The 54,671-nt window shown below is 70.0% G+C and carries 55 protein-coding genes and 1 tRNA gene (1 of these 56 running past the window's edge); 33 read left to right on the plus strand and 23 right to left on the minus strand.

Features of this window, described 5'->3' with window-relative positions:
* Positions 1 to 147 precede the first annotated feature (147 nt).
* On the minus strand, positions 148 to 684 hold the full coding sequence (locus FHR90_RS17275; protein WP_183274547.1) for a type II toxin-antitoxin system HicB family antitoxin: 537 nt from the start codon (positions 682 to 684) through the stop codon (positions 148 to 150).
* Between the two features lie 224 nt (positions 685 to 908).
* Positions 909 to 984: transfer RNA gene (locus tag FHR90_RS00010), tRNA-Ala, on the minus strand.
* A 128-nt stretch (positions 985 to 1,112) separates the two neighbouring features.
* Between FHR90_RS00010 and FHR90_RS00015 the strand changes: the two genes are divergently transcribed.
* On the plus strand, positions 1,113 to 1,448 hold the full coding sequence (locus tag FHR90_RS00015; RefSeq protein ID WP_176625619.1) for a YggT family protein: 336 nt from the start codon (positions 1,113 to 1,115) through the stop codon (positions 1,446 to 1,448).
* Here the strand turns inward: FHR90_RS00015 and FHR90_RS00020 are convergent.
* From FHR90_RS00020 to FHR90_RS00030, 3 genes are all read right to left on the minus strand, one after another.
* Positions 1,433 to 1,699: a DUF3297 family protein gene (locus tag FHR90_RS00020; RefSeq protein ID WP_176625617.1), complete on the minus strand. Its 267-nt coding sequence runs from the start codon at positions 1,697 to 1,699 to the stop codon at positions 1,433 to 1,435. The genes FHR90_RS00015 and FHR90_RS00020 overlap by 16 nt on opposite strands.
* A gap of 32 nt (positions 1,700 to 1,731) precedes the next feature.
* Positions 1,732 to 2,796, minus strand: coding sequence for a purine-nucleoside phosphorylase (locus tag FHR90_RS00025; protein WP_176625615.1), 1,065 nt, complete (start codon positions 2,794 to 2,796; stop codon positions 1,732 to 1,734).
* Between the two features lie 75 nt (positions 2,797 to 2,871).
* Entirely contained in the window at positions 2,872 to 3,156 is a 285-nt protein-coding gene (locus FHR90_RS00030; protein ID WP_183274548.1) for a hypothetical protein, read from the minus strand.
* A gap of 178 nt (positions 3,157 to 3,334) precedes the next feature.
* Here FHR90_RS00030 and FHR90_RS00035 point away from each other — a divergent pair, with 178 nt between their 5' ends.
* Positions 3,335 to 4,744: an MATE family efflux transporter gene (locus tag FHR90_RS00035; protein WP_221188181.1), complete on the plus strand. Its 1,410-nt coding sequence runs from the start codon at positions 3,335 to 3,337 to the stop codon at positions 4,742 to 4,744.
* Entirely contained in the window at positions 4,741 to 6,879 is a 2,139-nt protein-coding gene (locus FHR90_RS00040) for an ATP-binding protein (RefSeq protein ID WP_266152884.1), read from the plus strand. Before FHR90_RS00035 ends, FHR90_RS00040 begins: the two co-directional genes overlap by 4 nt.
* A 36-nt stretch (positions 6,880 to 6,915) precedes the next feature.
* Here FHR90_RS00040 and FHR90_RS00045 read toward each other — a convergent pair whose 3' ends face one another.
* A complete protein-coding gene (locus FHR90_RS00045; protein ID WP_176626375.1) occupies positions 6,916 to 7,866 on the minus strand; it encodes a polyprenyl synthetase family protein in 951 nt (316 codons plus the stop codon).
* 246 nt (positions 7,867 to 8,112) lie between these two features.
* On the opposite strand from FHR90_RS00045, the gene FHR90_RS00050 reads away from it, so the two are divergent.
* Together FHR90_RS00050 and FHR90_RS00055 are read left to right on the plus strand one after the other, a co-directional pair.
* A complete protein-coding gene (locus FHR90_RS00050; RefSeq protein WP_183274549.1) occupies positions 8,113 to 8,886 on the plus strand; it encodes a tRNA1(Val) (adenine(37)-N6)-methyltransferase in 774 nt (257 codons plus the stop codon).
* A 67-nt stretch (positions 8,887 to 8,953) separates the two neighbouring features.
* A complete protein-coding gene (locus FHR90_RS00055) occupies positions 8,954 to 10,324 on the plus strand; it encodes an FAD/NAD(P)-binding protein (RefSeq protein WP_183274550.1) in 1,371 nt (456 codons plus the stop codon).
* Between the two features lie 15 nt (positions 10,325 to 10,339).
* Here the strand turns inward: FHR90_RS00055 and FHR90_RS00060 are convergent, their stop codons facing one another.
* Positions 10,340 to 10,795, minus strand: coding sequence for a MarR family transcriptional regulator (locus FHR90_RS00060; RefSeq protein WP_266152885.1), 456 nt, complete (start codon positions 10,793 to 10,795; stop codon positions 10,340 to 10,342).
* 113 nt (positions 10,796 to 10,908) lie between these two features.
* Between FHR90_RS00060 and FHR90_RS00065 the strand changes: the two genes are divergently transcribed.
* From FHR90_RS00065 to FHR90_RS00100, 8 genes are all read left to right on the plus strand, one after another.
* Positions 10,909 to 11,334: an organic hydroperoxide resistance protein gene (locus FHR90_RS00065; protein WP_176623642.1), complete on the plus strand. Its 426-nt coding sequence runs from the start codon at positions 10,909 to 10,911 to the stop codon at positions 11,332 to 11,334.
* Positions 11,335 to 11,553: 219 nt separating this feature from the next.
* Positions 11,554 to 12,399 (plus strand): DeoR/GlpR family DNA-binding transcription regulator, encoded by an 846-nt coding sequence (locus tag FHR90_RS00070; protein ID WP_176623640.1) that lies wholly within the window; start codon positions 11,554 to 11,556, stop codon positions 12,397 to 12,399.
* Positions 12,400 to 12,401: 2 nt separating this feature from the next.
* The gene (gene derI, locus FHR90_RS00075) at positions 12,402 to 12,869 is read left to right on the plus strand and encodes a D-erythrulose-4-phosphate isomerase (protein ID WP_176623638.1); all 468 of its coding nucleotides are present in this window, start codon (positions 12,402 to 12,404) and stop codon (positions 12,867 to 12,869) included.
* An 81-nt stretch (positions 12,870 to 12,950) separates the two neighbouring features.
* Positions 12,951 to 13,910 (plus strand): substrate-binding domain-containing protein, encoded by a 960-nt coding sequence (locus tag FHR90_RS00080; protein ID WP_176623636.1) that lies wholly within the window; start codon positions 12,951 to 12,953, stop codon positions 13,908 to 13,910.
* Positions 13,907 to 15,430 carry a sugar ABC transporter ATP-binding protein gene (locus tag FHR90_RS00085; RefSeq protein WP_176623635.1) on the plus strand — a complete coding sequence of 508 codons (1,524 nt, stop codon included), beginning with the start codon at positions 13,907 to 13,909 and terminating at the stop codon, positions 15,428 to 15,430. Before FHR90_RS00080 ends, FHR90_RS00085 begins: the two co-directional genes overlap by 4 nt.
* Positions 15,420 to 16,424: an ABC transporter permease gene (locus FHR90_RS00090; protein WP_176623633.1), complete on the plus strand. Its 1,005-nt coding sequence runs from the start codon at positions 15,420 to 15,422 to the stop codon at positions 16,422 to 16,424. Before FHR90_RS00085 ends, FHR90_RS00090 begins: the two co-directional genes overlap by 11 nt.
* 88 nt (positions 16,425 to 16,512) lie before the next feature.
* Entirely contained in the window at positions 16,513 to 18,237 is a 1,725-nt protein-coding gene (locus FHR90_RS00095) for a dihydroxyacetone kinase family protein (protein WP_183274551.1), read from the plus strand.
* Positions 18,234 to 19,010 carry a triose-phosphate isomerase gene (locus tag FHR90_RS00100; RefSeq protein ID WP_183274552.1) on the plus strand — a complete coding sequence of 259 codons (777 nt, stop codon included), beginning with the start codon at positions 18,234 to 18,236 and terminating at the stop codon, positions 19,008 to 19,010. Before FHR90_RS00095 ends, FHR90_RS00100 begins: the two co-directional genes overlap by 4 nt.
* A 6-nt stretch (positions 19,011 to 19,016) precedes the next feature.
* Here the strand turns inward: FHR90_RS00100 and FHR90_RS00105 are convergent, their stop codons facing one another.
* From FHR90_RS00105 to FHR90_RS00120, 4 genes are all read right to left on the minus strand, one after another.
* The gene (locus FHR90_RS00105) at positions 19,017 to 20,051 is read right to left on the minus strand and encodes a ribonucleotide-diphosphate reductase subunit beta (protein ID WP_176623346.1); all 1,035 of its coding nucleotides are present in this window, start codon (positions 20,049 to 20,051) and stop codon (positions 19,017 to 19,019) included.
* Between the two features lie 163 nt (positions 20,052 to 20,214).
* Positions 20,215 to 22,179: a ribonucleoside-diphosphate reductase subunit alpha gene (locus FHR90_RS00110; RefSeq protein ID WP_176623345.1), complete on the minus strand. Its 1,965-nt coding sequence runs from the start codon at positions 22,177 to 22,179 to the stop codon at positions 20,215 to 20,217.
* A 288-nt stretch (positions 22,180 to 22,467) separates the two neighbouring features.
* Entirely contained in the window at positions 22,468 to 23,310 is an 843-nt protein-coding gene (locus FHR90_RS00115; RefSeq protein WP_176623344.1) for a glutamate racemase, read from the minus strand.
* 10 nt (positions 23,311 to 23,320) lie between these two features.
* A complete protein-coding gene (locus tag FHR90_RS00120; RefSeq protein ID WP_246329928.1) occupies positions 23,321 to 24,052 on the minus strand; it encodes an orotate phosphoribosyltransferase in 732 nt (243 codons plus the stop codon).
* 117 nt (positions 24,053 to 24,169) lie between these two features.
* Here FHR90_RS00120 and FHR90_RS00125 point away from each other — a divergent pair, with 117 nt between their 5' ends.
* Positions 24,170 to 24,898 carry an SIMPL domain-containing protein gene (locus FHR90_RS00125; RefSeq protein ID WP_176623342.1) on the plus strand — a complete coding sequence of 243 codons (729 nt, stop codon included), beginning with the start codon at positions 24,170 to 24,172 and terminating at the stop codon, positions 24,896 to 24,898.
* A 138-nt stretch (positions 24,899 to 25,036) separates the two neighbouring features.
* Here the strand turns inward: FHR90_RS00125 and motA are convergent, their stop codons facing one another.
* Entirely contained in the window at positions 25,037 to 25,903 is an 867-nt protein-coding gene (gene motA / locus FHR90_RS00130) for a flagellar motor stator protein MotA (protein ID WP_176623341.1), read from the minus strand.
* 28 nt (positions 25,904 to 25,931) lie between these two features.
* Positions 25,932 to 27,092, minus strand: a complete 1,161-nt coding sequence (locus FHR90_RS00135; RefSeq protein WP_183274553.1) for a flagellar motor protein MotB — start codon at positions 27,090 to 27,092, stop codon at positions 25,932 to 25,934.
* Positions 27,093 to 27,170: 78 nt separating this feature from the next.
* Here FHR90_RS00135 and FHR90_RS00140 point away from each other — a divergent pair, with 78 nt between their 5' ends.
* A complete protein-coding gene (locus tag FHR90_RS00140) occupies positions 27,171 to 28,379 on the plus strand; it encodes a glycerate kinase (RefSeq protein ID WP_183274554.1) in 1,209 nt (402 codons plus the stop codon).
* Here FHR90_RS00140 and FHR90_RS00145 read toward each other — a convergent pair.
* Genes FHR90_RS00145 through FHR90_RS17280 form a run of 3 tightly spaced genes read right to left on the minus strand, consistent with a single transcriptional unit; the run spans position 28,322 to position 31,343 of the window.
* Positions 28,322 to 29,809, minus strand: a complete 1,488-nt coding sequence (locus FHR90_RS00145) for an ArnT family glycosyltransferase (RefSeq protein ID WP_183274555.1) — start codon at positions 29,807 to 29,809, stop codon at positions 28,322 to 28,324. The genes FHR90_RS00140 and FHR90_RS00145 overlap by 58 nt on opposite strands.
* The gene (locus tag FHR90_RS00150; RefSeq protein WP_183274556.1) at positions 29,809 to 30,906 is read right to left on the minus strand and encodes a glycosyltransferase; all 1,098 of its coding nucleotides are present in this window, start codon (positions 30,904 to 30,906) and stop codon (positions 29,809 to 29,811) included. Before FHR90_RS00150 ends, FHR90_RS00145 begins: the two co-directional genes overlap by 1 nt.
* Positions 30,903 to 31,343, minus strand: a complete 441-nt coding sequence (locus FHR90_RS17280) for an Lrp/AsnC family transcriptional regulator (RefSeq protein WP_266152685.1) — start codon at positions 31,341 to 31,343, stop codon at positions 30,903 to 30,905. Before FHR90_RS17280 ends, FHR90_RS00150 begins: the two co-directional genes overlap by 4 nt.
* A 399-nt stretch (positions 31,344 to 31,742) precedes the next feature.
* Between FHR90_RS17280 and trxB the strand changes: the two genes are divergently transcribed.
* From trxB to FHR90_RS00190, 7 genes are all read left to right on the plus strand, one after another.
* On the plus strand, positions 31,743 to 32,765 hold the full coding sequence (gene trxB, locus FHR90_RS00160) for a thioredoxin-disulfide reductase (protein WP_176625280.1): 1,023 nt from the start codon (positions 31,743 to 31,745) through the stop codon (positions 32,763 to 32,765).
* A gap of 66 nt (positions 32,766 to 32,831) precedes the next feature.
* Positions 32,832 to 33,725, plus strand: a complete 894-nt coding sequence (locus tag FHR90_RS00165) for a LysR family transcriptional regulator (RefSeq protein ID WP_176625286.1) — start codon at positions 32,832 to 32,834, stop codon at positions 33,723 to 33,725.
* Between the two features lie 10 nt (positions 33,726 to 33,735).
* A complete protein-coding gene (locus FHR90_RS00170; protein ID WP_183274557.1) occupies positions 33,736 to 35,052 on the plus strand; it encodes a hypothetical protein in 1,317 nt (438 codons plus the stop codon).
* A 32-nt stretch (positions 35,053 to 35,084) separates the two neighbouring features.
* Entirely contained in the window at positions 35,085 to 35,885 is an 801-nt protein-coding gene (locus FHR90_RS00175) for a glycosyltransferase family 2 protein (protein WP_176626945.1), read from the plus strand.
* Entirely contained in the window at positions 35,882 to 36,613 is a 732-nt protein-coding gene (locus FHR90_RS00180; protein ID WP_183274558.1) for a TVP38/TMEM64 family protein, read from the plus strand. Before FHR90_RS00175 ends, FHR90_RS00180 begins: the two co-directional genes overlap by 4 nt.
* A 262-nt stretch (positions 36,614 to 36,875) precedes the next feature.
* Positions 36,876 to 37,340, plus strand: a complete 465-nt coding sequence (locus tag FHR90_RS00185; protein ID WP_183274559.1) for a MucR family transcriptional regulator — start codon at positions 36,876 to 36,878, stop codon at positions 37,338 to 37,340.
* Positions 37,341 to 37,442: 102 nt separating this feature from the next.
* Positions 37,443 to 38,351 (plus strand): XdhC family protein, encoded by a 909-nt coding sequence (locus FHR90_RS00190; RefSeq protein WP_183274560.1) that lies wholly within the window; start codon positions 37,443 to 37,445, stop codon positions 38,349 to 38,351.
* 17 nt (positions 38,352 to 38,368) lie between these two features.
* Here the strand turns inward: FHR90_RS00190 and FHR90_RS00195 are convergent, their stop codons facing one another.
* Both FHR90_RS00195 and FHR90_RS00200 read right to left on the minus strand, forming a co-directional pair.
* Positions 38,369 to 38,980: an NIPSNAP family protein gene (locus FHR90_RS00195; RefSeq protein WP_176626323.1), complete on the minus strand. Its 612-nt coding sequence runs from the start codon at positions 38,978 to 38,980 to the stop codon at positions 38,369 to 38,371.
* A gap of 72 nt (positions 38,981 to 39,052) precedes the next feature.
* The gene (locus tag FHR90_RS00200) at positions 39,053 to 39,322 is read right to left on the minus strand and encodes a hypothetical protein (RefSeq protein ID WP_176626327.1); all 270 of its coding nucleotides are present in this window, start codon (positions 39,320 to 39,322) and stop codon (positions 39,053 to 39,055) included.
* 249 nt (positions 39,323 to 39,571) lie between these two features.
* Between FHR90_RS00200 and FHR90_RS00205 the strand changes: the two genes are divergently transcribed.
* The 4 genes from FHR90_RS00205 (at position 39,572) to FHR90_RS00220 (ending at position 43,971) form a co-directional block, all read left to right on the plus strand.
* Positions 39,572 to 39,928, plus strand: a complete 357-nt coding sequence (locus FHR90_RS00205) for a lipopolysaccharide assembly protein LapA domain-containing protein (protein ID WP_183274561.1) — start codon at positions 39,572 to 39,574, stop codon at positions 39,926 to 39,928.
* A gap of 10 nt (positions 39,929 to 39,938) precedes the next feature.
* Positions 39,939 to 40,661, plus strand: a complete 723-nt coding sequence (gene pyrF / locus FHR90_RS00210) for an orotidine-5'-phosphate decarboxylase (RefSeq protein WP_183274562.1) — start codon at positions 39,939 to 39,941, stop codon at positions 40,659 to 40,661.
* A 1-nt stretch (position 40,662) separates the two neighbouring features.
* A complete protein-coding gene (locus FHR90_RS00215; protein ID WP_183274563.1) occupies positions 40,663 to 41,301 on the plus strand; it encodes a phosphoribosylanthranilate isomerase in 639 nt (212 codons plus the stop codon).
* A 132-nt stretch (positions 41,302 to 41,433) separates the two neighbouring features.
* Positions 41,434 to 43,971 carry a TonB-dependent receptor gene (locus FHR90_RS00220; protein WP_183274564.1) on the plus strand — a complete coding sequence of 846 codons (2,538 nt, stop codon included), beginning with the start codon at positions 41,434 to 41,436 and terminating at the stop codon, positions 43,969 to 43,971.
* Here FHR90_RS00220 and FHR90_RS00225 read toward each other — a convergent pair.
* Positions 43,957 to 45,498 (minus strand): hypothetical protein, encoded by a 1,542-nt coding sequence (locus FHR90_RS00225; RefSeq protein ID WP_183274565.1) that lies wholly within the window; start codon positions 45,496 to 45,498, stop codon positions 43,957 to 43,959. The genes FHR90_RS00220 and FHR90_RS00225 overlap by 15 nt on opposite strands.
* Positions 45,499 to 45,666: 168 nt before the next feature.
* Here FHR90_RS00225 and FHR90_RS00230 point away from each other — a divergent pair, with 168 nt between their 5' ends.
* Positions 45,667 to 46,056: a c-type cytochrome gene (locus tag FHR90_RS00230; protein ID WP_176625686.1), complete on the plus strand. Its 390-nt coding sequence runs from the start codon at positions 45,667 to 45,669 to the stop codon at positions 46,054 to 46,056.
* A gap of 82 nt (positions 46,057 to 46,138) precedes the next feature.
* Here FHR90_RS00230 and FHR90_RS00235 read toward each other — a convergent pair whose 3' ends face one another.
* A complete protein-coding gene (locus FHR90_RS00235) occupies positions 46,139 to 46,393 on the minus strand; it encodes a hypothetical protein (protein WP_176625687.1) in 255 nt (84 codons plus the stop codon).
* A gap of 144 nt (positions 46,394 to 46,537) precedes the next feature.
* On the opposite strand from FHR90_RS00235, the gene FHR90_RS00240 reads away from it, so the two are divergent.
* Positions 46,538 to 46,840, plus strand: a complete 303-nt coding sequence (locus FHR90_RS00240; RefSeq protein ID WP_176625688.1) for a PsiF family protein — start codon at positions 46,538 to 46,540, stop codon at positions 46,838 to 46,840.
* 154 nt (positions 46,841 to 46,994) lie between these two features.
* Here the strand turns inward: FHR90_RS00240 and rho are convergent, their stop codons facing one another.
* Both rho and FHR90_RS00250 read right to left on the minus strand, forming a co-directional pair.
* A complete protein-coding gene (gene rho / locus FHR90_RS00245) occupies positions 46,995 to 48,365 on the minus strand; it encodes a transcription termination factor Rho (RefSeq protein ID WP_183274566.1) in 1,371 nt (456 codons plus the stop codon).
* Positions 48,366 to 48,615: 250 nt separating this feature from the next.
* Complete coding sequence (locus tag FHR90_RS00250) at positions 48,616 to 49,602, minus strand: magnesium transporter CorA family protein (protein WP_176625236.1); 987 nt, start codon at positions 49,600 to 49,602, stop codon at positions 48,616 to 48,618.
* 97 nt (positions 49,603 to 49,699) lie between these two features.
* Here FHR90_RS00250 and trpB point away from each other — a divergent pair, with 97 nt between their 5' ends.
* The 5 genes from trpB (at position 49,700) to FHR90_RS00275 (ending at position 54,455) form a co-directional block, all read left to right on the plus strand.
* Positions 49,700 to 50,950, plus strand: coding sequence for a tryptophan synthase subunit beta (gene trpB / locus FHR90_RS00255; RefSeq protein WP_176625238.1), 1,251 nt, complete (start codon positions 49,700 to 49,702; stop codon positions 50,948 to 50,950).
* Entirely contained in the window at positions 50,947 to 51,789 is an 843-nt protein-coding gene (gene trpA, locus FHR90_RS00260) for a tryptophan synthase subunit alpha (RefSeq protein ID WP_183274567.1), read from the plus strand. Before trpB ends, trpA begins: the two co-directional genes overlap by 4 nt.
* Positions 51,786 to 52,652 (plus strand): acetyl-CoA carboxylase, carboxyltransferase subunit beta, encoded by an 867-nt coding sequence (gene accD, locus FHR90_RS00265; protein WP_176626107.1) that lies wholly within the window; start codon positions 51,786 to 51,788, stop codon positions 52,650 to 52,652. Before trpA ends, accD begins: the two co-directional genes overlap by 4 nt.
* Positions 52,653 to 52,729: 77 nt before the next feature.
* The gene (locus FHR90_RS00270; RefSeq protein ID WP_183274660.1) at positions 52,730 to 54,022 is read left to right on the plus strand and encodes a bifunctional folylpolyglutamate synthase/dihydrofolate synthase; all 1,293 of its coding nucleotides are present in this window, start codon (positions 52,730 to 52,732) and stop codon (positions 54,020 to 54,022) included.
* Between the two features lie 7 nt (positions 54,023 to 54,029).
* Positions 54,030 to 54,455: a DUF1489 family protein gene (locus FHR90_RS00275; protein ID WP_183274568.1), complete on the plus strand. Its 426-nt coding sequence runs from the start codon at positions 54,030 to 54,032 to the stop codon at positions 54,453 to 54,455.
* Positions 54,456 to 54,460: 5 nt separating this feature from the next.
* Here the strand turns inward: FHR90_RS00275 and FHR90_RS00280 are convergent, their stop codons facing one another.
* On the minus strand, positions 54,461 to 54,671 hold the final stretch of the coding sequence (locus FHR90_RS00280) for an aspartate/glutamate racemase family protein (protein WP_246329929.1). The gene runs 515 nt beyond the window's last position; only the last 211 of its 726 coding nucleotides appear in the window; its start codon lies off the right edge, out of view; its stop codon occupies positions 54,461 to 54,463.

Raw genomic sequence — 54,671 nt, forward strand, 5'->3', positions numbered from 1 at the left:
GACTACGCCCGCGCCGTCATCGAAACCGCCGGCCGAACCGCTGCGCAACCTGACGGCTCCGCGCTTCGGCCTCTTGCACCCGCCATCAACGATGGCTCAGATCAAGACAGGACTCTCGCTTCCGCTGGATGAAAAACGGGGGTCACGTCACCGGCAGGTAACGCGGGCAGCAAGAACCTTGCGTGGCAGCGTGATGTTGACGCGCTCTGCCGAGCTGTCGAACAGCGCCGGATCGACCTCGACGACCCCAACCACCCAGCCGGCCCACTGCGGATCGGTGCGCACTGCATCAATCCGGGACGGAGCAGGGATCGCGGCCCCGCGATCGAGTGCGTCCTCGATCCACAGGGCAGCGGCCTCTCGAACGTTGGTGACAGCGTCATCGAGAGTGTCGCCGGCCGAGAAGCATCCCGGCAGATCCGGAACTGCCACGCCGAACGCCGTATCGTCGTCGCCGACCTCAATCATGATGGGATAGCGCATCTCTGTGTCCTCCGCCGGGCTCGGCTCAATTCGGCCTGCTTGCGATTGCGGCGACCAGACCCTTGCCGAGATCCTTCTTCGGGGCGGCACCGTGATCGGATGAGCGTGGTCGGGATGCCGGACAATGTGGTGCGACCCACGGACCCGGACCTCGACCCAACCGGCTTTCTTCAATTCACGGATCAGGTCGGTGCTGCCCATGTGACTATTACACACACCGTGTGTTGGCGCGTCGATCGAAGATACACACGGTAAGTATCACTCGACACCAGCCGATGCGTCAGATCGACGAAGCCACTCGGCTCAACCGCGATGTCCGATCTGGCGCGACCAGGTCTCTGCCGAGCCATCCCGGACATATGACCGCCACAATGCCCTGGGAAACAAGGCCAGGCGGTGCTTTTCGGATCGTGCTGGACACGGCGTGGTGGAGCTGAGGGGAATCGAACCCCTGACCTCCTCATTGCGAACGAGGCGCTCTCCCAACTGAGCTACAGCCCCGCCGTGCGGATGCGGGTTCTAGACGAACGCGGGGGCAAGTCAAGCGTCGTAAGCGGGGTTTGTTTGCCTCGCGCGCGCCGCGCGGCTAGGGTCCGCGCCCCATCCTCCTGCGCCGAGCCTCCCATACCGTGATCGTCTCGCTCTTCGCCCTGCTGTTCCTGCTGATCCGGCTCTACAGCTGGGTGCTGATCATCATGTGCATCTACAGCCTGCTGCTCGCCGCCAACGTGCTCGACCGGCACAACCGGCTGGTGTGGGGGATCGGCGATTTCCTCTATCGGATCACCGAACCGGTGCTGGCACCGATCCGGCGCATCCTGCCCGATACCGGGATGGTCGATCTCAGCCCGCTGGTGCTGATGCTGGCCCTGCGCTACCTGCTGATCCCGGCCCTGCTGTGGATCGAAGGCTCGATCCTGATGCATTCGGCCGGGGTCGGGTATGGCGGCTATTCGGGGTTCTGAGCCCCCGGTCCGGCGTCGTCACGGAACCAGGCTTCGACCGGGCCCTGCAGCTTCATCGTCATCGGCTGGCCGCGCCGGTTGAGCGAGGTGCCGACGGCGACGCGCACCCAGCCCTCGGAGATGCAGTATTCCTCGACATTGGTCTTCTCGACACCCTTGAAGCGGATGCCGACGCCGCGCTCGAGCAGGGCGGCGTCGTGGAACGGGCTGGTCGGGTCGGCGGAAAGACGGTCGGGCGGGGTGTCGGACATACGGGCAGGCTTTCCGCAACTGAGGGACGGGGCTAGTTCGCGGGAGACTGCTTAGCCGCGTCGCCGTGCGGCGTCCAATGGACGGCGAGGTCGCGCACCACCGGCGCGGTGGCGGCGTAGAGATTGTCGATTGAGGGGACGAAGCCGGAGAAGCCCATTTCCTTGATCTCGCCCTCCAGCATCTCAGGCGCGCTCTGCCCCGGCGGGGGCATGTCGTAGTTGCTGGCCGAACGGACCACCAGCACGCGGGAGAGATCGGCGCGGTGGTCGCGGGCGAGGAAGGTCAGCGCCTCCATGAAGCCCGCATCCTCCTCGGCGGTGGTGGTGAAGCGGCCGGCATCGTCGGTCCAGTAGCGCACCCAGCCCTCGGCCCAGTCGTTCATCCGCGCCCCCAGCCAGAAGATCGGCGAGGCGAGGGTGTCGCCCTCGATCACCGCGGGCGGCTTCTGTGCGGCGGGAAAGCCGACATAGCGTGCGCGGCCGGCGGCGAGCTTCGGGTCGTCGGGCAGGGCGACCTGGCTGCTGATGGCATAGGCGTGGGCGAGCAGGGCGGGGTCGATGGTGAACACCGCGTCCCCCCAAACCGAGCTGATCGCCGGGCGGGGCTGGGCGTCGGGGCGGGCGGCCTGCATCGGGGTGAAGCCGTTGGGCCAGTCGGCGGGGATCTCGCGCGCGTCGATCTCGTGCGCGAAACTGCCATCGACCACATGCGGCGCCCAGGCCACCGAGGCGACCGAGCCGGCCTTCGGGTCGATGCCGCCGATCCCGGCCAGCACCCAGTAGGCGTGCGAGAGGTCGAAGCGCGGGTCGTGGCCGAGGGCGGTGATCGAGCTGGCGGCGCGTGCGGGGCCCTCGCCGGTGACGATGCCGAGCACCTTCGTGGCGGGATCGTAGCGCAGCGGGTGATAGCCGGCGGGGAAGGCCAGGGTCTGCGGCAGCGGGAACCTGGTCACCCAGTTCTGGAACTCGCCCGGCACGTCGCCCGCATCCGCGCCGAGCTCGAAGGTGGTGACGACCACCACATGCACCGGGATCGGCGCGGCGATCGCCATGGCGGGCAGCAGCAGGGCGAGACACAGCGACAGCGGGCGCAGCATGGACCGGGTTCTCCTCGGATGGGGCTGCGTCCATCCTAGGGAACCTCGGGGCGGCGCGGGAAGACAGCCCGTGGTTCAGGACCGGGCGGCGGTGCGCTGCGGCCGGCGTTCGATCTCGGCACGCAGCTCGGCGGCGAGGGCCGGGTTGGCGCGGCGGAGCTGGCGGATGCGCTGGATGCCGCCCAGGGTCGGGCTGCGCTCCCAGGCCTCGAAGAACAGCAGGTCGGCCTGGGCGCCGCGCGTGGAGGCCGACAGGGCGCGACGCACGGCATCGGTGGAGGCAGCCACCGCCTGGCTGCCGGCGGCGAGCATGACCTGCAGGGTCATCGTCGGCGGGGTTCGGAAGTCGGGGTTGCGCATCGTCGGACGTCTCTTCTGGTCTGTACTCTGTGGCCGGGGCGGAGGTTGCCGTGTCCCAACGCCTGCGCGAACGCGACCCGATCGGGGCGGCTGCCTGCCGCAGCGAAAATAAACCGCCTTGACAAAGCCTCGGCCCGACCGCTCATCACCACCGCCCTGCCCGGAAGCCCCGCCCGACTTGTCCGCCCGCCCGCCGCCGCCGCGCGCCTCCGCGCCTGCCCGTTTCGTGACGGGCAGCCTGCTGCGCCATGTGGTGGTGATGAGCGGCAGCGGCGCGATCGGGCTGCTGGCGATGTTCGCGGTCGACCTGATCAACATGATCTACATCGCGCACCTGCCGGACCGGCGCGAGATGGCGGCGATCGGCTTTGCGGCCACGGTGGGCTTCTTCCAGCAGGCGCTGTCGATCGGGCTGACGGTCGGCGTGGTGGCCAGCGTCGCGCGCGCTCTGGGGGCGCGGCGGCGTGGACGCGCGCGCAGGATCGCGGCGAGCGGCACGGTGGCGATGGTGGCGGCCTCGATCGCGGTCGCGGCACTCACCATCGCGCTGCGTCGCCCGGCACTGCATCTGCTGGGCGCGCAGGGGGTGGTGGCCGATCATGCCGCGCGCTTCCTGCTGGAGACCGCCTGCGGGCTGCCGGGGATGTATCTGGGCATGCTCGGCTCGGGGCTGCTGCGCTGCGCGGGCGACGCGCGGCGCTCGATGACCAATGCGCTGGCCGGGGCGGCGACGAGCGCGCTGCTCGACCCGCTGCTGATCTACGGTCTGGGCCCGTGGTCCGGCTGGGGGCTGGACGGGGCGGCGGCGAGCACGGTGCTGTCGCGCAGCCTGGTGGCGTGGCTCGGCATGGGGGGTGCGCTGGGCGTCCATCACCTGGTCGGCCGGCCACGCGCCGGGCGTCTGCGCGGCGATCTGCGCCAGATCGGCGTGGTGGCGGGGCCGGCCATCGCCACCAATCTCGCCACCCCGTTCGGCACCGCGGTGACGACGCATGTGATGGCGCGCTTCGGCGTGGCGGCGGTGGCGGGACAGGTGACGATCGACCGCATCTCGATCTTCGCGTTCGGCTTCGTCTATGCGCTGACCGGCGCGGTGGGGCCGATCATCGGGCAGAATCTCGGCGCGGGACGGCCGGAGCGGGTGCGCGGCACGCTGCGGGCGAGCTTCGCGGTGACCATCACCTGGGTGCTGGGGGCGTGGGCGCTGCTGGCGGCGGGCTGCCCGCTGGTGCTGCGCGCGTTCTCGGCCAGCGGCGAGACGGCGGCGCTGATCGCGCTGTTCTGCCACTGGCTCGCCGGCAGCTTCATCTTCACCGGCTCGCTGTTCGTCGCCAATGCGGCGTTCAACAATCTCGGCCGGCCGATGCTGGCGACCGCGTTCAACTGGGGACGGGCGACGCTGGGCACGGTGCCGTTCGTGCTGCTGGGCGCGCAGTGGGGCGGGGCGCCGGCGGTGCTGGTCGGGCAGGGCGTGGGTGCGACACTGTTCGGGATCGCGGCGGGGGCTGTCGCGTTGAATCTGGCTGGACGTCTGCACGATGGTCGGACGCAGGGTGGCGACCCGCAACACGCCGGAGTCCGGGTGTGAATTTCCGTCTGATCAATGTGCCCGATGGCGAGCTGGCCGACCGCATCCGCCGGTTCGACTGGTCGGCGACGTCGCTGGGGCCGATCGCCGCCTGGCCGCCGGGGCTGATCTACACCGTGACGCACATGCTGCTGTCGCAGGTGCCCTATGTGCTGCTCTGGGGCATCGACGGCGTGATGATCTACAATGACGGCTACCGGAAATTCGCCGGGCCGCGCCATCCCGGCTGCCTGGGGGCGAAGGTCCGCGAGGCATGGCCGGAGATCGCCGACTTCAACGACAACGTCATCCGGGTCGGGCTTGCGGGGCAGACGCTGTCGTATCGCGGCCAGGAGCTCACCGTGCTGCGGCATGGCCGGCCGGAGCAGGTCTGGCTCGATCTGGACTATGCCCCGGTGCTCGGCGATGACGGCCGCCCGCAGGGTGTGCTGGTGATCGTGCAGGAGACCACCGAGCGGGTGCAGGCCGAGATGGCGCTGATCGACAGCCGCGAGGTCGAGCGCCGCCATGCCGAACGCGTGCAGCTCGCGCTGGCCGCCGGCGCGATCATCGGCACCTGGGTGTGGGACCTGACCGCCGACCGCTTCACCGTCGACGAGGCGTTCGCCACCGCCTTCGGGCTTGATCCCGGGCTGGGGCGCTCGGGGCTCAGTCTCGCGCAGGTGATCGCCACCGTGCATCCCGACGACCATGCCGGGCTGGTCGGTGCCATCGATGCGGCCATCGCCCGCGGCGGTCCCTATGCGCATCGTTACCGGGTGCGCCGGGCGGACGGGCGCTATTACTGGCTGGAGGCCAATGGCCGCGTCGAGCACGATGCCGATGGGGTGCCGACGCGCTTTCCCGGCGTGCTGATCGACATGGAGGAGCGCCGGGCGGTGGAGGCGGAGCGCGACGATGCGCTGGCGCGGCTGCGGCTGCTCAACGAGACGCTCGAACGCCCCGTCGCCGAGCGCTCGGAGGAGCTGCTGCGCGCCGAGGTCGCCCTGCGCCAGGCGCAGAAGATGGAGGCGGTGGGTCAGCTCACCGGCGGGCTTGCGCATGATTTCAACAACCTGCTCGGCGGCATCGTCGGCGCGCTGGACCTGATCGAGCGGCGGCTGTCGCAGCAGGACCACCGGGGGCTCGAGCGCTATGTCGGTGCGGCGCGCGACGCGGCGCGGCGGGCGGCGGCGCTGACGCACCGGCTGCTGGCCTTCTCGCGCCGGCAGACGCTCGATCCGCGACCGACCGATGTCAATGCCCTGGTCGAGGGCATGATCGAGCTGATCGATCGCACGGTGGGGCCGCAGATCACGCTCGAATGCGACCTGACGGCGAGCTGGGGTGTGCGTGTCGATGTCTCGCAGCTCGAGAACGCGGTGCTGAACCTCGCGATCAATGCGCGCGACGCGATGCCTCATGGCGGCAGCATCCGGATCGAGACGCGCGATGTCGTGCTCGACGAGGAGGCGGCCGGCGGGTTCGGCATCGGCGCCGGCGACTACCTGTCGCTGGCGATCGCCGATACCGGCACCGGCATGTCGCCGGAGACGGCGGCGAAGGCCTTCGATCCGTTCTTCACCACCAAGCCGCTCGGTCAGGGCACCGGGCTGGGGCTGAGCATGATCTACGGCTTCGCGCGGCAGTCGGGCGGGGCGGTCGGCATCGCCAGCCAGCCCGGCTGCGGCACCACGGTGACGATCCTGCTGCCCCGGCATGCGGCGGCGGCGGCGGCGATGGCGCATGGCGAGCCGCCCGCGCGCGCCGAGCCGCCGCGCGGGACGGGCCGGGTGGCGCTGGTGGTCGACGACGAGCCCACGGTGCGGCTGGCGGTGCGCGAACTGCTCGGCGAGCTCGGCTACCGCGTGATCGAGGCGCATGACAGCACCACCGGGCTCGCAGCACTGGAGGCGCCGGGCGTGATCGACCTGCTGGTCACCGATGTCGGCCTGCCGGGGGGCATGAACGGACGCCAGCTCGCCGAGGCGGGGTTGCAGCGGCGGCCGGAGCTGAAGGTGCTGTTCATCACCGGCTATGCGGAGACCACGGTGCTGCGCGATGGCGATCTCGGTCCGCGCATGGCCCTGCTGATCAAGCCGTTCGGGCTCGATGCGCTGACACGCCAGATCGGCCTGCTGGACGGGTCGGGCTGATCTCTCCGGTCGGTGGTGGGCGGCCGGGCCGCCGTTTCAGCGGTCGCGGTCGACCGTGTAGCGGGCGATGTCGGTCATCTGGCGGCGCAGTCGCGACTGAGGGAAGACGTCGAGGGCGGCGCAGGCGGCGTCGGCGTAGCGGCGGGCATGGTCGAGGGTGCGGGCGATGGCACCGCGCCGGTCGATGAGGTCGAGGGCGGTGGCGAGATCGGCCTCGGTGTGGTCGCTGTCCTCGATCACCCGGCGCCAGAAGGCACGCTCGGTCTCGTCACCGGCCTCGTAGGCGGCCAGCACCGGCAGGGTGATCTTGCCCTCGCGGAAATCGTCGCCGACGGTCTTGCCGAGACGGGCCTGGTCGGCGGCGTAGTCGAGCGCGTCGTCGACGAGCTGGAACGCCATGCCGAGATTGGTGCCGTAGGTCTCGAGCGCGATCTCCTCGGCCGCCGGGCGCTCGGCCACCACCGCGCCGACCCGGCAGGCGGCGGCGAACAGGGCGGCGGTCTTGCCGTGAATGACCTCGAGATAGCGTTCGAGGGAGGTGGAGAGGTCGTTCTGGGTGCTCATCTGCAGCACCTCGCCCTCGGCGATGGTGGCGGACGCCGCCGACAGGATCGCCATCACCCGCAGCGCGCCGTCATCGGTCATCAGCTGGAAGGCGCGGGCGAACAGGAAATCGCCGACCAGCACCGAGGCCTTGTTGCCGAACACGGCATTCGCGCTGGCCAGCCCGCGGCGCATGTGGCTCTCGTCGACCACGTCGTCGTGCAGCAGGGTGGCGGTGTGGATGAACTCGACGCAGGCGGCGAGATTGACGTGGCGGCGGATGCCGTCGGGGCCGGGCGTGTAGCCGCACAGACGCGCCGAGGCCAGCACCAGCAGCGGACGCAGGCGCTTGCCGCCGGCGGCGACGAGATGGGCGGCGAGCTGCGGGATCAGCGGGACGGGGCTGTCCATGCGCGCGACGATGGTGCGGTTGGTGGCCTCCATGTCGTCGGCGACGCTGTCGTAGAGCCGTGCGAGGGCGTCGCCCTCGGAGCGGACACCCGACGGGATGGCTGGCGTGTGGGCCTCGTGCACGGTGTCCTGCGCTTCCAAACCGATCCCTTCCCGCGGCGGCACAACCGCAAATGGCGAGAGGCAAGCCTCGCTCCGCCAGATATGAGCGGCGGCCCTGAGACGGTCAAGCACGCCCGGACCGGCGACAGCCGGCCCGCCTGCGTCTAGCCTCGCGGGATGGGCGAGGCAGAGGACGACAGCGACGGGGGCCGGCCGCAGACCCTGCTCGGCGGGCGGGTGATGCACGGCCAGGCGCGCGGCGGGCACCGGACCGGCATCGAGCCGGTGCTGCTGGCGGCCGCGGTGGCGGCGCGGCCGGGACAGCGCGTGCTGGAGGCCGGCACCGGCAGCGGGGCGGGGCTGCTGTGTCTCGCCTGGCGGGTGGCGGGCCTCGACGGGGTCGGGATCGAGGCGGATGCCGGCACGGCGGCGATCGCGCGCGACAACCTGCACGCCAATGCGCAAGGGGGGCTGCGGATCATCGAGGCGCTTCTGCCGGCGCTGCCGCCCGATCCGGGGCTGGAGGCGCCGTTCGACCATGCGTTCGCCAATCCGCCCTGGCACGAGGCGGCGTCCAGCGCGTCGCCCGAGATGCGGCGCGACCTCGCCCGGCGCGCGCCGGGCGGGCTGCTGGCGGCATGGACCGGATGTCTCGCGCCGCGTCTGCGCCGGGGCGGCAGCCTGACCTATGTCCTGCCCGCCGCGCGGCACGGCGAGGCGATGGCGGTGCTGCATGCGGCCGGGTTCGGCGGGCTGACGACGCTGCCGCTGTGGCCGAAGGCGGGGCGGGCGGCGCGGATCGTGCTGGTGGCCGGACGGCGGCTGTCGCGCGCGCCGGGGCGGCTGCTGCCGGGGCTGGTGCTGCACGAGGCGGACGGGAGCTACAGCGCGGCGGCACGGGCGATCCTGGTCGATGGCGCGGCACTGCCGACGGAGGCGACGGGACGATGAGCGCCTGTTTCAGGACGCGGACCGGGGGGCGCCTGTCGTCATGGCCGCCGGGTGGGGGTGCGGGCCGATGCCGGGCGTGTTGAAACCGTCCTCGGGCGCACCGGCCGGGCCGACGATCGCGATCATCGGCGCCGGCGCCTCGGGCACGCTGCTGGCACGCGCCTTGTGGCGGCGGGGACAAGGCTGTGTGCTGGTCGAGGCGGGGTCGGTGCCCGGGCCGGGGCTGGCCTATGCGACGCGGCATCCGGAACACGTGCTCAATGTGCGCGCCGGGGCGATGGGCGCGGATGCGGACCGGCCGGAGCATTTCATCGACTGGCTGCGGGCGCGCGATCCGTCGGCCGATGCGGCGGACTTCGTGCCGCGCGGGCTTTATGGACGCTATCTGCGGGCACTGCTCGACGAGGCCGCACCGCAGGTCAGGCAGGCGCGGGCGATGGGGCTGCGGCGCGCGGCGCGGGGCTGGGCGGTGACGCTCGACGGGGGCGGTACGGTGCTGGCGGACGAGGTGGTGCTGGCGCTCGGCCATCTGCCGCCCGCGCCACTCCCCTGCCCCGCCGACGATCCGACCGGCGACCCGACCTTGGGCGGGCATCTCCACCCCGATCCGTGGCGGCTGCGTCTGCCGGGCGGCATCGGCGCCGAGGCAGAGGTGGTGCTGGTCGGCGCCGGGCTGACCGCGGTGGACACCGTGCTCGCGCTGCGCGCCGGCGGGCATCGCGGCCGGCTGGTCGCGCTGTCGCGGCACGGGAGGCTGCCGCAGGCGCACCGGACGGTGACGCCGCTCGCCGCCCCCGCCGTGCCGCCCGGCACGCCGCCGGGGGCGCTGGCGCTGCTGGTGGCGCTGCGGCGCGCGATCGCCGGCGGGGCCGACTGGCGCGCGGCGGTCGACAGCCTGCGGCCGGTCAGCAACGCGCTGTGGCAGGCAGCACCCGAGGCCGAGCGCGCGCGGTTCCAGCGCCATCTGCGGCACCGGTGGGAGGTGGCGCGGCACCGCATGGCGCCGGCCGTCGCCGACGAGATCGACCGGCTGCGCGCGCAGGGCGTGCTGGACCTGCGGCGCGGGCGGGTGGAGGCGCTGCGGCGGGATGCGGGCGGGGACGGGCTGGTGATCGAGGCGCGCGGGCCCGAGGGGGCGTTCGCGCTGCGCGCCGACCATGCGATCTGCTGCACCGGGACGTCGCTGCGCTATGGGCAGGGCGGATGCGCGCTAGCGTCGGCGCTGTTCGCACAGGGGCTGGCGCGGCCGGGGCGCGACGGGATCGGCTTCGCGCTCACCGCCGAGGGGCGGATCGAGGATGCGCAGGGCGCGCCTGTGGCGGGGCTGTGGGCGATCGGGCCGGCGCGGCTGGGCGCGCTGTTCGAATCGAGCGCGATCCCGGAGATCCGCCAGCAGGCGGCGGCACTGGCGGCGCGGCTGACCGGGGCGGCCGGGTGAGCGTCCGGCGGTCGCTCAGTCCACCGCCGCGCTGAGCGCGTCGCGCAGGGCCGCGACCTGCGCGCACAGGGCGCGCAGGTCGGGCACCGACAGGCCGGAACGGGACAGCATCACCTCGGCCAGGCAGCCGCAATTCGCCCAGCGCGCCCGGCCGGCCTCGGTCAGGTGCAGGCGGACCTGGCGGTCGTCGCCGGGATGACGTTCGCGGGTGACCAGACCGGCCGCCTCGAGCCGGCGCACGAGCGGGGTGATGGTGCTGAGTTCGAGGCCGAGCCGGGTGGCGATCGCGGTGATGCCGCGCCCGTCCTGCTCCTCGATGGCCTGGAGCACCAGAAACTGCGGATAGGTGAGGCCGAGCCGGTCGAGCGCCGGCTTGTAGGCGCGGCCGACCGCCATCGACGCACCGTAGAGCGCGAAGCAGAGCTGCTGGTCGAGCGGCAGCGGCGGCAGGGAGGGGTCAGGATCGGCCACGGGCGGTGTGTAGCATGAAATAATTATCGCGATAATGTTTTTGCTGGACAGGGGACCACATCCGGTCCAGATTTGGTTATCGCGATAATGAACGGCGATGAAAGGTTCGATCCATGACCGTCGATGTCAAATACAGCACCACCGCCACCGCCATCGGTGGACGCGAGGGTTCCGCCCGGTCCGAGGACGGGCATCTGGAGGTGAAGCTCTCGACCCCGAGGGAGCTGGGCGGCGCCGGCGGCGACGGCACCAATCCCGAGCAGCTGTTCGCGGTCGGCTATTCGGCCTGCTTCATCGGCGCGCTGAAGGTGGCCGGGCAGCAGCTCAAGCTGAAGGTTCCGGCCGAGACCAGCGTGACCGCGACGGTGGGCATCGGCCCGCGCTCGGAGGGCGGCTTCGGCATCACCGCCGACCTGAAGGTGGAGCTGCCGGGCGTCGATCGCGCCGATGCGGAGGCGCTGGTCGCCGCCGCGCACCAGATCTGCCCGTATTCGAACGCGACCCGCAACAATGTCGATGTCGGGCTGAGCCTGGCCTGACACGCCCGTCTCCGGCGCCGACCCGCAGCCCCGCCAGCCGCATCAGCGGCCGGCGGGGCTGTGGCGTTGAGACGAAAGTGATCGTCTTTATCCCGTTTGTCGCACTTTACGACCGCATCTCCAGAGATTATGTATCGTTTGTATCGGGTGTTTTGATACATCGGCTGATACGACGATAGCCGCCGGGCGCCGGTCCGGCGATGGAGGTCGCGACAGAGCATGGCCCGGATCACGGAGACATCGGCAGTCGCCGCACGGCGGCGGGCGATCCTGGAATTCGTCATCGAGCATGGCAGCGCGCAGGCCGACGATCTGGTGCGGCGCTTCGCCATCAGCCGCATGACGGTGCATCGCGATCTCGAGGCGCTGGCCGCACAGGGGCTGATCCGTCGCGTGCATGGCGGCGTGACCACGCTGTCGGACGGGCGGATGGAAACCTCGGTCGTGCATCGCGCCCGGCATGCGATGCGCGAGAAGCGCGCCATCGCCGCCGCGGCCGCGAGGCTGCTGCGGCCCGGCGAGATCGTGGTGCTGGACGATTCCACCACGGCGGGCCTGCTGACCGACCATTTCCTGCGCATCGGCGAACTCACCGTCATCACCAACAGCCTCGGCGCGGCCAACCGCCTCGCCGGCGGGCCGGAGATCAACCTGATCGGGCTCGGCGGCCAGTACGAGCCGCGCTTCGACGCCTATTTCGGCAATCTGTGCGAGGCGTCGCTGGGGATGCTGCGGGCCAACACGCTGCTGATGTCGGTCTCGGCGATCCATGGCGTGACGGCCTTTCACCAGGAGCAGCAGGTCATCAAGGCCAAGCTGGCGATGATGGAGATCGTCGAGCGGCGGATCCTGCTGGTGGACAGCCACAAATTCGATGTCAGCGCGCTCAACCGGCTCGCGCCGCTCAGCGATTTCGACCTCGTCATCACCGATGACGGGCTGTCGCAGGGCGTGCGCGCGCGGCTCGAGGACGCCGGCATCGCCCTGCAGATCGCCACACCCGGCGACGGCATCACCCACAACGACCGCGCGATGACGGTCGGCACCAACATCGAGGGAGACTGAACATGCGCATTGCCATCGGCGGCGACAGCGCCGGCAAGGGACTGGCCGACATCCTCGCCACCCATCTGGCGAACCATCCGGGGATCGAGGTGGAGAATATCTCCGACGCCCCGCAGGGAGGCGCGGAGCTCTATGCCGGGCTCAGCGAGCGGGCGGGGCTCGCCATTCTCGACGGCACCTATGACCGCGCCATCCTGTGCTGCGGAACCGGCATCGGGGTGTGCATGTCGGCCAACAAGATCCGCGGCATCCGCGCCGCACAGACCCATGACGTCTATTCGGCCGAGCGCGCCGCGCTGTCGAACGACGCGCAGATCATCACCATGGGCGCGCGGGTCATCGGGCCGGAACTGGCCAAGAGCATCGCCGATGCGTGGGTCGCGCAGACCTTCGATCCGAACAGCGCCTCGGCGAAGAACGTCGCCGGGATCAACGAACTCGACCGGCGCTACGCCGTCGCGAACGACTGAGGCGCGCGCTTTCGGCGCACCCTCACCCGATACCACGAGCGGAACCGCGCAACGAGTTTCCGCCGCAGAGGAACCAAGGGAATGAAACGTTCCACCACCACCCTCGCCGCGCTGCTGCTCGGCGCGTCGACCGCTCTTTCGTTCGTGCCGCAAGGCGCGCGCGCCGCCGATACGGGGCCGCTGCGCTTCGTGCTGGTCCCGAAGGTCGTCCATCCGTGGTTCGACAAGGTCAATGACGGTGCCAGGGCCGCCGCCGACAGCCTCAGCCAGCTCACCGGACGCAAGATCACGGTCGAGTATGCAGCGCCGCAGACGGCCGATGTCTCGGCACAGAACGACATCATCGAGCGCTCCATCGCCACACACCCGGCCGGCATCCTGCTCGATCCGCTCGACGGCAAGGGCAATCGCGCGGCGATGGAGGAATCGCTCCAGCAGGGGGTCGGGCTGACGATCTTCGATTCTCCCGCCCCCGAGGGTCTCGACGTGACGGCGGTGGGCGCGGATTTCTGCGAGCAGGGCACGCTCGCCGCCGATCGGCTCGCGGGCCTCATCGGCCACAAGGGCGCGGTTGCGATCATGATGGGGGTGCCGACGGCACCGAACCATGCCGAACGCGCCGCCTGCGAGAAGAAGGCGTTCGCGAAATATCCCGACATCAAGGTGGTCGCGACCGGCATCGACAATGACAGCATCGAGACCGCGCAGAAACAGGCCGCGGCGATCATGCAGTCGCATCCCGATCTCGCGGGGTGGGTGGCATGTGATGCGGCCGGTCCGGTCGGCATCGGCCAGGCGATCCGCGAGAACGGACGCGTGGGCAAGGTGGCGGAGGTCGGGCTCGACAACCTCAACGACATGATCGAGCTGATCCGCGACGGTGTCGCGGAATCCTCGGCCTCGTCGCGCCCGGAAATGCAGGGCTACTGGGCGGTGATCGCCGCCTGGCAGAAGGCGGTGGGGCAGAAGACGCCGAAATTCATCGATACCGGCATCGACATCCTGACCAAGGCATCGCTGCAGGCGGGCGCGGCGAGATGAGCGACCTCCCCGGCCCCGTCGTCAGGCTCGAGGCGATCCGCAAGGCCTATCCGGGCGTCGTGGCCCTCGATCACGTCGATCTCGCGCTGCGGCCCGGGCGGGTGCATGTGCTGGCGGGCGAGAACGGGGCCGGCAAGTCGACGCTGATCCGGGTGCTGGCCGGGCTGGTCGGCCCCGACGAGGGCCGCATCGAAATCGATGGCGCGGATGCGCTGGCCGATCGCACGCTGTTCGGGCGCATCGCCTATGTCCCGCAGGAACTCAACCTGTTCGGCCCGATGAGCGTCGCCGAGAACATGTTCATGCCGTTCGCGGCGACGGGTTTCGGGCGTCTGACGCTGTCGCGTGGCGGGATGCGCCGTGCGGCGACGGCGCTGATCGAGCGGTTCGGCATCCATGCCGGGCCGGATGACCGGGTGGATACGATCAGCGTGCCCGACCAGCAGCTCCTGCAGATCGCGCGCGCGGCGGGACGGGCGGCGTTCGACGTGCTGATCCTCGACGAGCCGACCTCGTCGCTGACGGCGTCGGAGACCGCGCATCTGTTCCGCATCGTCCGCGAGCTGCGCGCGGCCGGATGCGCGATCGTGTTCGTCTCGCACAAGATGGACGAGATCTTCGATCTCGGCGATGACGTCACCGTCCTTCGCAACGGACGCAGCGTCGGCAGCTACGAGATGGCGGCGATGACCGAGCATAGTCTGGTGCAGCTGATGGCGGGCAGCGCGATCGCGCTGGAGGAGCGCTTCCAGCCGCGTGGCGCGGGCGATGTGGCGGCGGACCCGATCCTGTCGGTTCGCGGACTGTCGGGGCCGGGGTTCCACGACATCTCGTTCGAGCTGCGCCGGGGCGAGATCCTCGGCTTTGCCGGGCTGGTCGGCGCCGGGCGCTCCGAGCTGATGCAGTCGATCTTCGGCTATCGGCCGACGCGGCAGGGCGAATGCCTGTTCGAGGGCCGCGCGCTGCCGCGCGGACGGCCCGACCGGTCGGTGGCCCGCGGAATGGTGTATCTTTCCGAGGAGCGCAAGCATCACGGCATCTTCCCGCGCCTCAGCCTGCGCGAGAACATCTCGCTCGGCATCCTCGACCAGCTCGCGCGCGGCGGCGTGATCGCGTCGGCGCGCGAGGGCGAGCGCGTCGCCACGGTGATGCGCGACTTCGACGTGCGCTCGTCGTCGGCCGACAAGAAGATCATGTTCCTGTCGGGCGGAAACCAGCAGAAGGCGATCATCGGCCGCGCGATGGCACGGCGGCCGCGTCTGCTGATCTTCGACGAGCCGACCAAGGGCATCGACATCGGCACCAAGTTCCAGATCTACCGCATCATGCAGCGTCTCGCCGAGGAGGGCGTCGGCATCATCCTGGTGTCGTCGGAAATGACCGAGCTGCAGCGCTGCGCCTCGCGGATCATCACCATGTACGAAGGCCGGATCAACGGCTCCTTCGACCAGGCCACAACGCCGGCCGACACGCTCGTGGGCGCGATCGTCGGCGCGGGGGAGAAGCGTCATGCCGCTTGAGACGACCGTCGCCGCGCCAAGGCGCGGCATCGCGCTGCGCGGGATCGCCGCACATCTGCTGGGCAATCCGCTCGGCGGGGTGACGGCCGCGCTGATCATCATCTTCGTCGCGGCCTCGCTGCTGTCGCCGTATTTCCTCACCGGCTTCAACCTGATGATCATCGCCCGGTCGCTGGCCTTCGTCGGGCTGGTCACGATCGGACAGTCGGTGCTGATGATCCTCGGCGAGCTCGACCTGTCGGTCGGCGCGATCGGCGGCCTCGCCGGCATCGCCGGCGGCGTGCTGATGGTGCAGCTCGGCCTCGATCCGTGGCTGGCGCTGCTGCTGTGCGTGATGCTCGGCGGGCTGTGCGGCTGGATCAACGGCACGCTGGTCACGCGGCTGCGTCTGCACTCGCTGGTGCTGACGATCGGCATGGCGGGTGTGTATGGCGGCATCATCCTCGTCGTCACCAAGGGAGTTGCGATCACCTCGATCCCCGGCGACATCGCCTTTCTCGGGCGCGGCGCGATCGGCGGCGTGCCGGTGCCGTTCGTGATCCTGCTGGTCTGTCTGGCGGTGGTGGCGTTCGTCATGCAGCGTACGCCGCTGGGGCGCTACGTGTATGCGATCGGCAGCAATGCCGATGCGGCACGGATGCTGGGCATCCGGGTCAATGCGATCCGCACCGGTGCGTTCGTGACCGCCGGCGTGCTGTCGGCCGTGGCCGGCATGCTGATGGTCGCGCGCCTCGGCAGCGCACAGCCGTCGATCGGCGAGACCTGGGTGCTGGCGCCGATCGCCGCGGCGGTGATCGGCGGCGTGGCGACGACCGGCGGGCTCGGCAGCCCGCTGGGCGCGGTACTGGGTGCGGTGATCATCGGCATCATCGAGAACATCATCGTCCTGTTCGGCATCTCTCCCTACTGGCAGTCGGTGGTCAGTGGCGGGATCGTGGTGCTGGCGATCTCGTTCGATGCGATCGCGCGTCGCGCCATGGCGCGCGAAAATTGAGGGCCATGGCGCGCGAGAAATGAGTGCCATGGCGCGCGGGAACTGATCGCCATGGCGCGCAAGAATTGAGTTTCGGGAGCAAACGACAATGACGCATATCTGTGGTGACGCCGCCGATTTTGCCGCGGCCGCGCTGGAGGGTTTCTGTCTCGCGCATGCGGATCTGGTGCGCCCCGTGCGCGGCGGCGTGGTGCGCAGCGCACCGGGGCGCGACGGCAAGGTCGCCGTCGTCGTCGGCGGCGGCTCGGGACATTACCCGGCGTTTGCCGGCTATGTCGGCGAAGGTTTCGCCGATGCGGCGGTGGCGGGCGACGTGTTCGCCTCGCCCTCGACGCAGGCGATCATCAACGTCGCGCGCGAGGCGAGCCGGGGCGGCGGCGTGATCCTCGGATTCGGCAACTATGCAGGCGACGTGCTGAATTTCGGCATCGCCGCCGAGCGGCTGCGCGACGAGGGGATCGATGCGCGCATCCTGGCGATCACCGACGATGTCGCCAGCGCGCCGGAAGCGGAGCGGCAGCGCCGTCGCGGCATCGCCGGCGACCTGCCGGTGTTCAAGATCACCTCGGCCGCCGCCGAGGCCGGACTGTCGCTCGACGAGGTCGAGCGGATCGGCCGGCTGGCCAACGAGCGCACCCGCACCTTCGGTGTCGCGTTCGGCGGCTGCACCATTCCCGGCGAGCCGGAGACGCTGTTCAGCGTGCCGAGGGGGCGCATGGCGCTGGGCCTGGGCGTGCATGGCGAGCCGGGCATCGACGAGACGCCGATCCCGCCGGCGGACGAGCTCGCCGCGCTGATGGCCGAGCGCGTGCTGCGCGAGGCGCCGGAGGGGGCGGGAACACGGGTGGCCGTGCTGCTCAACGGGCTTGGCAGCACCAAATACGAGGAACTGTTCGTGCTGTGGGCGCAGCTCGGGGCGCGGTTCCACCAGGCCGGGATCACGCTCGTCGCGCCGCTGGTGGGCGAATACATCACCAGCCTGGAGATGGCTGGCTGTTCGCTGACGGTGACCTGGCTCGATGACGAGCTCGAGCCGCTGTGGCGGGCGGCGGTGCGCGCGCCGGTCCTGGCGCGTGGGGCGGTCGCGGGCGAGGCGCCGGCGCGGATCGCGCGGCCGGTCGCCGCCGCCATGGAGGTGACGCAGGCGGCGAGCGCGGCGGGGCGCCGCGGCGGCGCGTGCGTCGCGGCGGCACTGGACCGTCTCGCCGGGGCGCTGGCCGAGGCGGAGGCCGAACTCGGACGCATCGATGCGCAGGCCGGTGACGGCGATCACGGCCAGGGCATGGCACGTGGCTCGGCGGCGGCGGCACAGGAGGCCGCGCGGGTCAGCCGCGAGGGCGGTGGTGCGCGCTCGGTGCTGGGGGCCGCGGCCGATGCCTGGGCGGATCGCGCCGGCGGCACGTCGGGGGCGCTGTGGGGCGAGGGGCTGCGGGCGTTCAGCACCGCGCTCGACGACGAGCGGCCCGCGACGATCGAGACGCTGGCAGAGGGCGCGGCACGGGCGATGCAGCGGATCGCCGAACTCGGCGGCGCGAAGGTGGGCGACAAGACGTTGATGGATGCGCTCGCACCGTTCGTGGACGTGCTGCACGCGCAGCTCGCACACAAGAAGCCGGGGGTGGAGGCCTGGCAGGCGGCCGCAACGGCCGCGCAGGAGGCGGCGGAAGCGACGCGCGCGCTGCTGCCGCGGCTGGGCCGGGCGCGCACGCATGGCGAGCGCAGCAAGGGGCATCCGGATGCAGGCGCGCTGTCGCTGGCGCTGGCGACGCGGGTGATCGGCGAGGCGCTGGCTACCGAGAGCCTGCCGGCATGAGCGCGCGGCGATTCTGGGTCGGCACGAGCTGGAAGATGAACAAGACGCTGGCCGAGGCGGAGGCGTTCTGCGACGCGATCGGCGGGGCGGCGGCGCTGGACGATCCGCGCCTGCAGCCGTTCGTGATCCCGCCATTCACCGCCGTGCGCGAGGTGGCGCGCAGACTTGCGGCAACGCCGGTCAAGGTGGGTGCGCAGAACATGCACTGGGCGGATCAGGGGGCATGGACGGGGGAGATCTCGCCGCCGATGCTGGTCGAGTGCGGGATCGATCTCGTGGAGCTGGGCCATTCCGAACGGCGGACGCATTTCGGCGAAACCGATGCCATGGTGGGGCGCAAGACCGCCGCTGCCCTGCGGCACGGCCTCACACCGCTGATCTGTGTCGGCGAGCACGAGGCCGACAAGCGGGCGGGACGGGCGGACGAGGTGCTGGCAGCCCAGGTGCGCGCGGCCCTCGAGCCGATCCGCGAGGGGTTCGCGCGCGCGACGGTGCTGCTGGCCTATGAGCCGGTCTGGGCGATCGGCGAGGGCGGCACGCCGGCGAGCCCGGATTATGCCGATGCGCGCCATGCCCGGATCATGGGCGTGGCCCGGGAGGTCTGTCCGGGCCACGACATCGCCTGTCTGTATGGCGGATCGGTCAATCCCGGCAATTGCGCCGAGCTGGCCGCGTGCCCGAATATCGACGGGCTGTTCATCGGCCGGTCAGCGTGGAATGCCGCCGGCTATCTCGACATTCTCGGCAGGGTGACGGCGCTCGAGAGCGCCTGATCGCCCTCAGCCGGGGGCGGTCTCGAACACGCTCTCCTCGAACGCCTCTTCCCAGGTGCCGGCGGTCGAGGCGCGGCTGTATTCGGTGGCGCGGTTCTCGAAGAAGTTGGCATGCTCGATGGCGTTGAGCATGTCGTCGAGCCAGGGCAGCGGATTGCTCTCGATGTTGTAGAGCGGATCGAGACCGAGCTGCATCAGGCGACGGTCGGCGATGAAGCGGATGTAGCGCTTGACCTGGTCGGCATCGAGGCCCTCGACCGAGCCCATCTCGAAGGCGAGGTCGATGAAGGAATCCTCGTGTTCGACGATGGTGGCGCAGACTTCGGTGATCTCGCTTCGGAGCTGCTCGGTCCAGATCTCGGGGTTTTCCTGCACGAAGGTGCGGAACAGCCGGATGATCGACAGGCAGTGCAGCGTCTCGTCGCGCACCGACCAGGTGACGATCTGGCCCATGCCCTTCATCTTGTTGAAGCGCGGGAAATTCAGCAGGATCGCGAACGAGGCGAAGAGCTGGAGCCCCTCGGTAAAGGCGCCGAAGGCGGCGAGCGTCTTGGCGATCTCGTGTTTCGACGACACCGAGAAGCCCTGCATGTAGTCGTATTTGTCCTTCATCTCCTTGTACTGGAGGAAGGCGGAATACTCGACCTCGGGCATGCCGATGGTGTCGAGCAGATGGCTGTAGGCGGCGATGTGGATGGTCTCGATGTTGGAGAACGCAGACAGCATCATCAGCACTTCGGTGGGTTTGAACACCTGGCTGTAATGCTTCATGTAGCAGTTGTTCACCTCGACATCCGACTGGGTGAAGAAGCGGAAGATCTGGGTGACCAGATTGCGCTCCGTGTCGGAGAGGTTGCGGTGCCAGTCTTTCACATCGTCGGCGAGCGGAACTTCCTCCGGCAGCCAGTGCACGCGCTGCTGGGTGTGCCACGCCTCATATGCCCACGGGTAGCGGAACGGCTTGTAGACCGGGTTCTCGGTCAGCAGGTCGAAGCGGGCCGGGGTGGTGGCGACGGGGATGATATCGGTGTCGATGCTCATCTTTGGTCTCGTTCAGGAAAGAGGGGAAGAATGTTCTTTCTTGAAAGAAAGAACCAAAGAACTTTCAAAATTTCGGGTGGTTCGGAATCGCCTTTGCGCATCCGAACCGCCCAGAAACGGACAAAAGTCTTTTTGCTTCTTTTTCTTCAGAAAAAGAAGAAAGTCACTGACAGGCCAGGCACTCTTCGTAATTGGCGGGCTTGGCCGGCGCGGGTGCGTCCATCATCGAGGTCGGCTTGGCCAGCATGTCGGAGACGGTGTCGGCGCGCTGGATCGACAGGCTGCGGCAGTAGTAGAGCGATTTGACGCCACGCTTCCAGGCCAGGTGGTGGATCTGGTGCAGGTCGCGCTTGTGGACGTCGGCCGGCAGGAACACGTTGATCGACTGGCTCTGGCAGATGAACGGCGTGCGGTCGGCGGCGTGCTCGATCACCCAGCGCTGGTCGAGCTCGAAGGCGGTCTTGAAGACATCCTTTTCCTGCTGGTCGAGGAAGTCGAGATGCTGCACGGAGCCCTTGTTGAGCGTGATCGACGACCACACGGCGTCGTTGTCCTGGCCCTTCTCGGCCAGCAGCTTCTGCAGATGGCGGTTGCGGACCGTGAAGCTGCCCGACAGCGTCTTCTGCAGGAACACGTTGGCGGCGATCGGCTCGATGCCGGGGGAAGCGTTGCCGGCGATGATGGAAATCGAGGCGGTCGGCGCGATGGCGAGCTTGTGGGAGAATCGCTCCATCACACCGTATTCCTCGGCATCGGGGCAGGCGCCGCGTTCCTCGGCGAGCGTGCGTGAGGCGGCGTCGGCCTGGGCGCGGATGTGGCGGAACATGCGCATGTTCCACACCTTGGCGATGGCACTCTCGAACGGCACGTTGTTGGCCTGCAGGAAGGAGTGATAGCCCATCACGCCCAGGCCGACCGAGCGCTCGCGGGCGGCGGCGTATTTGGCGCGGGCCATCTCGTCGGGCGCACGGTCGATGAAATCCTGCAGCACGTTGTCGAGGAAGCGCATGACGTCCTCGATGAAGCGGGGGTCGTCCTTCCACTCGAACCAGGTCTCGAGATTGAGGCTGGAGAGGCAGCACACGGCGGTGCGCTGCTGGCCGTGATGGTCGATGCCGGTGGGCAGGGTGATCTCGGCGCACAGGTTGGAGGTCTTGACCTCGAGGCCGGCGAGCTTGTGATGCTCGGGGCGCGCCTTGTTCACGTGGTCGGAGTAGATGATGTAGGGCTCGCCCTGCTCCATGCGCGCGGTGAGCAGGCGGATCCACAAGCCCCGCGCCGAGACCTTGCGGATGTGGCTGCCGTCCTTGGGCGAGACCAGCGCCCATTCCTCGTCACGCTCGACGGCGCGCATGAAGGCGTCGGACACCAGGATGCCGTGATGCAGGTTCAGCGCCTTGCGGTTCGGGTCGCCGCCGGTGGGGCGGCGCATCTCGATGAATTCCTCGATCTCGGGATGCCAGATCGGCAGGTAGACCGCCGCCGATCCGCGACGCAGCGAGCCCTGGCTGATGGCCAGGGTGAGGCTGTCCATGACGCGGATGAAGGGGATCACGCCGGAGGTCTTGCCGATCACGCCGACCTTCTCGCCGATCGAGCGCAGGTTGCCCCAGTAGGAGCCGATGCCGCCGCCCTTGGACGCCAGCCAGACATTCTCGTTCCACAGCCCGACGATGCCCTCGAGCGAGTCGGTGGCCTCGTTGAGGAAGCACGAGATCGGCAGGCCGCGCGAGGTGCCGCCATTGCTGAGCACCGGGGTGGCGGGCATGAACCACAGCCGCGAGATGTAGTCGTACAGGCGCTGGGCGTGGGGCTGATCGTCGGCGTAGTAACTGGCGACGCGGGCGAACAGGTCCTGATAGCTCTCGCCGGGCATCAGGTAGCGGTTGTCGAGCGTCGAGCGGCCGAAATCGGTCAGCAGCGAGTCGCGCGAGCGGTCGACGATCACCTGCGGACGGCCCTCGAACTGCACCGCATCGACCAGACCGGCGCCGCGCGCCTCCTCGGCCGGGGCATGCAGGGTCGCCTCAGTGCTCTCGGGCAGCGCGTCGAGAAGCTGCGACAGCAACCCGCCGCGGGTGGCGAGGTCTGCGTCCGAGGCGAAGGAAGAGGAGTCCTCAAGGCTCATCGGCATGTCTCCGGCGGGGGTCTGCGACCCGTTTCTGGCAGGGTGTCCCGTCGCGGCGGGAACAGCGTCAGACGCAACATCTCGCGTCGGCGCTGCGGTTTCAACACTAGATATGCGATTGCGGAGCCTCGAACTCAAGGCAGCGCCGGGCTGGGGATGAAAGTTGCAATACGGTCGCGGGGTTATGACCGGCACCCCCGTTATCCCCGCTCCTCACAACCAGACGGCTGTGGTACCCGGGCCACGGAACAGGTCGTGCACACCGGGTGCGACTCGGCGAACGGGGCGTCAGGCCGGCCAGTGGGCCATGGCGACGTCGAGCATCCCGACCCCATCGAAGCCGAAGCGCGCCAGCCCCACGGTTCGGGAATCGGGGACCGGGCCGGTGAACAGGGCGAGATCGGCCACCTGCGCTTCCGCTCCTTTGACCAGATCCTCGGCAAGACGGGCGGCATGGCGGGCGACGGGGCCGGCGGGGTCGAGCCAGAGAATCGGGCCCCCTGCCCCGCATTGCGGTGCGGCCTCGGCGAGCGCGTCGAGCAGGAAGGTATAATGGGTGCAGCCGATCGCCACCACGTCGACCCGCGCGCCGTCGGGGCGGGCGAAGAGCTGGTGCAGCTCGGTGCGGATCGCGTCCAGCAATCCTGGGTCGGGGGGCAGGTCGAGACCGGTGCGGAAGCGTTGCTCGGCGAGGTCGGCGAGGCCCCGCGCGCCATGGGCGATCAAGGTGCAGTCGGGCGCGTAGGCGGACTGCAGATCAGCCAGATAGCCGCGGCGGACGGTGGCGGCGGTGGCGAGCAGGCCGATCACCCGCGAGCGGCTTTCGGCCGCCGCCCATTTGATCGGCGGCACCACGCCGACGAAGGGCAGGTCGAAACGCGCGCGCAGGGCACCCAGCGCGAGGGTGGAGGCAGTGTTGCAGGCGATCACCGCCAGATCGGGGCGCAGACGCTCGATCGCGGCGCCGATCACCGCGCCGATGCGCTCGACCAGCCAGTCATCGGGTTTCTCGCCATAGGGAAAGGCGGCGTTGTCGGCGACGAAGCCGATCGTGGCCTCGGGCAGGGTCTGGCGCAGGGCGCCGACGATGCCGAGGCCGCCGATGCCGGAATCGAAGACGAGGACGCGCATCTCACCCGGTTCAGGGTTTCTTGCCGAGCTTGTGGGCCTGCGCTTCCTCGAGGCTGGCGACGCCGCCGTGTTTCGCCGACCAGCCGCACGGATCCTCGAGGAAGCGGCGCACCTCGGCGGAGGCGGATTCGGAGAAATAGGGGCGGCCGGCGCAGGCCTCGAGCACGTCCCACCAGGTGCACAGCGCATGCAGCGAGACGTCCATGTCGGCGAGCACGCGATGCGCGCCGGGAAAGACGCCGTAGAAGAACACCACGAAGGCGTGGTTGACCAGCGCGCCGGCCTCGCGCAGCGCGTTGGCGAACTGGATCTTGGAAGCACCATCGGTGGTGAGGTCCTCGACCAGCAGGGTGCGGCGGCCCTCCGGCACGTCGCCCTCGATCAGGGCGTTGCGGCCGAAACCCTTGGGCTTCTTGCGCACATAGGCCATGGGAGCTGCCATGCGGTCGGCGATCCAGGCGGCGAACGGGATGCCGGCGGTCTCGCCGCCGGCGACGACGTCGATCGACTCGTAGCCGATGTGGCGGCCGATCTTCTCGACCCCGAGCTCGACGATCTTGGTGCGCGCGCGGGGGAAGAAGATGATGCGCCGGCAGTCGATATAGACGGGCGACTTCCAGCCGGAGGTGAGCGTGTAGGGTTCCTCGGGTCGGAAATTGACCGCCTTGATCTCGAGCAGGAGCTTCGCCGTGGTCAGCGCCGCATCCCGATCCCAGTCGGTGGTGGCGGATGCGGTGGTCATGGGTCCGGTTTTTTCCCTGTGCATCGTCCTCACAAGGGAGTGTCGTATCAATCCGGCGCGAGGAAATCCATCACCGGCGATTGGACAGCGATGCGGCGACGAGCCTAGCCTTGCGCCATGACAGCCAGAACCCTCCTCGCCTTGTCGCTGATCTGGGCTGCGCCCGCGATGGCGCAGACCTCGCCGCCTGCACACGAACGCAGCGTCTCGGCGGAGGGAGGATGCACCGCACTGGTCGCACCCGATCGCGGACGGCTGACGATCTGGACCCAGCGCACCGAATCGAGCGCCGGCCGCGCGAGTGCGGAGGCCACCGCGGCCCTCGCCACGCTGCGCGGGCGGCTGGACGGGCTGCACCTGGCCGATGCCGCCATCGAGAGCAACGGGGTGCAGATCGACAAGCAGCCCATCGACGGGCCGAAGGGGCCCACGGGGTTCCAGTACCAGGCGCGGGCCGGGTTGCAGCTCGACAGCAGCGACATCGCTGGCCTGGGTCGGGCGATGGATGCGGTGGCGAGCGCGGACGAGATCGCGCCGATGGCGGTGTATGTGTCGGAAGGCAAGCGCCAGCAGGCGATCGATGCCTGCCTGCCGAAGGCGACGGCGGAAGCGAAGCGCCACGCCGAGGCGCTGCTGTCGGGGGTGGGCGACAGGCTCGGCCCGACGTTGCGCATCAACGGATTCGAGGCCCACGGCGGCGAGGCGCCGGCCTCCGACCTGTTCGGCGGCGGCCGGCCGGTGCTGTATGCGCGCATGGCAGCGCCGATGGCGGCGAAGGCCGAGGTCTCGGCCGGGGACCGGCAGATCGAGGTGCGCAGCACGGTGACGTTCGGGATATTGCAGTAGAGAAAAGACGTTCTTTCTTGAAAGAAAGAACCAAAGAACTTTCGTCCGCTGAAGTGGTTGGAAGGCTCGCGTTTCCCCAAGCCCTGCCAGAAAATTCCAGAAGTCTTTTTGCTTCTTTTTCTTCAGAAAAAGAAGGTCCTACTCGATCTTGAGCTCCTGCACCGACGTCTCCAGCTCGGCGAAGCTCGGCATGTGCTCGCTGGGTACCATCTTGCGGCCGCTCTCGATGCTGACCTGCGGCGGATTGCCGTGCAGGTGTGCGACGAGCACGGCGCGGATCAGTTCGGGGTATTTCGCCTCTTCCAGCACCACCGCACGGATGCGCGAGGCGACCGGGGCGACGATGCCGTAGGCGAGCAGAACGCCGAGGAAGGTGCCGACCAGGGCGCCGCCGATCATTTCGCCCAGCACCGCCGGCGGTTCGTTGATGTGGCCCATGGTCTTGATGACGCCGAGCACGGCGGCGACGATGCCGAGCGCCGGCAGCGCATCGGACATGCTCTGCAGCGCATGCGAGGGGTGCATCTCCTCGGCCAGCATCTTCTTGAGCTCACGGGCCATGACGTCGTCGATCTGGTGCGGGTCGTCGGCGTTCATGCCGATCATGCGCAGGTAGTCGCAGATCATCGGGGTGATGTGGTGGTCGGCGGCGATCTTGGGGAAGTGCTGGAAGGCGGCGCTCTCGTCGGGGCGCTCGATATGCGCCTCCAGCGCCATCGCGCCCTTCGACGAGGCGAGACGGGTGAAATGGTAGAGCAGGCCGAGCAGGTCCATGTAGTCGCTCTTGCGGTAGCGCGAGCCCTTGATGGCCTTCTTGAAGCCGCCGATGGTGTGTTTGACGTCGTGCATCGAGTTGGCCATCACGAAGGAGCCGATCGCGGCACCGAGGATGGTGAGCAGCTCGAACGGCATCGCGCCCACCAGCGGGCCGATGGCGCCTCCGGAGGCGACGAAGCTGCCGAACACGCAGCCCAGCAGCACACCGAGGCCGATCAGGACGAACATGGCTGAACCTGCATGAGACGGGGTGCGGTCATCGCGTGGCCTCTGATGTGGGGTGACGGTGGACGGTGAGCACGATGCGGCGATTGGCGGGCGATGACGGGTCGGCGGCGAACAGTGGTTCGCGCCCGGCATGGCCCGTGACGCCGGCGACATCGGCCTCCGGCAGGCCGGCAGCGACGAGAACCTGCTCGGCGGCATCTGCGCGCGCGCTGGACAATGTCCAGTTGGAGAGATGGCCGCCCGCATAGGGGGCTGCGTCGGTGTGGCCGTCGATCGACACCGGGCCGCCGAGGCGGGCGAGCCAGGGCGCGATCCGGCGCAGCAGAGCGACGGCGCGCGGGTTGGGCACGGCCTGACCGCTGTCGAACATCGGCTTGCTTTCGGCATCCATGATCTGCACGCGCAGGCCCTCGGGCGTGGCGGCGACATCGACCTGTCCGGCGCTGTCGGCGAGTGCCGGATCGGCGCGCAGCGCGTCGCGCAGCGCGCTGGCGGCAGCGCGGTCGGCGGGTGCTACGCCGTCTCCGGCCATTTCAGGGGCGGGCTGGTCCGGCCTGGCAGCCGCATGCAGGGCGGGGCCGGCGAGCATCACGGCCTGGATGATGGGGGCGCCGCCGGTACCGCGATCGAGACGGGCGCCGGCCCCTCCGCCGGCATCGTCCGCCGGCCGGCCGGCCCGGGCGCCGTCATCGCCGTCCTGCTGGCCGCCGGATGGGCCGGGCGACGGGACCGGCGACGAGGCGGCCGAGGCAGCGGCGGAGCTGGCCGGGATGGGTGCCGTGGCGGTCTGGGCGGGGTCGAGCGGCGGGGCTGGCGCGGTGGTGGCACTCGCCGCCGGATGCGGATCGGGATGGGTGGGCTGTGGGGTGGCGGCGGTCCTGGAGGGGTCGAGCTTCTCGGCGATGGCGCTGTCGGCGGTGAACGGCGTGGGCTGGCTGGGCAGCATGCCAGAGCCGCCGATGCTGTGCTCGCGGTCGGCGAGCGGGTTGAAATAGGCGGCGATGCCGCGACGCTGGTCGTCGGTGATGGCGTTGATCAGCCACATCAGCAGGAAGAACGCCATCATCGCGGTGACGAAATCGGCGTACGCGACCTTCCACGCGCCACCGTGGTGGCCGTCCTCGACGATCTCCTCGCGACGGATGACGATGTTGACCGCCCCGTCCGACTTGCCCTTGCGCTGCGCCATGGTGTCTCCCGTCCGGACGACAGGATGCGGTCGGACCCCTTAAGATTGGGTGAATGACGCGAAGGCGGGGATCGATCGATGCGTATCGTCATTGCATGTGACAGCTTCAAGGGCAGTCTCGACGCGCGGTCGGTGGGCGAGGCGATCACAGAGGGCCTGCGCGATGTCTGGCCGCAGGACAGCGGAGTCGCGATCCGCAATCTGCCGATCGCCGACGGGGGCGAAGGGACGATCGACGCGATCGTCGACGCGCTGGGCGGGACACGCCGCCGCACGCGGGTGAGCGGGCCGCTGGGCGGCATGGTCGAGGCGGTGTGGGGGTTCGTGCCGGGGCCGCCGGGACAGCCGCCGCTGGCGGTGATCGAGATGGCGATGGCGGCGGGGCTGACGCTGCTGGACGAGGCGGTGCGCGATCCGCGCCGGGCGAGCACGCGCGGGGTGGGCGAGATGATGCGGGCGGCATTGGACGCGGGCTGCCGGCGCTTCATCGTCGCGATCGGCGGATCGGCGACCAATGACGGCGGCGCGGGGCTGGCGCAGGCGCTCGGGGTGTCGCTGCGCGATGCACACGGGGTCGAGCTGCCGCCCGGCGGCGCAGCCCTGGCCGGGCTGGCCGAGATCGACAGGCGCGGACTCGACCCGCGTCTGCGCGACTGCGTGGTCGAGGTGGCGTGCGATGTCGACAATCCGCTCAGCGGCCCGGACGGGGCGAGCGTGGTGTTCGGCCCGCAGAAGGGGGCGGATGCGGCGGCGGTGGCCGAGCTGGACGCCGCGCTGGCACGGTATGGCGCATTGCTGGATGCGCATCTCGGACAGGCGGTATCGACCGCGCCGGGGGCCGGGGCGGCGGGCGGGCTGGGGGCCGGGCTGATGGCGTTCGCCGGCGGCGTGCTGCGGCCCGGGGCGGGGCTGGTGCTGGATGCGGTGGGGCTGGATGCGGCGCTGGCGGGCGCGGATCTGGTGATCACCGGCGAGGGCCGGCTCGATGCGCAGAGCCTGCGCGGGAAGGCGCCCGTCGCCGTGGCGCGGCGAGCGGCGGCGCGCGGCATCGCGACCATCGCCATCGCCGGTTCGCTGGGCGAGGGGGCGGAGCGGGCCTACGGGGCGGGGATCAGCGCAATGTTCGGCATCGTCGAGGGTCCGACGACGCTGGCCGAGGCGCAGCGCGACGCGGCGATGCTGGTGCGGCGGCGGGCGGCGGCAGTGGCGCGGGTGTGGCGCGCGGCGGTTCAGCGGGAGGGCAGCACCGCGAGCGGCAGCGGCGGATCCGCGGGGATGGCGCGGTAGAGCACGTAGCGGTCGGCGCAGGTCTCGGCGTTGCGGCAGCGCTCGACGCCGGCGATCGGGACCGCCTGGCCCCAGAGCGCGGGGTCGGGAGGATCGTTGGCGCGCAGACGGCGCACCAGAACCACCTCCTGACGGTCGACTTCGGGCAGGTCGAACAGGGCCCAGCGCGCCTCGGCGCCGAGCACGATCCGCTGCGGCAGGTGCCAGGCGAGCTCGGAGGCGAGGCCATACTCGTCGGCGGCGATCGGCAGGCCCTCGGGGGCGAGGCGGTCGATCTCGCTGGCGAGCGCCGGCCAGCCGGCGAGGCGGGCGAGGGTGACATCCTGTTTCGGCGGCAGCCTGAACGGGGCGATGGTGGCCTGGAGCCAGACCGCGGCCACGATCGGGACGGCGCAGGCGAGGCTGACGGCCGGCAGCCAGGACCACCGCGCCGGGCGGGTGACGCACCACAGCCCTCCGGCGATGGCGAGGGCGGGGTAGACGAGCACCGGCCAGTTGGCCTGCACCCGGTCGCCGATCGCGTGCTGGACGAAGACGGCGGTCGGCAGGGCGATGACGCAGAGCAGAATCGTGGCGGCAGCCGCGTGGGGGGGCATCGTGGCGGCAGCCGCAGCACCCGCCGGGCGGCGCCGGCGCCACAGCCACATGCAGCCAAGGACCCAGACCAGGGCGATGAGCGGGGTGGCGAGGCCGATCTGGCCGCCGACCAGCTCGCCGAGATAACGCAGCGTGGGGTGCCACGCGCCGGTGCGGCCGCCCTGTTTGTGGAAGCTGGCCCAGCCGTGGCGGGCGTTCCACAGCAGCGTCGGCGCGAAGGCCGCCAGCGCGACCGCAGCACCTGCGAACGGCCACGGCGTGCGCAGCCAGCGTCGCCCCGGCGCGGTGGCGAGCAGCCACACCGCCAGGCCGAGAGCGGTGAGCAGGGTGGTGTACTTGCTGTCGAGGCCGAGGCCGAGGCACAGGCCGATCGCCAGCCACCAGCGCGGGTCGTCGGTGACCAGCACCCGCCCGCAGGCGGCCAAGGCGAGGGTGCAGAAGAACAGCAGCGGCGTGTCGGGGGTGATGAGCACGCTGCCGGCGCCCAGGGCGAGGGTGGCGTTGAGACCGAGAGCCGCCCACAGCCCGGCGCGCGCGGGACGCTCGACGCCGAGCGATGTCGCGAGATCGCGGCCGGCGATGGCGAGCGCGATGGAGCCGGCGGCCGCGGACAGCGGCGCGGACAGGCGGATGCCGAGGGCCGAGGAGCCGGCCAGCGTGGTGGTGAGCTGGATCCACAGCGCGACCATCGCCGGGTGGTCGAGATAGCCGGTCTGGAGATGATGCGACCAGACCCAGTAATAGGCCTCGTCGGGCGAGAGCGGGGTGAGGGCCGCGACCAGCAGCCGCAGCGCGGTGAGCGCGACCAGCGCACAGACGGCGCCGATCAGCATCAGCGGGCGCGCCAGACCAGGGTGGAGGAAACGGCGTAGTTCCACACCACGCTCATCAGCGCGCCGGCGAGGGCGGCGGCCGTCCAGCCGTGATGGGCGGCGACCAGCATCGAGGCGATGCCGATATTGGCCAGCCCGCCGATGCCGCAGACCACCATGAACAGCGCCAGCCCCCACCACAGCCGCGGCCCGCGCAGGCGGCGGTCGCGATAGGTCAGCACGTTGTTGAGCCAGAAATTGGCGGCGGTGGAGACCAGCATGCCGGCGGTCTGCCCGTCGACGAAGCCGCCGCCGAGATGGCGCGCGATGAACAGCACCGCGAGATTGACCAGCACCCCGACCGCGCCGATCGCGGCGAAGGCAAGGAAGCGCAGCGGCAGCATGCCGCCGGTGGCGCGATCGACCAGCATGGCGAGGAACTGCACCATCACCAGCACGTCGAGCTTGCTCTCTCCGGCCAGGCGGGCGCGGAACTCGAACGGGATCTCGATGGCGCGCAGCGGCACGGGCGCGCTCATCACCAGGTCGAGCAGGATCTTGAATCCATGCCCAGACAGGCGCGGCGCCAGCGTATCGAAGGTCTCGCGGCGGAGCGCGAAGAAGCCGCTCATCGGATCGGTGAGCTTCGGGCGGATCAGCGCCCGCGCCAGCCCGATGCCGCCTTCGGAGAGGCGGTGGCGCCAGGGCGAGGACAGGCCGGCGGCGGTGCCGCCATCGACATGGCGCGAACCGACGGCGATGTCGTAGCCGCCGCCGGCCACGGCGTCGATCATCTGCGGCAGGCGGGTCTCGTCGTGCTGGAGATCACCGTCCATCACCGCGATCACCGGTGCGGACGACGACAGCGCGCCCTCGATCACCGCCGAGGACAGGCCGCGACGCCCGATGCGGCGCAGGCCGCGCACGCGCGGGTCGGACGCGGCGAGCGCGCGCACGGCGCCGATGGTGCCGTCGGGGCTGTCGTCATCGACGAAGATCACCTCCCAGGCGCGCCCGGCGAGCGCGCGGTCGAGGGCGGCGACCAGCGGGCCGACATTGTCGACCTCGCGGTAGCACGGCACCACGATGGAGATGTCCGGTGACCCGGCAGGGATCAAAGGGGGACGCCGGCGTCGTTGCGGCTGGTGCGGATGGTCTGCAGGGTCTGCAGCCGGCTGACGTTGGGCGCCTCGGTCAGACGGCGGGTGAGCTCGTTCTCGTGGGCGGTGTCGCGGGCCAGCAGGCGCAGCAGGAAATCGCCGCCGCCGCGGATCATGTGGCACTCGCGCACTTCGGGCCAGTTGGCGACCAGGCTCTCGAAGCCGGTGAGCGCGCTCTCCTTCTGGCTGTCGAGGCCGACCAGGGCGAAGAAGGTGATGTTCCAGCCGAGCGCCTGCGGATCGGTGTCGGCGCGGTAGCCGCGGATGACGCCGTCATCCTCCAGCCGGCGCAGGCGGCGCAGGCAGGGCGGCGCGGAGATGCCGGCCCGCCGGGCGAGTTCGACATTGGTCATGCGCCCGTCGCGCTGGAGCTCGGCGACGATCAGCCGGTCGATGGCGTCAAGCTCGACGCCACCCTCGGCCCGGCTGTCGTCGGAATCATGGTCGTGGGGTGCTGCTGCCGCCCGATGTCGCCCCGTCAAATCTGCATCCCCCAACGTGCGCTTGCACCGACATCGTCTTCGACCCGCCGGGCACCTGCCCGGAGACCCTTGCCTGATGGCGGCTGCATCACCTTCTTTGTCGCGTTGCCCGATCCGGCAGCACCCGGACACATGCTCCGGACGCTGACGAACGAGCCTATAGCCGATCGGCGGCGCCGCAGAAAGGCACGCAGAGGGTTGCGTGCCTTGCACGACTGCCATACCCAACCGTATTGTCCGGCGATCGTTGCGTGCGGCCTCGCCGCGGGCCGGACGAGACGGGCGGACCCAGACGAAAGCTTCCGCAGGACCATGACCGAGACCCTTACCACGGACGTGCTGATCATCGGCGCCGGCCCCGCCGGCTATACCGCCGCGATCTATGCCGCCCGCGCCAGCCTCGCCCCCGTTCTGGTGGCCGGACTCCAGCCCGGCGGCCAGCTCACCATCACCACCGAGGTCGAGAACTATCCCGGCTTCGCGCAGCCGATCCAGGGGCCGTGGCTGATGGAGCAGATGGCCGAGCAGGCGGCGGCCTATGGCACGAGGATCCTGTTCGACATCATCACCGACGCCCCGCTGCGCGAGCGCGACGCCGAGGGGTATCTGACGCTGAGGGGCGATTCGGGGGATGTCTACCGCGCCCGCAGCGTGATCATCGCCACAGGCGCGCAGGCGCGCTGGCTGGGGCTGGAGTCGGAGAAGCGGCTCGCCGGTGCCGGGGTCTCGGCCTGCGCGACCTGTGACGGGTTCTTCTTCCGCGGCAAGGACGTCGCGGTGATCGGCGGCGGCAACACCGCGGTCGAGGAGGCGCTGTATCTGACCCATCACGCGGACCGCGTCACGCTGATCCATCGCCGCGACAGCCTACGAGCGGAGAAGATCCTCCAGGAGAGGCTGTTCGCCCATCCCAAGGTGCGGGTGGAGTGGAACGCTGTGGTCGAGGAGATCCTCGGCGGCGACGGCACCGGCCCGGACGCGGTCAGCGGCGTGCGGCTGCGCGACACGCGCGACGGCAGCGAGCGCGAGCTGGCGGTGGACGGGGTGTTCGTCGCCATCGGCCACTCGCCGACCACGGAGATCTTCCGCGGCCAGGTGGCGCTCGACGAGGAGGGCTACATCCTCACCGAGCCCGGCAGCACCCGTACCTCGATCGAGGGCGTGTTCGCCGCCGGCGACGTGGCCGACAAGATCTACCGCCAGGCGGTGACCGCCGCCGGCACCGGCTGCATGGCGGCCCTCGAGGCCGAACGCTGGCTGTCGCACCTGCCGGCGCAGGCCGAGCCGCGGCTGGCACCGCGCCAGGCCGCCGAACCGCTGATCCACGCTTCCTGACGCCCCTTCCCTCCAGCCGCAAGAGACCGCCGTGCCGACACATCCGATGAGCGAGACCCGATGACCATGGACTGGGACAAGCTGCGCATTTTCCATGCGGTCGCCGAGGCCGGCAGCTTCACCCATGCCGGCGACGTGCTCAGCCTCAGCCAGTCGGCGGTCTCGCGGCAGATCTCGGCGCTGGAGGAGGCGCTGGCGGTGCCGCTGTTTCATCGCCATGCGCGCGGTCTGATCCTCACCGAGCAGGGCGAGGCGATGAACCGCACCGTGCGCGAGGTGTTCGCCAAGCTGGCCCTCACCGAGGCGCTGCTGACCGAGAGCAAGGAGCGCCCGGCCGGCAAGCTCAAGATCACCACCACCACCGAGTTCGGCAATGCGTGGCTGATGCCGCGGCTGTCGCGCTTCCTCGCCACCTATCCGGATGTGTCGGTGACGCTGCTGCTGGAGGATGGCGATCTCGATCTCGGCATGCGCGAGGCGGATGTGGCGATCAGGATGCACGCGCCGCGCCAGCCCGATCTGGTGCAGCGTCACCTGCTCGACATCCACCTGCCGGTCTGTGCGTCGGAGGCCTATCTGGCGGCGCGCGGCACGCCGGTCTCGCCCGACGATCTCGACGGGCATGCGCTGATCTCGTTCGGCAACTACCGACCGCCGGTGCCGCAGATCAACTGGCTGGCCCAGCTCGGCCGCGGCAACGGGCCGGCGCGCCCGGCACTGATCGAGGTGAACTCGCTGGTGGCGATGCGCGATGCGGTCGAGGCGGGCCTGGGCATCGCCTCGCTGCCGCATTACCTGGTCGCCGACCGGCCGGGGATCAAGCGCATCCTGACCAATGTCGAGTCGCCGAAGATCGAGGCGTATTTCGTCTATCCGGAGGAGCTGCGCACCTCGAAGCGGGTGGCGGTGTTCCGCGACTTCCTGCTCGCCGAGCTCCAGGCCGACCGCACGGAAGGCTGACGCCGTCCTGATGCCGCCGATCGCGACGCGTCTCGGCCGCCATGGCCGGGGCGCCCTGACGCTTGCCGCCTGTCTTGCCGTGTTCGTGGCCCTGCTGGCCTGGCGCGAACCAGTGGTGTTCCTGCAGGGCCGCTTCTGGGCGGAGGAATGCGGCGTCTTCTACGACCATGCCTGGCAGGTCGGCTTCTGGCCGGCGGCGCTGTGGTCGTATGCCGGCTATCTGAACCTGCCGGCCGACCTCGCCGGCGCGCTGGCCCGCTGGCTGGTGCCGGTGGAGCTCGCGCCCAGGGTGACAGAGGCGATCGCCATCGCCGGCATGGCCTGCCCGGTGCTGGTGCTGGCCACCAGCCAGACGCCGTGGCTGCGCCGGGGGCCGGTGCGGCTGGCGGCGGTCGCGCTGGTGATGATCGTGCCGGCGGCGGAGGAGGTGTGGCTCAACACGCTGCATGTGCAGTTCCAGCTCGCACTTGCCACTGCGCTGATCGTCTCGCTCGACGCGGAGCGCGGCCGCACCGCCCGGGCATACCGCGCGCTGCTGCTGGTCGCACCGCTGTCGGGCATGGTGTCAGTGATGCTGCTGCCGCTGCTGGCACTGCGCTGCGGCGTCGAGCGGGCCGCGCGCCGCGAGCGGCTGTGGCAGCTCGGCATGCTGGGCGCGGGGGCGGCGGTGCAGGTGGGGCTGTTCTATCACGGCACCGACGCGCGGGGGCATGTCTCGCCGGTGCTGGTGGGGTCGGCCTTCACCGCCAAGCTGGTCCTCGAGCCGCTGCTCGGCATGGACGGAGCGGCGGAGACGGCCAAGGCGATGTGGGTCGATCTGGAGTTGCATCGCACGCCCTGGCTGGCGCTGCTGGCCGGGCCGTGTGCGGGGCTGGTGCTGCTGTGGCTGGCGCTCGGATGCCGCAGCGCGCTGTGGCTGCTGCTGTGCGCGGGGCTGGTGGCGATCGGTTCGTTCGTCGGCATGCTCGACCCCCAGGACGTGATCGTGCTGCGCCATGTCGGCGAGCGTTATGCCTTCGTGCCGCAGGCCTGCGCCCTGCTGGCGCTGCTGGCCATCGCGGCCTCGCGCCATCGGGGGATGTGGGGGCTGCTGCGACGACTGCTCGCCACGGGGCTGTGTGTCTGGCTGGCGGGGATGGCGCTGGTGTCGATCGCCGCCACGCCGGCAGGCGAGCTCGACGGCCGCGACTGGCGCGCGGAGGTGGCGCTGTGGCGCGCCGATCCGGCGCATGCGCCGCGCTGCTGGCCGTCCGATGACTGGCGGGTGACGCATCTGCCTGCGCCGCGCGACACGCCCGGGTTGTCCAACGCCCCCACCGGCGGCTAGAAGACCCGACCTGCCGGAACCGAAATCGTCACATGCTCGCAGACAAGAAGATCGCGGTCGTCCTGCCCGCCTACAATGCGGCGAAGACCCTGCGCCGGACCTTCGAGGAGATCCCGCGCGACATCGTCGACGACATCATCCTCACCGACGATGCCAGCCGCGACGACACCGCCGCACTGGCCGAGTCGCTGGGCATCCACACCGTGCGCCACGACGCCAATCGCGGCTACGGCGGCAACCAGAAGACCTGCTACACGGTCGCACTGCAGCGCGGCGCCGACATCGTGGTGATGCTGCATCCCGACTACCAGTATACGCCGCGGCTGCTGATCGCGATGGCGTCGATGATCGCCTCCGAGCAGTTCGACGTGGTGCTCGGATCGCGCATCCTGGGCTCCGGCGCGCTGGCCGGCGGCATGCCGCTCTACAAATACATCGCCAATCGCGGCCTCACGCTCGCACAGAACATCCTCCAGGGCGCGCATCTGTCGGAATATCACACCGGCTACCGCGCCTGGAGCCGGGCGGTGCTGCTGCGGCTGCCGCTGCTGGCCTGCTCGGACGATTTCGTGTTCGACAACGAGATGCTGGCGCAGACGCTGCATTTCGGCTTCCGGGTCGGCGAGATCTCCTGTCCGACGCGCTATTTCGCCGAGGCCTCGTCGATCAACCTGCGCCGGTCGATCACTTATGGCTTCGGCGTGCTGGGCACCGCCGGGCGCTACCGGATGCAGAAGATGCTGCGCCGTCGTCTGTCGCTGTTTGCGGACGATGTGGCACTGCGCCTGCCGATGGACGGGCTGCCGGGACCGCGCGGCAACGCCGCTCCTTGAGCCTGCCGGCCACCGGGCGGGCACCGGCGCGTGCCGCCACGCTGCGCGTCGCCCTGGGCGGGGGGCTGCTGGCGGCGCTGGCAGCGACGGTGGTGGTCCTGCGGCTGCGCCCCGGGCTCGCCGCCCCGCTGCGTGCGGCCCTCGATGACGCGCAGGGCTGGGCGCATGGGTCCTGGCCGCAATTCGTCGCCCTGCAGGTGCTGATCGCACTGTCCGGCGTGGTTCCGGCCTCGCTGGTCGGGCTGGCGGCGGGTGCCGCCTATGGTCCGGTGCTCGGCTTCGCGGTGGCGGCGGCGAGCACGCTGGCGGCGGCGGCGATCGCCTTCGCCCTCGCCCGGTCTGCGCTGCGCCCGGCGATCGCGGCGATGCTGTCGCGCCGCGCGGCGCTGTCGCGCATCGATCGCGCCATCACCCGCGACGGGTGGCGCACGGTGTGCCTGCTGCGGGTGTCGCCGGTGATGCCGTTCGCGCTGACCTCCTACGCCCTCGGCCTGACCGGGCTGAGGACGTCGCATTACATCCTCGGCACGCTTGCCGCCCTGCCGGCGCTGGCCGGCTATGTGGTGCTGGGCTGGCTGGGCCGGGTGGGCGCGCGCCATGCTGCCGACGGGCTCTCGGCGTTCCAGGCCATCGGGCTCGGGATCGGCGCGATCGCGACGATCGGCATGATCGTGCATGTCGGCAGGCTGCTGCGGCGCGCCGTGCTAACAGAACATGAGTGTGACTGACGATTCATGAACAATTCGACATGAGTTTCGATTTTCCGGTGCAATTCACGTCTTGCATGCGGGGAACCGAGCGCGTAATCGAAGACCGTTACTTGTCTTGTCTGTACGATGTTTTCGCCTTGCAAGTGTCCAGAATGGATCCGGCAGTCACCCTCCGCTTGCAGACCGCCGATCAGAACCGGCGGGACGTTCCCTTTACGGAACCGTGACCGCGACGCATCGACCGGCAATTCGACTGAAAGACGGAGCATTTCGGAAAGAAATGACTGAAGACATCAACAAGAACGATCTTCTCGCCCTGACCGCGCAGATCGTCTCGGCGCATCTGAGCAATAATGCCATCGAGCCTTCCCGGGTCACGGCATTGATCACCGAGGTGTACCAGAGCCTGCGCAGTCTCGGCGAGCCCGCCCCCGAGCCGGCGCCGGCGCCGGTACCGGCGGTGCCGATCAAGAAGAGCGTGTTTCCCGACTATCTGATCTGCCTCGAGGACGGGAAGAAGCTCAAGATGCTCAAGCGGCATCTGATGACCACCTACGACCTCACCCCGGACGCCTATCGGCAGAAATGGGGCCTTCCCAGCGACTATCCGATGGTGGCGCCGAACTATGCGGCACATCGCTCGTCGCTGGCGCGCAAGATCGGCCTCGGTCGCCGCCAGCCGGTGCAGAGCGAACCCGCCCCGGCGCGTCGCGGCCGTCGCGCCAAGGCTCCGGTCGAGGCCTGAGCGTCGACCGACACCGCGCCCCTCGCCACGCCTGAGGCCCGTCTCGACTGGACCCCGCCGGACTGGCCGTTCTTCGGTCTCGACGGCAGGGTCGAGCCGTTTGTGTTCGCCGCCAGCGAGCGCGGCGCGGCCGTCGCACTGGCGACCCTCGTCGCCCTCGACGGCGGCGGACCACGGCCGCCCGGCAGCCAGATGGCGATCACGGGCGAGGGTGTCTGCGGCTATCTCTCCGGCGGCTGCATCGAGGCCGACATCGTCGGACATGCCGCATCCGTGCTGGAGACCGGCGAGCCGCTGCTGCTGCGCTATGGCGAGGGCGGCCCCTGGTTTGACCTGAAACTGCCCTGCGGCGGCGGCATGAGCGTGCTGGTCGAGCGGCTGCTGCCCGACGATCCCGCACTCGCCGTCTGGCGTGGACGTGGGCGCGAGGTGCTGTGCTGGTGCAGTGACGGCCGCCTCCGCCGGGCCGAAGCCGTGGCGGCGGGCGAGGCCGGCTGCGCCTGGGACGGCACCACCGTGCGGCTGAGCGTGCCGCCGCCCTGGCGGCTGGTGGTGGTCGGACACAATCCGGGTGCGCTGGCCATCGCCCTGCTCGGCGCGCAGACCGGGCTGCAAACCCACCTGCTGCGCGAGTCGGCGACCACCACCGTGCCCGGACACGGCATCCGTCTGCATTCCGGCCGGATCGCCGACAGCCTCGCGGCGCTACGCCCCGACCGCTGGACGGCGATCGCCGTCGCCGGACACGACGAGGACGCAGACCGCCGCGCACTGGCAGCCGCCCTGCCCTCGGCGGCCAGTTATGTCGGCCTGCTCGGCTCGCGCAGGCGGCTCGTGGCGCATCGTGCGGCGCTCATCGGGCAGTATGGGCTGTCACCGGGCCAGCTCGACCGGCTGCATGCGCCGATCGGCCTCGATCTGGGCGGCAAGGCGCCGTGGGACGTCGCACTCAGCGTCATCGCCGAGATCGTCCGCCACCGCCATCGTTCCGACGGCACGCAGGCCGGGTAGCGACCCTTGCCGGCCGCTCAGCGGATCGGAAAGCCGGGGTCGGCCAGCGCGATCGTCGAGGTCGCGTGGTGGATGTGCTCCGGGCCACCCTTGGGCGGCCACAGCCCGGCGGCATAGTGATCGCGACGCAGTTCGTTGCGCTCCTCGACGCTGGCGAAGCCCCACAGATGCGTGATCCGCAGCGGGCCGTCGAGCGCATACAGGGCGGTGACGAGATGGTCGGTGTAGCGATGGGCGGGACCGATCGCCTGCTGCCATCCGGCCAGGGTGGCGGGCAGGCCGCCGGGAACGAGATGGTATGTCCGCAACTCGAACACGCCGCCATAGTCGCGCGGCACGGGAGCCGGCAGGAAGGGGAACGGCGCGTAGCTCTCCATCGTCAGCCTCACGCCGGCGGAGGCGCTGCCGCACGGATCGGCGCTGTGCAGGGCGCGGCGACGCTCGGCGGCAAGGGCGTCGGCATCGGGGAAGGCGCGCAGGACGACCAGATCGCCGATCGGGCCGATCTCGGTCGTCCACAGGCCCAGAACCGAACCGGCGACGGAGCCGGCGAGCCAGTCGCTGGCCCCCTGCCTGACACCCTTTGCGGTGAAGACGGAGCCGGAAAGGGTGGCGATCTCGTAGAGCATGAGCTGTCCTCGACAATGCGAACGCCCGTCGCGATGCCCGGGGCCTGGGACGGCGCGGGTCCATGACACCCTTTAGATGAAGGTGCCGCGCAGGAAGCCGAGTGCGGGCAGCGGACGCCAGGCCTTCGGCAGGTCGGAGCGGCGGATCGGGGCGACGGAGTAGTGCGGCAGCGGCTGGCGGGCGCCGGCCAGGAAGCCGGCATAGGCGGCGACCTGGGCGGCGCGCCAGCTTCGGTCGGCGAGTGCGGCCTCTCGGGTGGGATAGATCTCGGCGATGCGGTCCTGACGGCCGAGCGAGGCGATCACCGCCCACAGCGAATCCTCGGCGCGCGGGCGTCGCAGCGGAACGACATTCGCCTCACCCGACCCGGTGGCGGGGCGGGGCGCTGTCGGCGGGGTGCGGGACGAGAAGCCGGCCACCGGGCGAGCGTGGTCCGATCCGTCGGGGCCGTCAACGACAACATCGTCGCCGCCTGGCATGAACGGCGGGGGGACTGGCGCGTAAGCACGTTGCCTGCGATGTAGCGTGATGTGCGGGCCGGGGCGAGCGGTCCCGCAGTGAAACGGTCCAGTCAGGGAGCGGGGCGAGCGATGTTGCGGGTGATCATCGGACTGGTGTTTCTCGTCGTGCTGGTGCTGTTCGTGCTGTCGAATACCGCGCCGCTGCAGCTCAGGATCCTCAGCTACGACGTCTATCACCCGGTGGCGACCGGGCTGGTGCTGGTGCTGTTCTCGGCCACCGCGCTGCTGGTCGGCGCGCTGCTGATGTGGTTCAGCGAGCTGGGGCAGCGCCGCCGCGCGAGGCGCGCGGAGGCGCAGGTGCGGGCGCTGGAGACGCGTGTTTCGGAGCTGACCACCCAGATCGCCACCGCCGCGCGGCCCGCGCCCTATGCGCCCGCCCCCGCGGCGGTCACGCCGGGCATCGCGACCGGCCCGATCGCCGGCTGAGCCGCCGGGCATGACCACCGGCCTGATCGTCGCGATCGACACCCCCGAGCTGCCGCAGGCGCAGGCGATGATCGGCCGGCTGCGCGGCCTGGGCGCGATGCCGAAGCTGGGGCTGGAGTTCTTCCTCGCGCACGGGCCGGCCGGGGTGGCTGCGGCGGTGCAGGGCGAGCCGTTCTTCCTCGACCTCAAGCTGCATGACATTCCCAACACCGTCGCCGGCGCGGTGCGCAGCATCCTGCCGCTGTCGCCGACGCTGCTCACCGTGCATGCCGCCGGCGGAGCGGCGCTGGTGGCGGCTGCGCGGGGCGCGATCGACAGTGCCATCGCCGAAGGGGGGCTGCCGGCCGGCGGGCATGCCTGGCCGAGGCTGCTGGCGGTCACCGTGCTGACCAGTCTCGATGGGGCAGCCCTTGCCGCGACCGGGGTGGCGGATCAGCCCGAGGCGCAGGTGCGGCGACTGGCCGGGCTGGCGCTGGGCGCGGGAGCGGACGGGCTGGTGTGCAGCCCGCACGAGGTGGCGATGCTGCGTGAGGCGTATGGGGCCGATCCGGTGCTGGTGGTGCCGGGCATCCGTCCCGCCGGCGCGGCGCCGGGCGACCAGGCTCGGGTGATGACACCGCGTGAGGCGGCACGCGCGGGGGCCAGCTGGATCGTGGTCGGTCGGCCGATCACCACCGCCGCCGATCCCGAAGCCGCCACGCAGGCGATCCTCGACGAGCTGGCCGCGGCGTGAGATGGCGGTCGCGGTCAAGATCTGCGGCCTGAGCGACGCGGCCGGGATCGAGGCGGCGCGCGGCGCGGACTGGATCGGCTTCGTCTTCCACCCCGCCTCGCCGCGGGCGGTCAGCCCGGCACAGGTCCGCCGGCTGCTCGACGACGCACCGGGGCATCCGCCGGCGATCGGGCTGTTCGTGCGGCCTGACGAGGCGATGGTGGCGGAAGCGCTGGACACGGTGCGGCTGGACGGGTTGCAGCTCTACACCGATGCCGGGACCGCCGCCCGGCTGGGCCATCGCTTCGGGCTGCCGGTCTGGCTGGCCCTCGGCGTCGGCGCGCGCGCCGACCTGCCGCAGCACGCCCCGCCGGGTATCGGGCGGCTGCTGGTCGAGGCGAAACCGCCGCCGGGGGCTCGGCTGCCGGGCGGAAACGCAACGGCGTTCGACCACCGGCTGACACAGGGCTGGGCGGCACCGCTGCCGTGGCTGCTGGCCGGCGGACTGACCCCCGGCAACGTGGCCGGAGCGATCGGGGAGAGCGGGGCGGAGGCGGTGGATGTGTCGTCGGGGGTCGAGCACTCGCCCGGGCGCAAGGACCCCGGGCTGATCGACGCCTTCATCCGGGCGGCGCGCAGCGCATCCGTCATGCGTTCGTAACAATCCCGATATGTTGTCGTAACGACACAGTCGGGCGCAAACTTGTCTGCGCGGTCAAACATGCGTGATGACACGGGGGCGTAACGAGCTAGAAGCGCTGCGACAGACCGCATCGCTGACGAGGCCGCCCCGATGATCCGACACACACGACTGACCCTCCTGCTGGCCGGCACGGCGATGATCGCGCCGGGCGCGCTCGCGCAGCAGAGCCCGACCGCCGGCACGACCCCCAACACGACCCATGTCCATCATGCCCGGGCGCATCATGCGGCCCGGCATGGCGCGGCCGCGCACAAGAACAGGACGACGCAGGCGGCGCCGGCCGCCGCCGCACCGGCCACCTCGACGGCATATGCGCCGGCGGCACCGCGCGTGGTGACGCAGGCCAGCAGCGCGGGCAGCGAAAGCATCCTGGTGACGGGGCGCAGCGCGCGCACCCGGCTGCCGGGCGGCGGGCTGATGCGGGTGGAGACGGCGCCGAAGGCGGTGATGACGATCAGCCGCGACTTCATCGCCAAGCAGTCGCCGACCACCAACGCGCAGCAGTTGCTGCGCATGCTGCCCAGCACCAACGTCACCGATGCCGATCCGTACGGGCTGTTTTCCGGCACCTCGCGCGTGCGCGGGCTCGACACGTCCGAGCAGGGCTATGTGCTGGAGGGGCTGCCGCTCAACGATATCGGCAATTCGGCCTTCTATTCGAACGAGGTGGTCGAGGCGGAGGATCTCGAAAGCGTGCAGCTCCAGCCAGGCACGGTCAATCTCGACACGCCGACGGTGAGTGCGGCGGGCGGTCTGGTCACACTCACGATGAAGGACCCGGCGATGAAGCCCGGCGGCCTCGTCGACATCAGCTATGGCACCTACAAGCTGAACCGCGAGTTCATCCGCCTCGACAGCGGCGTGATCGGCAACAGCGGCCTGCGCGGCATGTTCGCCTTCAGCCACACCCATGCCAACAACTACATGGGCCCGGGCGGTGCGGAGAAGAAGCACATCGACGTCAAGATCGTGAACGATTTTGCCAATGGCAGCCGGGCGAGCTTCGTCGTCGCCTATAACGATCAGGTCAACGACAGCTACAATTACGGCTCGTTCACCGCGGCGAACTTCGCCAACCTGATCTCGAAGGGGAATTCGAACTCGTATCTCGCCGACTACAAGGGCGTGAACACGGCTGGCACCAACTACTACAAGCTGCACGTCAACCCGTTCAACAACGTGATCGTGTCAGCGCCGTCGACCGCGGTGATCAACAGCCACCTGCACATCGACGACACGCCCTATTTCTGGCACGGCATCGGCAACGGCACGGGTGCTTCGATCCTCACCGAGGGCAGCACCTGGTATGGCAACATCAACGAGCCGATCGACCTCAACGGCGACGGCAAGGTCACCAAGGCGACCGCGATCGCGCTGACGCCGTCGAACCAGGAGCAGTTCCGCCCCGGCAACGTGCTCAAGCTGGTGTTCACGCCCGACAAGCATCACACGATCGAGGCGGGCTACTGGTACGAGTACTCGAACCTGCTGCAGTACTCGCCGGTGGTGAAGGTCAATCAGGCGACCGGCGAGGCGGCCAACATCTGGGGCCAGTCGAGCTTCTACACGCTGCCGAACGGCCAGCCTTACTGGTACCGGAACTGGCTGACGATCACCAACGTCAACATGCTGTTCCTCGGCGACACGGCGAAGTATTTCGACAATCGCCTGACCGTGGCAGCAGGGTTCAAGGAAGCGATGGTACATCGCAACCTCGACAACTACATCCCCGGCACGACCTACAACCGCACGCTCAACATCGCCGAGCCGCTGCCGCAGCTCGGCGTGTCGTGGCAGTTCAACAAGGCCAACCAGGTCTATGTGAGTGTCGCGACCAATTTCCGCGCGCCGTCCAACGCCTCGCTGGCCGACCAGATCAGCAACACCACCGGCAAGATCACCCAGCGCGGCGGTGACAGCCGCTCGGAATACTCGATCTCCGAGGAAGTCGGCTACCGTTACAACGGACCGGTGGTGGTCGGCTCGATCTCGTTCTTCAATTACAACTTCACCAACCGGCAGATTTCGCTGAACTATTTCGTGGGCGGCGCACCCTACAGCCAGACGGCAAATGCCGGCGGCCAGACCACGCGCGGCGTCGACATCCAGCTTTCGACCCTGCCGATCCTGTATCACCTGCGTCCTTACGCGACCTTCGAGTATCTCGATGCCAAGGTCGACAACAACATTCAGGCGACGGGGACGCTGAACGGCAAGACGATCATCGACTACCTGCCGACCACCGGCAAACGGGCGATCGCCAGCCCGAAGGTGCAGGCCAAGCTCGGCATCGACTACGACGACGGCAGCTTCTTCCTCGGCACCGATCTCGACTATGTCGGCCAGCAGTACTCGACGTTCATGAACGACGAGAAGATGCCCGACTTCATCACCAACAGCGTCTATGGCGGCTATCGTTTCCATAGCTGGGGCCGTCTGAAGGCGCCGCAGATCCAGATCAACGCCGCCAACCTGACCGGCGCGATCTACCGCACCGGCATCTACAGCTATCAGAACAACGCCAAGGCGACGCGCGGCGTGTTCGGCAGCACGATCGGTGGCTCGGCCCCGGCCTATTACATCCAGCCGGGCTTCTACATCGCCGCCACCCTGTCATCGTCCTTCTGAGGGCGCGGACATGGCGGGGTCCGGTGCGAGCAGCCGGGTTCCGCCGGGCCCGGTGAGCAGCACGCGATAGTTGCGCGCAAGGATGTCGGCGAACGGGTCGTGGCCGATGGCATCTCGTGCCTCGGCATGGATCGAGGAGTGGGGATCGTCCTCGATCAGGGCGAAGCGATGCGCGGCGAGCATCGCGGCGAAGCCCGAATCCGGGCCGCCGGTCAGCACCTTCTGGGTGAGGTTGAACATGTCGACGCCGAAGGGCCGGCCTGCCCAGGCGCACAGCGAGAGCATCTGGCAGCCGACCGGACCGTCGGCCGCGGCGAGGGCGCCGATCATCGGCGCCCAGGCGGCGGCACGCGCCTCGCGCTGGGTCAGCGCCTGCACGGAGAGGCGCAGATGCTGCGGGGCGGCGCCGATCAGCGGCAGGGCGGCGAAGACCAGCAGCGCGGGCGCGCCGATCGTGGTGCCGCGCAGGCGCGGCGGCCGGGCGATCGCCGCATCGAGCGCGATGCCAAGCGCGAGGCTCAGCGCGATCACGGTCGGGAACTGCGCGTTGTAGTACACGCCGTCGCCGATGCGCTGGAGCACGCCGGTGACCAGGGCGACGGCGAGGAAAGGAACGACGAGCCCGAGGGCGATGCGATGCGGCGAGCGTCTGAGCATCAGCCCGATCACCAGCCCGGCCGGGATCAGCGGCAGCAGTTTCTGCAGCCCGAACAGCGCCCGCGCGGGGGTAAAGACGCGATGGTGACCGAGGATGTCGGCGAAGGCATCCGCACCCCAGGCGAGCCAGACCATCATCGCCCCCGCGGCCAGCGCCACGGCGGCGGCGGCCAGCCACACCGCGCAGGCGCGCGGCCGCAGCCACAGCAGCCAGATCGTGGTGGCAAGGGGGAGTGCGACCAGATTGTGCTTGATGAAGCCGGCCATCACCATCAGCAGCGCCGCGGCGGCGATGCGGACCACCGGCAGCGGCCCACCGCGCAGCCGCTCCGGGCGGTCGACCAGCACCGCCAGCCCGGCGAGCATCACCGCATGCGCCAGCCATTGCGGATCGTCCATCGCGACATAGACGCGGAACCAGGTGGCGATCAGCAGCAGCATGGCGAGCCCGCCGGCGATCGCCGGGCGCCAGGCGAGGCCGAGGCGGCGCAGGCACAGCGCGACCAGCGCGCCGCTGGCCAGCAGGCCGAGCAGGGCGATGATCCGCCCGGCCACGATCATGTCACCCACCAGCCATCGCCCGGCCGCACCGACGATCAGGAAGCCGAGCGGCGGGTAGTTGTTGAACACCAGCGTGTCGGGACCGGGATAGAGCGGTCCGGTACCGGGCATGACCGCCCTGGCAGCGAAACCGGCATTCCATCCCTCGTTGTAATCGAGCGGGATCTGCATCGGGATCGTCGCCACCGGGCCGAGCACGAGCCCGATCAGCAGCAAGGCTCCACAGGCCAGCGCGAGGTCGAAGCCACGTATCCCGGCGAGGGCGATGGGACGGGCAAGCGCGTCCCAGGGTCGAACGGTGCAGGTCATGCGTGTGGGGTCGGGCCTGTCGTGATGCATCGTGGGGCATTGTGCCCGGCTTTCGTCGCTGCATCGTTACGTCGACTGTAAGGTTTGATCTCCGGAGGATGATTTTCCTGTCACAAGGGCAACGGGTTTGCATTGCCTGACGACGGATTTTTGCCTTAGCCTGCGCCAATGAGCAAAATTCGTGCGCAGTTCCACCGGGCCGGCCTTGCGGCCGCCCTGCTTGTCCCCGCCCTTGCCCTCGCACCCGACCGGGCGGACGCCGCCGACGGCGCGGCGCTGTTCAAGAGCCAGTGCTCCACCTGCCACGCGATCGGCCCCGCGCCGGGCTTCAAGATGGGTCCGAATCTCAAGGGTGTGGTCGGCCGCAAGCCGGGCAGCGTCGCCGGATTCCACTACACGGCCGGCTTCGCCAAGGCGGATTTCGTCTGGGACCAGCCGCATCTCGACGCCTGGCTCACCGACCCGAAGAAGGTGATTCCCGGCACGATCATGATCTATCACCAGCCCGACGCGGCCACCCGGGCGGCGATCATCGATTATCTCAAGACTACGAACTGAGCCGGCGTTTTCTTCCAATCCGACGCCGGCCCGCACCCCGGGGTGGGGGTGCGGGCCGGTGCCGGACATTCCAGACGACCGCTCAGGGCTCGTCTTCGTCGTCGCCGGCGTTCTCGTCGTACCAGTCGAGCATCTCGTCGTGGAACTCGGGATCGTCGAGCAGGCGCTTGGCCAGGGCCGCGACGAGCAGGGCCGGCACCGGAAGTTCCGGCGCGTCCTCGTCGATCTCGGTGGCGGACGCAATGCGCACCGACATGTGCTCGCCCTGCTGGCCGATCACCAGCGCGAACTCGCCCGGCTCGAGGGTGAGGTCGTCGTCGGAAGAGGAATCGCTCATGTCGGGATACTCCGTTGCGGTGCGGACAAGTCTATGGCGTGTGCGGCGCCTGTCACCCTATTGTTGCGTTGTCCGAACATCGTCCGGCGATCGGCGCCGGGGAGCGGAGCGGACGAGCCTTGCGCCTTGGGGAGGGCGCCACCGATGAGGATTGCCATCTGTACGGCCCTGTGCGGCCTGTCGCTTGCTTTTGCGGTGCCGGCGCGTGCCGAAAATGCACAGCAGACCCTGATGAAGACCTGCAACACCGAGGCGAAGACCAAGGCCGTCGCCGGCGCGGCGCGCAAGGACTTCATGAGCCACTGCCTCAGGGGCGAACCCACCGACGCCCCGGCCAAGCCCGCCACCCCGCAGGAGCGGATGAAGGCCTGCAACGCCGACCCCCAGGCCAAGACCCTGAAGGGCGACGCCCGCAAGGCCTTCATGAGCAGCTGCCTGAAGAAATAATCGGCCCAAGCCCGGACCGAAAAGGACGAGGGGGCGTCCAGAATGGTCAGATGGCGTGAGAGGACGAGAACCGGAGCGGAGCGGCCTTGATGGCCGTGAGCACCGGAAGCGCAGGCCTCTCGCGCCAGATGGCCGTTCTGGGCGCCCCCGCCCCTCAGGTATTCATGGCGTCGAAGAAATCCTGATTGGACTTGCTGTATTTCAGCTTGTCGATGAGGAAGTCCATCGCGTCCTGGCTGCCCATCGGGCTGAGGATACGGCGCAGCACCCACATCTTCGACAGGGTGGCGCGGTCGACCAGCATCTCTTCCTTGCGGGTGCCGGACTTGGTGATGTCGATGGCCGGGAAGGTGCGGCGATCGGAGAGCTTGCGGTCGAGGATCAGCTCGGAGTTGCCGGTGCCCTTGAACTCCTCGAAGATCACCTCGTCCATGCGCGAGCCGGTGTCGATCAAGGCGGTCGCGATGATGGTCAGCGAGCCGCCCTGCTCGATGTTGCGCGCCGCACCGAAGAAGCGCTTCGGCCGCTGGAGCGCGTTGGCGTCGACACCACCGGTCAGCACCTTGCCCGAGGAGGGCACCACGGCGTTGTAGGCACGTGCGAGTCGGGTGATGGAATCGAGCAGGATGACGACGTCGCGCTTGTGCTCGACGAGGCGCTTGGCCTTCTCGATCACCATCTCGGCGACCTGCACGTGGCGGGTCGAGGGCTCGTCGAAGGTGGAGGCGACGACCTCGCCGCGCACCGAGCGGGCCATGTCGGTGACTTCCTCGGGACGCTCGTCGATCAGCAGCACGATGAGGAACACGTCGGGGTTGTTGGCGGTGATGGCCGACGCGATCGACTGCAGCATCACCGTCTTGCCGGTGCGCGGCGGGGCGACGACGAGGGCGCGCTGGCCCATGCCGATCGGGGCCACGAGGTCGATGATGCGCGGGGTGTAGTCCTTGGTGCGGGCCTGCTTGTCGCCCTTGTCGGCGCGCAGCGTCAGCACCTCGCCGGCGGCCGGCGCGGCCGCGGGCGCCGGCGCGGGTGTGGCGACGGCAGGCGCCTGGCTCTGGCCGACGGGAACGGTGTCGTTCTCCATCTTGAGGCGGCGGTCGGGGTAGAGCGGGGTGAGGTTGTCGAAGTTGATGCGGTGGCGGACCGCGTCGGGGGCCTCGAAATTGATCGTGTTGACCTTCAGCAGCGCGAAATAGCGCTCGCCGTCACGCGGGGCGCGGATCTCGCCCTCGACGGTGTCGCCGGTGCGCAGCGCGAAGCGCCGCACCTGGGAGGGACTGACATAGATGTCGTCGGGGCCGGGCAGGTAGTTCGATTCCGGGCTGCGCAGGAAGCCGAACCCGTCGGGGAGGATTTCCAGCGTGCCGATGCCGAAGATCGCCTGCTCGTTGTCGGCCAGCGCCTTGAGGATGGCGAACATCATGTCCTGCTTGCGCAGCGATGATGCGTTCTCGATCTGCAGCGATTCGGCCAGGGAAAGCAGGTCGGCCGGGGTTTTGGCCTTGAGTTCGGCAAGATGCATCGAGAAATGAGCCTCGGAAATCAATCAGGGATCCCGCGGGCACGGCAGACGGGTCGTCCAAGGGTCGGGACGAGGGGGTCCGGGAAAACCGGGCGTCTGTGGGTGATGTGTCCGGCAGGACGAGAAAACGGCGGGGGTCAGACGCGAGCCGGTCGACCAAGGTCGGGCTGCTCGCGCCGAACATCCGGCAGTTAGGCGATCAGCCCCACCATGTCAACGACAACGCCCCGGATGACCGCTGCGGGCACGTTTAAGCGCTACGTCCGAGCCAGCCCTTGCGCCAGAACCACAGCAGCGGCAGGCAGATCGTCACCGCCATCAGCGCCAGCGCATAGAAGTAGCCGTAATGCCAGTGCAGCTCCGGCATGTGCTCGAAATTCATGCCGTAGATCGAGGCGACCAGGGTGGGGGGCACGCCGATGAAGCTGACCACGGTCAGCAGCCGCAGCCCGCCATTCTGGTCGATGTTGATGAAACCGAGCGTGGCATCGAGCAGGAAATGCACCTTCTCCATGCATTGGTTCTCATAGTCGGTCAGCGAGCCGACGTCGCGCTGCAGCGTCTGCAGGCGCTGGCCGATCGCGGCGGGGCAGGTGTCGAAGGTGTTGTCGGCGAGATACGAGCAGATGCGCTGCACGCCGAGCAGTGAATCGCGCACCGCCGAGACCAGCTCGCCGGTGCGGCCGATCTGGGCGAGGGTGAGGCGCATGGCGCGGTCGTGCTGGCGTTCGGGGCGGCGGAGGCGGCCGCCAGCCTCGACATTGAAGATGCGGCGCGACAGCCGGTCGAGCTCGCCGCCGGTATGCTCGAGGATGTCGGCGAGGCGGTCGATGATCGCCTCCAGCAGGCCGACGAACATGGCCGAGCTGCCGACATGCTCCTCCCCCTTGGCCAGCCGGTCGGAGAAGAGCTGGAACACCGGGTAATCGGTGTAGCGCAGGCTGAGCAGGTGGTCGCGCGACAGCACGAAGCCGAGCGGACCCTTGAACACCCCGCCCTCGACCCGGCGCAGCAGCGTCATGCTCAGATAGAGCACGTCGCCCTCGCGATACTGGCGCGAGGAGGTCTCGATCTCCTCCAGGTCGGCGCGGGTGGGGATTTCGAGCCCGGTGGCCGCCTCCACCAGGCGGATGTCCTCGGGGCTGGGGTCGAGCAGGTCCAGCCAGACCGCCTGGTCGGCCTCGGCCGGGCTGGTGACGGGGAACGGCTTGATGCGGGGCGGATGGGCGAGGATCATCGAATGGCAGCGTTGCGCGGGGCGGGGGGCTTCGCAAGGGGGAGCTGCGCGACGCGCAGGGTGACGCAGGGGCGGGCGTTGCGTTAAAGCAGGCGCGATGAGCGCGTTCCCCGATCATGAAACTGTCACGCACGACCACCTGACGCCGAACAGCCGGCGGAGCGGGCCGGATGCGCGCGGCCGGTTCGGGCAGCATGGCGGACGCTTCGTCGCCGAGACGCTGATGCCGCCGATCCTCGAGCTGGAGGCGGCGTACGAGGCGGCGAAGGCCGATCCCGGCTTCCGCCGCGAGCTCGATTTCCATCTGAAGGATTATGTCGGCCGGCCGAGCCCGCTGTGGCTGGCGCGCCGGCTGACCGAGGAGCTGGGGGGGGCAAAGGTCTATCTCAAGCGCGAGGAGCTCAACCACACCGGCTCGCACAAGCTCAACAACGTCATGGGCCAGATCCTGCTGGCCCGGCGGATGGGCAAGAAGCGCATCATCGCCGAGACCGGGGCGGGGCAGCACGGGGTGGCCACCGCCACGGTGTGTGCGCTGTTCGGGCTGGAATGCGAGATTTTCATGGGCGAGACCGACGTGGTCCGCCAGCAGCCCAACGTATTCCGCATGCGGCTGCTGGGCGCGAAGGTCCATGCGGTGAAGGCGGGCGCGGGCACGCTCAAGGACGCGATGAACGAGGCGATGCGCGACTGGGTCGCCAACGTCGCGACCACCTATTACCTGATCGGCACCGTCGCCGGCCCCGCCCCCTACCCGGCCATGGTGCGCGACTTCCAGTGCGTCATCGGCGACGAGACCCGTGCGCAGATCCTCGCCGCCGAAGGCCGGCTGCCGGATGCGATCGTGGCCTGCGTCGGCGGCGGGTCGAACGCGATGGGCATCTTTCACCCGTTCCTCGACGATGACGGCGTGCGGCTGATTGGCGTCGAGGCGGCGGGGCACGGGTTCGATTCCGGCCAGACCGCGGCCAGCCTCAATCGCGGCCGTCCCGGCGTGCTGCACGGCAACCGCACCTACCTGCTGCAGGACGCGGACGGGCAGATCGAGGAGGCGCACTCGATTTCCGCCGGGCTCGACTATCCCGGCATCGGGCCGGAGCATTCGTGGCTGTATGACACCGGGCGCGGCGAGTATGTCGGCGCGACCGACGAGGAGGCGCTCGCCGCCTTCACGCAGCTCGCCCGCACCGAGGGCATCCTGCCGGCGCTGGAGAGCGCGCACGCGCTGGCCCATGTGGCGAAGCTCGCGCCGACCCTGCCGGCGGAGGCGATCGTCGTGGTCAACCTGTCGGGGCGTGGCGACAAGGACATCTATACCGTGGCCGAGCATCTCGGAGTGACGTTGTGAGCCGCATCGCCGGGCGCTTCGCCGAGCTCGCCGCCGCGGGGCGCGGCGCGCTGATCCCCTATCTCCAGGCCTACGATCCGGATCTCGCCACATCCGAGGCGATCCTGGCCGGGATGGCGGAGGCAGGCGCGGACCTGATCGAGATCGGGGTGCCGTTCTCCGATCCGATGGCCGACGGACCAACCATCCAGCGCGCCGCACGGCGCGGGCTTGCGGCCGGGGCGACGCTGGCCGGGGTGCTGGCGATGGTGGCCCGCTTCCGCGCGCACGACACCACCACGCCGGTGGTGCTGATGGGCTATCTCAACCCGATCGACAGCTACGGGCCCGAGCGCTTCTGCAACGATGCCGCCGCCGCCGGGGTGGACGGGCTGATCGTGGTCGACATGCCGGCCGAGGAGGCGGACCTGCTCGCGCCGCACGCCGCCGCCGCCGGCCTCGACATCATCCGGCTGGTCGCGCCGACCACCGATGCGGCGCGGCTGCCGGTGGTGCTCGAGGGGGCGTCGGGCTTCATCTATTATGTGTCGATCACCGGCATCACCGGCACGCGCAGCGCGAGTTCGGACGAGCTTGCCGCCGCCCTGCCCCGCATCCGTGCCGCCAGCCGCCTGCCGGTGGCGATCGGCTTCGGCGTGCGGACACCGGCACAGGCGGCCGGGGCCGCGCGGATCGGCGATGCGGCGGTGGTCGCCTCGGTGCTGATCGAGACGCTGGCCGCGACCCTGGACGACCGGGGACGGGCCACGCCGGGCACCGTGGATTCGGTGCTTGCGGAGGTGCGCGCCCTCGCCGCCGCGGTGCGGGCCCCGCAGAAGATCAAGGAAGACGTTCGATGAGCTGGCTGACCACCTATGTGCGGCCGAAGATCCGCAACCTGCTCGGCAAGCGCGAGGTGCCCGACAATCTGTGGGTGCAGTGCGACGCGTGCAAGCAGATGATCTTCGTCAAGGATCTGGAGAAGAACCTCAAGGTCTGCCCGCATTGCAGCCACCACATGCGCGCGGACGCCGCCGAGCGGCTGGCCTGGACCTTCGATGACGGCCAGTACACCCGCATCGAGCTGCCGAAGGCGCCGCATGATCCGCTGGGGTTTCGCGACCGCAAGCGCTACCCCGACCGCCTGAAGGAGGCGCGCGCCGCCACCGGCCACGACGATGCGCTGATGGTCGCACACGGCACGATCGGCGGCGAGCCGGCGGTGGTGGCGGTGCTGGCATTCGAGTTCCTGTCCGGCACGATGGGGGCGGCGGTCGGCGAGGGGCTGGTGGCCGCGGCGCGGCTGGCGGTGTTGCAGAAGGCGGCCCTGGTGGTGTTCACCGCCTCGGGCGGAGCGCGCATGCAGGAGGGGATGATCAGCCTGATGCAGATGCCGCGCTCGGTGATCGCGCGGCAGATGCTGCGCGAGGCGAAGCTGCCCTACATCGTCGTGCTGACCAACCCGACCACCGGCGGCGTGACGGCCTCCTTCGCCATGCTCGGCGACGTGCAGATCGCCGAGCCGAACGCGCTGATCGGGTTTGCCGGCCAGCGGGTGATCCAGCAGACGGTGCGCGAGACGCTGCCGGAGGGGTTCCAGCGTTCGGAATACCTGCTTGATCACGGCATGCTGGACATGGTGGTCGCCCGACGCGAGCTGCCCGGGCGGCTGGGCACGCTGATCGCGCTGCTCGGCCATGGGGCGGCGAAGGTCGCGGCCTGAGCACGCAGATGGGCGTCGCCACGATCTCTCCCGACCGCGTGCTGCCGACCATCGCGCGCAGCGGCGAGGCCGGGCGGATGGATGCGATCCTCGAACGGCTGCATCATCTCTATCCGCAGCTCATCGACCTCTCTCTCGGCCGGATCGAGCGTCTCGCCGCCCGGCTCGGCCACCCCGAACGCGCACTGCCGCCGGTCATCCACGTCGCCGGCACCAACGGCAAGGGCAGCACCTGTGCGACGCTGCGGGCGATCGCCGAGGCCGCCGGCTGGCGTACGCATGTCACCGTCTCGCCGCATCTGGTCGCACTCAACGAGCGCTTCCGCATCGCCGGCCGTCTGGTGGACGACACCGAACTCGCCGACACGCTGGCCGAGATCGAGCGGGTCAACGCAGGCGCGCCGATCACCATCTTCGAGGTGCTGACCGCCGTCTGGCTGCTGCTGTTCTCGCGTCATCCGGCCGAGCTCGCGGTCGTCGAGGTGGGCCTGGGCGGTCGCTATGACGCCACCAACCTGCTCGACCGGCCCGCCGCCTGCGCGATCGCCTCGATCTCGATGGATCACGAGGCCTTTCTCGGCGACAGCCTCGCCGGGATCGCCGGCGAGAAGGCCGGCATCATCAAGCCGGGCGTCCCGGTGGTCACCGGGCGGCAGGCCCGCGAGGTGATCGAGGTGATCGAGGCGGAGGCCCGGGCGAAGGACGCGACGCTGTGGCTGCGCGACCGCGACTGGTGGATCGAGCCCGCCGGCGACCGGCTGGCCTATCGCGACCGGCACGGATCGCTCGACCTGCCGCTGCCGTCGCTGCCCGGGGCGCACCAGATCGACAATACCGGCCTTGCCGTCGCCGCGCTGCGCGCCGCCCTGCACGCGGGCGACGGACTGCCGGTGCTGCCCGGGCGGGCGTGGGAGGGTATTGCCCGGATCGACTGGCCGGGACGGCTGCAACGCCTGCATGGAGCGCTCGCCGCGCGCCTGCCGCCCGGCTGGGAGCTGTGGCTGGACGGCGGCCATAACCCCGGCGCCGGCCTCGCACTGGCCGACACGCTCGCCGGCTGGTCGGACCGGCCGCTGCATCTGCTGGTCGGCATGAAGCAGAGCAAGAATGCCGCCGGATTTCTCACCCCGCTGCTGGCGCACGTGCGGAGCGTCTGGGCAGTCGCCGAGCCCGACCAGCATCTCGCCCTGCCGGTAGCCGAGATCGTCGCCGCCTCGGGCGGGATCGCGCAGCCTGGCCCGACCGTTGCCGATGCGCTGGCGAAACTGTCGGGCGAGGCCCCCGCCTCTCCCGCCGCGCGGGTGCTGGTCTGCGGCTCGCTCTATCTCGCCGGAGAGGTGCTCAAGGCCGATGGCAGCCTGCCGCGATGAGCCGGCGATGACGCTGCATCTGATCAAGCTGGCGGTGGGCGCGGACAGCATCGAGGCGATCGCCGGCTTCCAGGCGCGACGCGGCCATGCCCGCCACGGCGGGCCCTATCTGCTGACCCGCAACCATCCGAAGCGGGCGGCGGACATCCTCGCAGGCGCCGGTTCGATCTACTGGGTGGTGGCCGGCGTGGTCCAGGCCCGTCAGCGCATTGCCGGTTTCGTGCCCGACACGCGCGAGGACGGCTCCGACTGCACCGCCGTGGTGCTGCAGGGCCCGCTGGTCGCGGTGGCACCGCGCAGGATGCGGGCGTTTCAGGGCTGGCGCTACCTGTCGGCGGCCGACGCGCCGCCCGATCTCGACGCCGGGCCGGCCGACACCACCGCGCTGCCGCCGGGACTGCGGCGCGAGCTGGCCTCGCTCTGCCTGATCTGAGCCGATCAGGCGGCGCGGTCTGCCAGGTCCATCCCCGAGAGCGCGAAGGCGACCGCCGCCTCGGCGTGGATGCGTGTGGAATCGAAGCACGGCAGGGCCAGGGCGGTACCGTCGACCAGCATGCAGATCTCGGTGCAGCCGAGGATCACGCTGTCGGCGCCCGCCGCCGCCGCTTCGGCGACCATCGCCTGCACGCAGGCGCGGGAGCTGTCGCGC

Origin of the sequence: Endobacter medicaginis (assembly GCF_014192375.1) — a bacterium.
GTDB lineage: Bacteria > Pseudomonadota > Alphaproteobacteria > Acetobacterales > Acetobacteraceae > Endobacter > Endobacter medicaginis.

Bases quoted from the DNA above. Each gene is read 5' to 3' on its own strand.
- trxB (WP_176625280.1), top strand. From the start codon at position 31,743: ATGACCGAGACCCTTACCACGGACGTGCTGATCATCGGCGCCGGCCCC.
- FHR90_RS00240 (WP_176625688.1), top strand. From the start codon at position 46,538: ATGAGGATTGCCATCTGTACGGCCCTGTGCGGCCTGTCGCTTGCTTTT.
- FHR90_RS00065 (WP_176623642.1), top strand. From the start codon at position 10,909: ATGACCGTCGATGTCAAATACAGCACCACCGCCACCGCCATCGGTGGA.
- FHR90_RS00185 (WP_183274559.1), top strand. From the start codon at position 36,876: ATGACTGAAGACATCAACAAGAACGATCTTCTCGCCCTGACCGCGCAG.
- FHR90_RS00125 (WP_176623342.1), top strand. From the start codon at position 24,170: ATGACAGCCAGAACCCTCCTCGCCTTGTCGCTGATCTGGGCTGCGCCC.
- FHR90_RS00080 (WP_176623636.1), top strand. From the start codon at position 12,951: ATGAAACGTTCCACCACCACCCTCGCCGCGCTGCTGCTCGGCGCGTCG.
- pyrF (WP_183274562.1), top strand. From the start codon at position 39,939: ATGACCACCGGCCTGATCGTCGCGATCGACACCCCCGAGCTGCCGCAG.
- FHR90_RS00105 (WP_176623346.1), bottom strand. From the start codon at position 20,051: ATGAGCATCGACACCGATATCATCCCCGTCGCCACCACCCCGGCCCGC.
- FHR90_RS17275 (WP_183274547.1), bottom strand. From the start codon at position 684: ATGGGCAGCACCGACCTGATCCGTGAATTGAAGAAAGCCGGTTGGGTC.
- rho (WP_183274566.1), bottom strand. From the start codon at position 48,365: ATGCATCTTGCCGAACTCAAGGCCAAAACCCCGGCCGACCTGCTTTCC.
- FHR90_RS00100 (WP_183274552.1), top strand. From the start codon at position 18,234: ATGAGCGCGCGGCGATTCTGGGTCGGCACGAGCTGGAAGATGAACAAG.
- FHR90_RS00205 (WP_183274561.1), top strand. From the start codon at position 39,572: ATGTTGCGGGTGATCATCGGACTGGTGTTTCTCGTCGTGCTGGTGCTG.
- FHR90_RS00235 (WP_176625687.1), bottom strand. From the start codon at position 46,393: ATGAGCGATTCCTCTTCCGACGACGACCTCACCCTCGAGCCGGGCGAG.
- FHR90_RS00025 (WP_176625615.1), bottom strand. From the start codon at position 2,796: ATGCTGCGCCCGCTGTCGCTGTGTCTCGCCCTGCTGCTGCCCGCCATG.
- FHR90_RS00175 (WP_176626945.1), top strand. From the start codon at position 35,085: ATGCTCGCAGACAAGAAGATCGCGGTCGTCCTGCCCGCCTACAATGCG.
- FHR90_RS00220 (WP_183274564.1), top strand. From the start codon at position 41,434: ATGATCCGACACACACGACTGACCCTCCTGCTGGCCGGCACGGCGATG.
- FHR90_RS00145 (WP_183274555.1), bottom strand. From the start codon at position 29,809: ATGCTGATCGGCGCCGTCTGTGCGCTGGTCGCGCTCACCGCGCTGCGG.
- FHR90_RS00270 (WP_183274660.1), top strand. From the start codon at position 52,730: ATGGATGCGATCCTCGAACGGCTGCATCATCTCTATCCGCAGCTCATC.
- FHR90_RS00050 (WP_183274549.1), top strand. From the start codon at position 8,113: ATGGGCGAGGCAGAGGACGACAGCGACGGGGGCCGGCCGCAGACCCTG.
- FHR90_RS00230 (WP_176625686.1), top strand. From the start codon at position 45,667: ATGAGCAAAATTCGTGCGCAGTTCCACCGGGCCGGCCTTGCGGCCGCC.
- FHR90_RS00140 (WP_183274554.1), top strand. From the start codon at position 27,171: ATGCGTATCGTCATTGCATGTGACAGCTTCAAGGGCAGTCTCGACGCG.
- trpB (WP_176625238.1), top strand. From the start codon at position 49,700: ATGAGCGCGTTCCCCGATCATGAAACTGTCACGCACGACCACCTGACG.
- FHR90_RS00020 (WP_176625617.1), bottom strand. From the start codon at position 1,699: ATGTCCGACACCCCGCCCGACCGTCTTTCCGCCGACCCGACCAGCCCG.
- FHR90_RS00045 (WP_176626375.1), bottom strand. From the start codon at position 7,866: ATGGAGGCCACCAACCGCACCATCGTCGCGCGCATGGACAGCCCCGTC.
- FHR90_RS00085 (WP_176623635.1), top strand. From the start codon at position 13,907: ATGAGCGACCTCCCCGGCCCCGTCGTCAGGCTCGAGGCGATCCGCAAG.
- derI (WP_176623638.1), top strand. From the start codon at position 12,402: ATGCGCATTGCCATCGGCGGCGACAGCGCCGGCAAGGGACTGGCCGAC.
- FHR90_RS00170 (WP_183274557.1), top strand. From the start codon at position 33,736: ATGCCGCCGATCGCGACGCGTCTCGGCCGCCATGGCCGGGGCGCCCTG.
- FHR90_RS00120 (WP_246329928.1), bottom strand. From the start codon at position 24,052: ATGACCACCGCATCCGCCACCACCGACTGGGATCGGGATGCGGCGCTG.
- FHR90_RS00095 (WP_183274551.1), top strand. From the start codon at position 16,513: ATGACGCATATCTGTGGTGACGCCGCCGATTTTGCCGCGGCCGCGCTG.
- FHR90_RS00055 (WP_183274550.1), top strand. From the start codon at position 8,954: ATGCCGGGCGTGTTGAAACCGTCCTCGGGCGCACCGGCCGGGCCGACG.
- FHR90_RS00030 (WP_183274548.1), bottom strand. From the start codon at position 3,156: ATGCGCAACCCCGACTTCCGAACCCCGCCGACGATGACCCTGCAGGTC.
- accD (WP_176626107.1), top strand. From the start codon at position 51,786: ATGAGCTGGCTGACCACCTATGTGCGGCCGAAGATCCGCAACCTGCTC.
- FHR90_RS00115 (WP_176623344.1), bottom strand. From the start codon at position 23,310: ATGCGCGTCCTCGTCTTCGATTCCGGCATCGGCGGCCTCGGCATCGTC.
- FHR90_RS00135 (WP_183274553.1), bottom strand. From the start codon at position 27,092: ATGGCGCAGCGCAAGGGCAAGTCGGACGGGGCGGTCAACATCGTCATC.
- FHR90_RS00165 (WP_176625286.1), top strand. From the start codon at position 32,832: ATGGACTGGGACAAGCTGCGCATTTTCCATGCGGTCGCCGAGGCCGGC.
- FHR90_RS00275 (WP_183274568.1), top strand. From the start codon at position 54,030: ATGACGCTGCATCTGATCAAGCTGGCGGTGGGCGCGGACAGCATCGAG.
- motA (WP_176623341.1), bottom strand. From the start codon at position 25,903: ATGTTCGTCCTGATCGGCCTCGGTGTGCTGCTGGGCTGCGTGTTCGGC.
- FHR90_RS00250 (WP_176625236.1), bottom strand. From the start codon at position 49,602: ATGATCCTCGCCCATCCGCCCCGCATCAAGCCGTTCCCCGTCACCAGC.
- FHR90_RS00195 (WP_176626323.1), bottom strand. From the start codon at position 38,980: ATGCTCTACGAGATCGCCACCCTTTCCGGCTCCGTCTTCACCGCAAAG.
- FHR90_RS00225 (WP_183274565.1), bottom strand. From the start codon at position 45,498: ATGACCTGCACCGTTCGACCCTGGGACGCGCTTGCCCGTCCCATCGCC.
- FHR90_RS00110 (WP_176623345.1), bottom strand. From the start codon at position 22,179: ATGAGCCTTGAGGACTCCTCTTCCTTCGCCTCGGACGCAGACCTCGCC.
- FHR90_RS00090 (WP_176623633.1), top strand. From the start codon at position 15,420: ATGCCGCTTGAGACGACCGTCGCCGCGCCAAGGCGCGGCATCGCGCTG.
- FHR90_RS00215 (WP_183274563.1), top strand. From the start codon at position 40,663: ATGGCGGTCGCGGTCAAGATCTGCGGCCTGAGCGACGCGGCCGGGATC.
- FHR90_RS00070 (WP_176623640.1), top strand. From the start codon at position 11,554: ATGGCCCGGATCACGGAGACATCGGCAGTCGCCGCACGGCGGCGGGCG.